At 38.8% G+C, this 57,671-nt stretch carries 57 protein-coding genes (2 of these 57 only partly in view); 22 read left to right on the plus strand and 35 right to left on the minus strand.

From position 1 onward, the window contains the following. The 12 genes from argH to AABB81_RS09765 all read right to left on the minus strand — a co-directional run. On the minus strand, positions 1-324 hold the 5' end (the start) of the coding sequence (gene argH, locus AABB81_RS09710) for an argininosuccinate lyase (protein WP_342160229.1). 972 nt of this gene lie to the left of the window's left edge; only the first 324 of its 1,296 coding nucleotides appear in the window; its start codon is at positions 322-324; its stop codon lies off the left edge, out of view. 29 nt (positions 325-353) lie between these two features. Further along, positions 354-1,412: a M20 family metallo-hydrolase gene (locus tag AABB81_RS09715; RefSeq protein WP_342160230.1), complete on the minus strand. Its 1,059-nt coding sequence runs from the start codon at positions 1,410-1,412 to the stop codon at positions 354-356. Beyond that, positions 1,409-2,188, minus strand: a complete 780-nt coding sequence (gene argB, locus AABB81_RS09720) for an acetylglutamate kinase (RefSeq protein ID WP_342160232.1) — start codon at positions 2,186-2,188, stop codon at positions 1,409-1,411. Before argB ends, AABB81_RS09715 begins: the two co-directional genes overlap by 4 nt. A gap of 15 nt (positions 2,189-2,203) precedes the next feature. Continuing rightward, positions 2,204-3,163, minus strand: a complete 960-nt coding sequence (locus tag AABB81_RS09725; RefSeq protein WP_342160771.1) for an N-acetylornithine carbamoyltransferase — start codon at positions 3,161-3,163, stop codon at positions 2,204-2,206. Continuing rightward, complete coding sequence (gene proB, locus AABB81_RS09730) at positions 3,163-3,948, minus strand: glutamate 5-kinase (protein ID WP_342160233.1); 786 nt, start codon at positions 3,946-3,948, stop codon at positions 3,163-3,165. The genes AABB81_RS09725 and proB overlap by 1 nt, the downstream gene beginning before the upstream one ends. Further along, the gene (locus AABB81_RS09735; RefSeq protein WP_342160234.1) at positions 3,926-5,122 is read right to left on the minus strand and encodes a glutamate-5-semialdehyde dehydrogenase; all 1,197 of its coding nucleotides are present in this window, start codon (positions 5,120-5,122) and stop codon (positions 3,926-3,928) included. The genes proB and AABB81_RS09735 overlap by 23 nt, the downstream gene beginning before the upstream one ends. Positions 5,123-5,127: 5 nt before the next feature. Further along, a complete protein-coding gene (locus AABB81_RS09740; protein WP_342160235.1) occupies positions 5,128-6,282 on the minus strand; it encodes an aspartate aminotransferase family protein in 1,155 nt (384 codons plus the stop codon). Positions 6,283-6,292: 10 nt separating this feature from the next. Then, on the minus strand, positions 6,293-7,090 hold the full coding sequence (proC, locus tag AABB81_RS09745) for a pyrroline-5-carboxylate reductase (RefSeq protein WP_342160236.1): 798 nt from the start codon (positions 7,088-7,090) through the stop codon (positions 6,293-6,295). 9 nt (positions 7,091-7,099) lie between these two features. Next, entirely contained in the window at positions 7,100-8,077 is a 978-nt protein-coding gene (gene argC, locus AABB81_RS09750) for an N-acetyl-gamma-glutamyl-phosphate reductase (protein WP_342160237.1), read from the minus strand. A 2-nt stretch (positions 8,078-8,079) separates the two neighbouring features. Beyond that, entirely contained in the window at positions 8,080-9,261 is a 1,182-nt protein-coding gene (locus AABB81_RS09755) for an argininosuccinate synthase (protein ID WP_342160238.1), read from the minus strand. A gap of 50 nt (positions 9,262-9,311) precedes the next feature. Continuing rightward, complete coding sequence (locus AABB81_RS09760) at positions 9,312-9,950, minus strand: GNAT family N-acetyltransferase (RefSeq protein ID WP_342160240.1); 639 nt, start codon at positions 9,948-9,950, stop codon at positions 9,312-9,314. A 386-nt stretch (positions 9,951-10,336) separates the two neighbouring features. Further along, positions 10,337-11,029: a hypothetical protein gene (locus AABB81_RS09765; protein ID WP_342160242.1), complete on the minus strand. Its 693-nt coding sequence runs from the start codon at positions 11,027-11,029 to the stop codon at positions 10,337-10,339. Between the two features lie 260 nt (positions 11,030-11,289). Here AABB81_RS09765 and AABB81_RS09770 point away from each other — a divergent pair, with 260 nt between their 5' ends. The 4 genes from AABB81_RS09770 (at position 11,290) to AABB81_RS09785 (ending at position 16,373) form a co-directional block, all read left to right on the plus strand. Beyond that, on the plus strand, positions 11,290-12,126 hold the full coding sequence (locus tag AABB81_RS09770) for an alpha/beta hydrolase (protein ID WP_342160244.1): 837 nt from the start codon (positions 11,290-11,292) through the stop codon (positions 12,124-12,126). Positions 12,127-12,138: 12 nt separating this feature from the next. Beyond that, positions 12,139-13,671, plus strand: a complete 1,533-nt coding sequence (locus tag AABB81_RS09775; protein ID WP_342160245.1) for a lytic transglycosylase domain-containing protein — start codon at positions 12,139-12,141, stop codon at positions 13,669-13,671. A gap of 96 nt (positions 13,672-13,767) precedes the next feature. Further along, entirely contained in the window at positions 13,768-15,363 is a 1,596-nt protein-coding gene (locus AABB81_RS09780; RefSeq protein ID WP_342160246.1) for a lytic transglycosylase domain-containing protein, read from the plus strand. A gap of 41 nt (positions 15,364-15,404) precedes the next feature. Then, positions 15,405-16,373 (plus strand): DUF4837 family protein, encoded by a 969-nt coding sequence (locus AABB81_RS09785; RefSeq protein WP_342160247.1) that lies wholly within the window; start codon positions 15,405-15,407, stop codon positions 16,371-16,373. 54 nt (positions 16,374-16,427) lie between these two features. Here AABB81_RS09785 and AABB81_RS09790 read toward each other — a convergent pair whose 3' ends face one another. Then, positions 16,428-17,429 carry an FAD:protein FMN transferase gene (locus AABB81_RS09790; protein ID WP_342160248.1) on the minus strand — a complete coding sequence of 334 codons (1,002 nt, stop codon included), beginning with the start codon at positions 17,427-17,429 and terminating at the stop codon, positions 16,428-16,430. A 136-nt stretch (positions 17,430-17,565) separates the two neighbouring features. Between AABB81_RS09790 and AABB81_RS09795 the strand changes: the two genes are divergently transcribed. Further along, positions 17,566-18,393 carry an OmpA/MotB family protein gene (locus tag AABB81_RS09795; protein ID WP_342160249.1) on the plus strand — a complete coding sequence of 276 codons (828 nt, stop codon included), beginning with the start codon at positions 17,566-17,568 and terminating at the stop codon, positions 18,391-18,393. Positions 18,394-18,705: 312 nt separating this feature from the next. Here AABB81_RS09795 and nqrF read toward each other — a convergent pair whose 3' ends face one another. Genes nqrF through AABB81_RS09825 form a run of 6 tightly spaced genes read right to left on the minus strand, consistent with a single transcriptional unit; the run spans position 18,706 to position 24,542 of the window. Beyond that, positions 18,706-19,998 (minus strand): NADH:ubiquinone reductase (Na(+)-transporting) subunit F, encoded by a 1,293-nt coding sequence (nqrF, locus tag AABB81_RS09800; RefSeq protein WP_342160250.1) that lies wholly within the window; start codon positions 19,996-19,998, stop codon positions 18,706-18,708. A 21-nt stretch (positions 19,999-20,019) separates the two neighbouring features. Then, complete coding sequence (gene nqrE / locus AABB81_RS09805; RefSeq protein ID WP_342160251.1) at positions 20,020-20,637, minus strand: NADH:ubiquinone reductase (Na(+)-transporting) subunit E; 618 nt, start codon at positions 20,635-20,637, stop codon at positions 20,020-20,022. A gap of 46 nt (positions 20,638-20,683) precedes the next feature. Next, positions 20,684-21,355, minus strand: coding sequence for an NADH:ubiquinone reductase (Na(+)-transporting) subunit D (locus AABB81_RS09810; protein WP_342160252.1), 672 nt, complete (start codon positions 21,353-21,355; stop codon positions 20,684-20,686). After that, positions 21,355-22,050 carry an NADH:ubiquinone reductase (Na(+)-transporting) subunit C gene (gene nqrC / locus AABB81_RS09815; protein WP_342160253.1) on the minus strand — a complete coding sequence of 232 codons (696 nt, stop codon included), beginning with the start codon at positions 22,048-22,050 and terminating at the stop codon, positions 21,355-21,357. The genes AABB81_RS09810 and nqrC overlap by 1 nt, the downstream gene beginning before the upstream one ends. 2 nt (positions 22,051-22,052) lie before the next feature. Further along, on the minus strand, positions 22,053-23,195 hold the full coding sequence (locus AABB81_RS09820; RefSeq protein WP_342160255.1) for an NADH:ubiquinone reductase (Na(+)-transporting) subunit B: 1,143 nt from the start codon (positions 23,193-23,195) through the stop codon (positions 22,053-22,055). Continuing rightward, the gene (locus AABB81_RS09825) at positions 23,196-24,542 is read right to left on the minus strand and encodes a Na(+)-translocating NADH-quinone reductase subunit A (RefSeq protein WP_342160257.1); all 1,347 of its coding nucleotides are present in this window, start codon (positions 24,540-24,542) and stop codon (positions 23,196-23,198) included. 217 nt (positions 24,543-24,759) lie between these two features. Between AABB81_RS09825 and AABB81_RS09830 the strand changes: the two genes are divergently transcribed. The 10 genes from AABB81_RS09830 to scpA all read left to right on the plus strand — a co-directional run bounded on the left by AABB81_RS09830 (position 24,760) and on the right by scpA (position 36,477). Further along, positions 24,760-26,028: a type IX secretion system plug protein gene (locus tag AABB81_RS09830; RefSeq protein WP_342160259.1), complete on the plus strand. Its 1,269-nt coding sequence runs from the start codon at positions 24,760-24,762 to the stop codon at positions 26,026-26,028. A gap of 189 nt (positions 26,029-26,217) precedes the next feature. Beyond that, positions 26,218-26,610, plus strand: a complete 393-nt coding sequence (locus AABB81_RS09835) for a DUF1572 domain-containing protein (protein ID WP_342160260.1) — start codon at positions 26,218-26,220, stop codon at positions 26,608-26,610. A gap of 277 nt (positions 26,611-26,887) precedes the next feature. Then, positions 26,888-27,289: a methylmalonyl-CoA epimerase gene (mce, locus tag AABB81_RS09840; RefSeq protein WP_342160261.1), complete on the plus strand. Its 402-nt coding sequence runs from the start codon at positions 26,888-26,890 to the stop codon at positions 27,287-27,289. Positions 27,290-27,350: 61 nt separating this feature from the next. Further along, positions 27,351-28,910, plus strand: coding sequence for an acyl-CoA carboxylase subunit beta (locus tag AABB81_RS09845; RefSeq protein WP_342160262.1), 1,560 nt, complete (start codon positions 27,351-27,353; stop codon positions 28,908-28,910). Positions 28,911-28,930: 20 nt separating this feature from the next. Further along, positions 28,931-29,269, plus strand: a complete 339-nt coding sequence (locus AABB81_RS09850) for an OadG family protein (protein WP_342160264.1) — start codon at positions 28,931-28,933, stop codon at positions 29,267-29,269. Between the two features lie 45 nt (positions 29,270-29,314). Then, positions 29,315-29,734: an acetyl-CoA carboxylase biotin carboxyl carrier protein gene (locus AABB81_RS09855; RefSeq protein WP_342160266.1), complete on the plus strand. Its 420-nt coding sequence runs from the start codon at positions 29,315-29,317 to the stop codon at positions 29,732-29,734. A 69-nt stretch (positions 29,735-29,803) separates the two neighbouring features. Beyond that, the gene (locus AABB81_RS09860; protein ID WP_342160268.1) at positions 29,804-31,129 is read left to right on the plus strand and encodes a sodium ion-translocating decarboxylase subunit beta; all 1,326 of its coding nucleotides are present in this window, start codon (positions 29,804-29,806) and stop codon (positions 31,127-31,129) included. A gap of 63 nt (positions 31,130-31,192) precedes the next feature. Continuing rightward, positions 31,193-32,464 carry an acetyl-CoA hydrolase/transferase family protein gene (locus AABB81_RS09865; protein WP_342160269.1) on the plus strand — a complete coding sequence of 424 codons (1,272 nt, stop codon included), beginning with the start codon at positions 31,193-31,195 and terminating at the stop codon, positions 32,462-32,464. 57 nt (positions 32,465-32,521) lie between these two features. Continuing rightward, positions 32,522-34,348, plus strand: a complete 1,827-nt coding sequence (locus AABB81_RS09870; RefSeq protein WP_342160270.1) for a methylmalonyl-CoA mutase family protein — start codon at positions 32,522-32,524, stop codon at positions 34,346-34,348. Further along, the gene (gene scpA, locus AABB81_RS09875; protein WP_342160271.1) at positions 34,345-36,477 is read left to right on the plus strand and encodes a methylmalonyl-CoA mutase; all 2,133 of its coding nucleotides are present in this window, start codon (positions 34,345-34,347) and stop codon (positions 36,475-36,477) included. Before AABB81_RS09870 ends, scpA begins: the two co-directional genes overlap by 4 nt. Positions 36,478-36,533: 56 nt before the next feature. Here the strand turns inward: scpA and meaB are convergent, their stop codons facing one another. Together meaB and AABB81_RS09885 are read right to left on the minus strand one after the other, a co-directional pair. Next, a complete protein-coding gene (gene meaB, locus AABB81_RS09880; RefSeq protein WP_342160272.1) occupies positions 36,534-37,538 on the minus strand; it encodes a methylmalonyl Co-A mutase-associated GTPase MeaB in 1,005 nt (334 codons plus the stop codon). Between the two features lie 22 nt (positions 37,539-37,560). Beyond that, complete coding sequence (locus AABB81_RS09885) at positions 37,561-38,271, minus strand: Bax inhibitor-1/YccA family protein (protein ID WP_342160273.1); 711 nt, start codon at positions 38,269-38,271, stop codon at positions 37,561-37,563. Between the two features lie 95 nt (positions 38,272-38,366). On the opposite strand from AABB81_RS09885, the gene AABB81_RS09890 reads away from it, so the two are divergent. After that, positions 38,367-39,452, plus strand: a complete 1,086-nt coding sequence (locus AABB81_RS09890) for a c-type cytochrome (RefSeq protein ID WP_342160274.1) — start codon at positions 38,367-38,369, stop codon at positions 39,450-39,452. 5 nt (positions 39,453-39,457) lie between these two features. Here the strand turns inward: AABB81_RS09890 and AABB81_RS09895 are convergent, their stop codons facing one another. From AABB81_RS09895 to AABB81_RS09930, 8 genes are all read right to left on the minus strand, one after another. Next, the gene (locus AABB81_RS09895) at positions 39,458-40,240 is read right to left on the minus strand and encodes an ABC transporter permease (RefSeq protein WP_342160275.1); all 783 of its coding nucleotides are present in this window, start codon (positions 40,238-40,240) and stop codon (positions 39,458-39,460) included. Next, positions 40,237-40,941, minus strand: coding sequence for an ABC transporter ATP-binding protein (locus tag AABB81_RS09900; protein ID WP_342160276.1), 705 nt, complete (start codon positions 40,939-40,941; stop codon positions 40,237-40,239). The genes AABB81_RS09895 and AABB81_RS09900 overlap by 4 nt, the downstream gene beginning before the upstream one ends. Beyond that, positions 40,934-42,169, minus strand: coding sequence for a nitrous oxide reductase family maturation protein NosD (locus AABB81_RS09905; RefSeq protein WP_342160277.1), 1,236 nt, complete (start codon positions 42,167-42,169; stop codon positions 40,934-40,936). Before AABB81_RS09905 ends, AABB81_RS09900 begins: the two co-directional genes overlap by 8 nt. Continuing rightward, positions 42,170-42,610 (minus strand): nitrous oxide reductase accessory protein NosL, encoded by a 441-nt coding sequence (locus tag AABB81_RS09910; protein WP_342160278.1) that lies wholly within the window; start codon positions 42,608-42,610, stop codon positions 42,170-42,172. A gap of 76 nt (positions 42,611-42,686) precedes the next feature. Further along, positions 42,687-43,280, minus strand: coding sequence for a hypothetical protein (locus AABB81_RS09915; RefSeq protein ID WP_342160279.1), 594 nt, complete (start codon positions 43,278-43,280; stop codon positions 42,687-42,689). Positions 43,281-43,440: 160 nt separating this feature from the next. Continuing rightward, entirely contained in the window at positions 43,441-45,423 is a 1,983-nt protein-coding gene (gene nosZ, locus AABB81_RS09920) for a Sec-dependent nitrous-oxide reductase (RefSeq protein WP_342160280.1), read from the minus strand. 22 nt (positions 45,424-45,445) lie between these two features. Continuing rightward, positions 45,446-45,913, minus strand: coding sequence for a c-type cytochrome (locus AABB81_RS09925; protein ID WP_342160281.1), 468 nt, complete (start codon positions 45,911-45,913; stop codon positions 45,446-45,448). Between the two features lie 18 nt (positions 45,914-45,931). Further along, positions 45,932-46,504: a fasciclin domain-containing protein gene (locus tag AABB81_RS09930; RefSeq protein WP_342160282.1), complete on the minus strand. Its 573-nt coding sequence runs from the start codon at positions 46,502-46,504 to the stop codon at positions 45,932-45,934. A gap of 122 nt (positions 46,505-46,626) precedes the next feature. On the opposite strand from AABB81_RS09930, the gene AABB81_RS09935 reads away from it, so the two are divergent. The 3 genes from AABB81_RS09935 to AABB81_RS09945 are packed head-to-tail and all read left to right on the plus strand — an operon-like array spanning position 46,627 to position 48,977. Then, positions 46,627-47,055 carry an RrF2 family transcriptional regulator gene (locus AABB81_RS09935; protein ID WP_342160283.1) on the plus strand — a complete coding sequence of 143 codons (429 nt, stop codon included), beginning with the start codon at positions 46,627-46,629 and terminating at the stop codon, positions 47,053-47,055. 45 nt (positions 47,056-47,100) lie between these two features. After that, positions 47,101-47,487: a Co2+/Mg2+ efflux protein ApaG gene (apaG, locus tag AABB81_RS09940; RefSeq protein ID WP_342160284.1), complete on the plus strand. Its 387-nt coding sequence runs from the start codon at positions 47,101-47,103 to the stop codon at positions 47,485-47,487. A gap of 38 nt (positions 47,488-47,525) precedes the next feature. Then, on the plus strand, positions 47,526-48,977 hold the full coding sequence (locus tag AABB81_RS09945; RefSeq protein WP_342160286.1) for a DUF3667 domain-containing protein: 1,452 nt from the start codon (positions 47,526-47,528) through the stop codon (positions 48,975-48,977). Here AABB81_RS09945 and AABB81_RS09950 read toward each other — a convergent pair. Next, positions 48,974-49,651 (minus strand): NRDE family protein, encoded by a 678-nt coding sequence (locus tag AABB81_RS09950; protein WP_342160287.1) that lies wholly within the window; start codon positions 49,649-49,651, stop codon positions 48,974-48,976. The two genes, AABB81_RS09945 and AABB81_RS09950, sit on opposite strands and share 4 nt — an antisense overlap. 139 nt (positions 49,652-49,790) lie before the next feature. On the opposite strand from AABB81_RS09950, the gene pruA reads away from it, so the two are divergent. Then, entirely contained in the window at positions 49,791-51,419 is a 1,629-nt protein-coding gene (pruA, locus tag AABB81_RS09955) for an L-glutamate gamma-semialdehyde dehydrogenase (RefSeq protein ID WP_342160289.1), read from the plus strand. Between the two features lie 51 nt (positions 51,420-51,470). On the opposite strand, the gene AABB81_RS09960 is transcribed toward pruA, so the two are convergent. The 4 genes from AABB81_RS09960 to AABB81_RS09975 form a co-directional block, all read right to left on the minus strand. After that, complete coding sequence (locus AABB81_RS09960) at positions 51,471-51,650, minus strand: hypothetical protein (RefSeq protein WP_342160291.1); 180 nt, start codon at positions 51,648-51,650, stop codon at positions 51,471-51,473. Positions 51,651-51,748: 98 nt separating this feature from the next. Beyond that, on the minus strand, positions 51,749-53,017 hold the full coding sequence (gene kynU, locus AABB81_RS09965; protein WP_342160293.1) for a kynureninase: 1,269 nt from the start codon (positions 53,015-53,017) through the stop codon (positions 51,749-51,751). A gap of 21 nt (positions 53,018-53,038) precedes the next feature. Continuing rightward, a complete protein-coding gene (locus tag AABB81_RS09970) occupies positions 53,039-53,857 on the minus strand; it encodes a cyclase family protein (RefSeq protein WP_342160295.1) in 819 nt (272 codons plus the stop codon). A 9-nt stretch (positions 53,858-53,866) separates the two neighbouring features. Continuing rightward, positions 53,867-54,967 carry a tryptophan 2,3-dioxygenase family protein gene (locus AABB81_RS09975; protein ID WP_342160296.1) on the minus strand — a complete coding sequence of 367 codons (1,101 nt, stop codon included), beginning with the start codon at positions 54,965-54,967 and terminating at the stop codon, positions 53,867-53,869. Positions 54,968-55,192: 225 nt separating this feature from the next. Between AABB81_RS09975 and AABB81_RS09980 the strand changes: the two genes are divergently transcribed. Beyond that, entirely contained in the window at positions 55,193-55,771 is a 579-nt protein-coding gene (locus AABB81_RS09980; RefSeq protein WP_342160298.1) for a DUF502 domain-containing protein, read from the plus strand. Here AABB81_RS09980 and rsmG read toward each other — a convergent pair. Beyond that, on the minus strand, positions 55,768-56,397 hold the full coding sequence (rsmG, locus tag AABB81_RS09985) for a 16S rRNA (guanine(527)-N(7))-methyltransferase RsmG (RefSeq protein WP_342160300.1): 630 nt from the start codon (positions 56,395-56,397) through the stop codon (positions 55,768-55,770). The two genes, AABB81_RS09980 and rsmG, sit on opposite strands and share 4 nt — an antisense overlap. Positions 56,398-56,598: 201 nt before the next feature. Between rsmG and AABB81_RS09990 the strand changes: the two genes are divergently transcribed. Further along, positions 56,599-57,671, plus strand: the 5' portion of a protein-coding gene (locus tag AABB81_RS09990; RefSeq protein WP_342160302.1) for a fatty acid desaturase family protein. Its footprint extends 19 nt past the window's final position; the window shows 1,073 of its 1,092 coding nt (coding positions 1-1,073); its start codon is at positions 56,599-56,601; the stop codon falls past the right edge of the window.

Genomic DNA, 57,671 nt, shown 5'->3' on the forward strand with positions numbered 1-57,671 from the left:
CCTTGAACGAGCCGTATGGATTTTTTTACCTGTGTCCCCCAACTTTTGAGTAAGCATAAATTCCACTTTTGAATGTACATCCTCGAATTCATCTTCAATAACGAAATTACCATCCTCAATCATCCTTGTGATTTGAGCCAGCTCCTTCTCCAATTTATCCATTTCAATTGATGTAAGCAATCCAATTTTATGAAGCATTCTGGCATGGGCCAGCGAACCTATAACATCGTATTTGGCTAATACAAGATCAAGTTCCCTGTCATTGCCAACAGTAAACAGATCAATTTTTTTGTCAGTACTAAATCCTTTATCCCAAAGTTTCATATCTTTTTATTTTATGCGCCTGTGTAAGACTATAGTATTTTTTTCAACATTTGAATATACAGTTCTATCCCTTCAAAAACCTCCTTTTCATAAATAAATTCATCGGCAGTATGCGATCTCAAAGAATCCCCGGGCCCTAGCTTCAGAGAAGGACAACTCAGATTAGCCTGATCAGACAAGGTAGGTGAACCATAAACTTCCCTGCCCAGGCTAATTCCTGCTAGAACTATTTCGTGATTTTTGGGTATGGACGAAGAGTTTAAATTAAGAGACCGTTCTTTTACCTCAATTTCAACATTGTTTTTTACAATAGCCAAAACCTCCTCATTTGAATACAAGTCATTCACTCTGATATCCACAACAAAATGACATGTTGAAGGAACCACATTATGCTGGTTCCCCGCGTTGATCTGGGTGACGGTCATTTTAGTGTCATGGAGTGTTTCAGACACTTTAGGGAATTTAAAAGATTCAAACCATTTAATTGCATCCATGGCCTTATAAATAGCATTGTCTCCCCTAACATGAGCCGCATGACCCGCTGTACCATGAGCATAGGCATCCAGCACCAACAGCCCTTTTTCAGCCACTGCAAGGTGCATAAGCGTAGGCTCACCAATGATGGCAAAGTCAATCTCAGGCAAAATTGGAACCATTGAACGTATGCCATGATCTCCGGAATTTTCTTCTTCGGCTGAAGCCAGCAAGATCAAGTTATATTTGAGATTTTTCTTTTTGTAGAAATAAATAAAGGTCGCCATCAACGACACCAGACATCCACCGGCATCATTTGATCCCAAACCATAAATTTTACCTTCCTCGATAACGGCCTGATTGGGATCTCGGGTATACCCCTTATTTGGTTTCACGGTATCGTGGTGTGAATTCAACAGAATACTGGGCTTCGCCTTGTCAAAATCTTCATTCACGGCCCATAAATTATGCTGATTACGTTGATACACGATCCCTTCATTCCTGAGAAATACCTCTATCAAGTCTGCTGTCCCGTCTTCCTCACCTGAAAAAGAAGGGGTATTAATCAAATCAATCAATAATTGTTTTGCCTTATTGTTTAGCTCAGAGATCATAATGTAAGTGTTGTATGTTTACCATTTCTATGATTAATCACCTCAGGTTTACCAATGATGACCCTTTCGACACCACTTCGCAGGGAACTGAAACAATTTTCCAATTTAGGCAGCATCCCTTCACTTATAATCCCTTGATTTTTCAACCCTTCATATGATTTGCTGTTGAGGTGTTCAATAACCGATTCCTCATCATCAACGCTCTTGAGAACGCCTTTTTTTTCAAAGCAATAAATAAGTTCCACTTCGAAATCCTTTGATAATCCCTTGGCCAGTTCGGCAGCAATAGTATCAGCGTTGGTGTTGAGAAGTTGACCATGATTGTCATGTGTAATGGCCGAAAATACCGGTGTGATTCCCGCATGGAGAAATAGGCTAATCGTTTTGTTTTCTACCTCATCAATGTCTCCGGCAAAACCATAATCGATATCTTTAACGATTCGCTTATGAGCCTTGATCACATTGGCATCAGCACCTGACAAACCCAAAGCATTGCATCCCCTGGCCTGTAGCTGTGCTACGATGTTTTTATTCAGTAAACCTGCATAAACCATGGTAACCACTTCCAGATTTGCCTGATCCGTCACACGACGGCCACCAATCATTTTTGGGCTAAGCCCCATGGAATCCGCAATTTCTGTCGCTTTTTTACCCCCTCCATGAACTAATATTTTTAAGGTGTCAAGTGCTGTAAAATCATCGAGAAATGCATCGAGTTGTTGCTTACTGTTAATTACATTACCTCCGATTTTTATGATACTCAGTTGCTTTTTCATTCCTTCAGTTTTTGACTACATTTTAAGGGTATCAAGTATTTTTTTTAAGACTATCTGTGCAGCATACGTTCTGTTATTGGCCTGCTCAATAACCAGGGAGTTTTCATCGTCTAAAACTTCATCGGCCACTACTACATTTCTTCTTACCGGCAGGCAATGCATGAATTTTGCTTTATTGGTCAATGCCATTTTTTCTTTACTGATGGTCCATGAAGGATCCTTGGAAACCACTTGCCCATAATCGCTAAAAGAACTCCAATTTTTAGTGTAAATAAAATCAGCTTCTTTAAATGCTTCATCCTGATCATACTCAACCTTACTGTCTCCTGCAATGTCAGGGTCCAGTTCATATCCTTTTGGGTGGGTAATCACAAAATCAGCTTCCTGCTTCTGCATCATTTGAACAAAAGAATTGGCTACAGCATGCGGCAAAGCTTTTGGATGGGGTGCCCATGAGAGGACTACTTTTGGTTTTTTGCCACCTAAATGGCCTTTGTTTTCTTCGAGGGTAATTGCATCCGCCAGGGCCTGTAAAGGATGGCCCACTGAACTTTCCATATTGACTATTGGTACCGTGGCATAATGAGCGAATCCATTTAAAACAATCTCTGCCTTGTCCTTTGCTTTATCCTTAAGAGAAGCAAAGGCCCTGATGGCAATGATATCGCAAAATTGAGAAATGACCCGGGCTGCTTCCTTGATATGTTCAGATTTCCCCTGATCCATTACGGTGCCGTCTTCAAATTCCAAAGCCCATCCCTCCTTGTCAAAATTCATAACCATTGTGGTCATTCCGAGATTCTGAGCAGCTTTTTGAGTGCTCAGCCTGGTTCTTAAACTAGGGTTGAAAAATAAAAGCCCTATGGTTTTATCAGTGCCTAACTTTTTATACTTCAAAGGATCTTCCTTAAGTTTTCTGGCTTCCGAAACCCACTGTTTTATCGAATCTATATCTTTAACCGCTAAATAATTCATCATTGATCATTTAAAATTTTTGTGAAATTCACTTGTTGATTCATCGCATTAATGATGAAATTATCCTGAATACCATTTACGATCCAGGTTTCTATTTTTTCCTTTTTTAATATTTCAGCAGCTTCTATCTTCGATTGCATCCCTCCAGTTCCCTGTGAAGACATTCCTGTTGATATTTCCCGTCGCAAGTCATCAATGTCTGTTACTTCCTTGATGGTTTTTTTAAGGTGAGTTTCCATACTCTGTTTTGTGTAAATTCCATTGGTATTTGTTGCTATGATTACCAAATCAGCTTTGAGAAGTGCAGCAGTCAAGGCGGCCAGTTTATCATTATCCCCAAACTGGATCTCATCAGTTGCCACCGTGTCATTTTCATTAATGATCGGGATATAATTATTGTCGAGCAAAACATTGATCGTATTAACTATATTCTCCTTTGACTTTTCTCCCTTAAGGTCAGCATAAGATAATAAACACTGGGAAGTGAGTAAGCCCAGTTCCCTGAAATTTTCCTGAAAAATACGCATAAGATGAGGCTGTCCGATGGCAGCCAGGGCCTGTTTCACCGTGATTTCCTTACCGCTGGATTCGAGTTTTACAAATTGCTTGGCAACTGCTATAGCGCCGGAACTCACAATGATAAACTCATAATCTTTACTTAACAAAGAGATCTGTCTTCCAATATCCTCAACCTTACCTCTGGAAATCTGATTCGTCTCCTTGGTCAGGGTGTTGGTGCCTATTTTGAGAAGTACCCTTTTTTTACCTGATCTGCCCATTGCCATATACATACCATTTATTAGTCACTAAATGTTGAAGTCCGATAGGGCCTCTTTGGTGTAATTTATCCGTACTGATCGCCAGCTCTCCTCCCAAACCAAACTGAAATCCATCAGTGAATCTTGTCGATGCATTGTGATACACAGCCGCAGCGTCTACAGCACTTAAAAAATTATTTGCTTCCAGTTTGTTTTCACTGATGATTGCAGCTGAATGACCGCCACCAAACCTGTTAATGAACGAAATGGCCTCCTCTGCCGATTCAGTTGCCCCGATCAGGATTTTATAGTCTAAAAATTCTTCATACCACTGTTTCTCGTCCGAAACAGGTTCTGCACCTTCAAAATGGCCCAATCCCTCATCTGTCAGTACCTGAACCTTGCTCCCTTTAAGATGGTCAATCAGCGTTTGGATAAATACCTTATAACCTGGAATTTTCTTATTGACAAGTACTTTATCAAGAGCGTTACAAGCTGAAATCTTATCGGTTTTGGCATTGAAAATGATTTGCAGGGCTTTCTCTTTGTCGGCCTCATCAGAGACATAAACAAAATTATTCCCCCTGCCACTTACAATCACCGGGCAGGTAGCGTGTTCTTGTACAAAAGCGATCAGCTTTTCACCTCCTCTCGGTATAATCAGGTCGATCTTTTGATCAGGATTTATTAAATAATCCCTGGTTTGCTCCCTGTTAAAATTCAAATACTGAACCCAATCCTTGCTTATTTCATGCTCAGTCAGGGCCTTGTGCCACAAGTCAACAAGTACCAAATTGGAATTCAAAGATTCCTTCCCTCCCTTCAAAAGTATCTTATTTCCAGATTTAAAAGCAATTCCTCCTGCCTCAATAGTAACATCCGGTCTGGATTCATAAATGATCATCACTGTTCCAAAAGAAGCGGTTCTATTGTAAATTTCCAATCCATTCTCATGAGTAAAATGAAACCTTTCAACCCCAACCGGATCATTTTGCCCAGCCAGCTGCCTCAAAGAATTGACCATACCGGCAATCTTTTCTTCATCAACCTTTAAACGATCATACATGGCAAGGTCATTATTGTCAAATCCTGACATGTCTTTCAGGTTTGCTTTTAATATTTCCGTTTGCCCTTGATGCACCAGGGTTGCCATGCTGAGCAGTACCTTGTTTCTCTTTTCTATTGATAAAACTGACTCCATATGAATTAAATACTGTTTTCCTTTTTTCTTATGCTGTTCAATACTCTTTTTAAGGCATCAATAAACCTGTCAATTTCAGCTGTTCCAATTGAAAGTGGCGGCAGAAGCCTTAAAAGATTGGGATCACTCGATCCTCCGGTGAATATGTGCTCTTCAAAAATAAGCGCTTTTCTCATCTCAGATACCGGAAAGTCAAAGGAGACACCTAACATGAGTCCTCTCCCTTTTACAGATTTTACCTCATGAACCTCTTTTATTCTTTTTAAGAAATGTTGCGACACCTCATTCACATTGTCAATCAATTGTTCATTTTCAATGGTGTTAAGTACAGAAAGAGCTGCGGCACAGGCAAGGTGATTCCCCCCGAAAGTTGTTCCCAGCATACCGTAAGATGCCTGTATTGAATTTGAAATAAGTATCCCTCCTACCGGGAAACCATTTCCCATACCCTTGGCCATAGATATGATATCCGGATGTATACCGTGGTGCTGGAAAGAGAAAAATTTCCCGCTTCTTCCACATCCAGATTGAATTTCGTCAAGGATCAGTAACGCTCCGTATTTTTTACACAATCTTTCCAAAGCACCAAAAAAATCTTTCGATCCTTCATTCAGGCCCCCTACTCCTTGAATACCTTCAATGATCACTGCAGCAACATCATTTTTTGACAACTCAGCTTCGAGGGCATCCTCGTCGTTCAAAGGTAAAAATACGACCTCATGCTGGCTGTTTAGAGGGGCTTTGATCTTCTGATTATCCGTTACAGCCACTGCGGCTGAAGTTCGACCATGAAAAGCCTTATCAAAAGCTATAACCTTATATTTACCTGTTTCAAAAGAAGCCATTTTAAGCGCATTTTCATTGGCTTCTGCCCCGGAATTACAAAGGAATAAATTGTAATCCTTACAATTAGATACTTCTCCAAGTTTAAAGGCCAATGCCTCCTGTAAAGGGTTTTTTATCGAATTGGAATAAAAACCAATTCGTTCCAGCTGTTCGGTTACGGCTGAAACATAATCCTTATGGCTATGACCGATCGAAATTACGCCATGGCCCCCATATAGGTCGAGATATTTTTGCCCTTTATCATCAATAATATAGCAACCTTGGGCACTAACCGGGGTTACATCATATAAAGGGTATACGTCAAATAATTCCATATTAAAATTATTAAATCTGGTTTATTTTTTCATAAGAAGTCACCAGTCCTTTGATGATAGACGAACTAAGGCCCTGATGCTCCATTTCGTTTAATCCTTCAATGGTACAACCACTGGGGGTGGTTACTTTGTCAATTTCCTGTTCCGGATGGCTCTGGGAATCGATCAACAAACTGGCAGCTCCCAAACAGGTTTGCATAGAGAGTTTTTGGGCTTCTTCGCTGTGAAAACCCAGCTGTACCGCTCCCTGGGTGGTGGCTCTTATCAACCTCATCCAAAAAGCAATACCGCTCGCACAGATCACCGTAGCAGCCTGCATGAGCCGTTCTTCGATACACATGGTTTCCCCAAGAGCATTGAATATGCTTTTAGCAAGATGAAAATTTAGTTTCCCTGCTTCGTTTGCACTGATGCAAGTCATCGACTGACCGACCGAAATAGCGGTATTGGGCATACACCTTATCACAGGCACACCATTCTTTACTACAGCTTCAATTTCTTCAATCTTTCTTCCTGTGGCCACAGAAATAATCGTATGTTTTTTAGGGTCTATCAAGTCTTGTACCTCCTCCAATACCTCCATTAACTGGGCTGGCTGCACTGCCAGAATGATTACATTTGAATACTTTACCGCACGTCTGTTATCATTGGTTGTTTTAACCAGTGATACCTTCTCAAAGTGACTCAGAGAACTTATATTTCTTTTGGTCAGGTATAGTGATTTACAATTTATTTCTTTTTTCTGACTTAAGATTCCTACGGCTATTGAATAACCCAAGTTCCCCACTCCTATGATGGCAATTTTCATATATTTCGTTTAAAAAAAGTTAGCTTTTAATGCAAGTCCCGCTGTTTCTTCCAAGCCAAACATCAGATTCATATTCTGAATGGCCTGTCCGGAAGCTCCTTTGAGCAGGTTATCAATGGCACTGGTAATCAATAATTTATTTTGATGTTTATGCAAATGTAGCAGGCATTTATTGGTATTGACCACCTGTTTCAAAAATATATCCTGTTCAGATAAATATGTAAAGGCAGCATCCTTGTAAAATTCCTGATACATGACCTTTGCCTCCTCAATACTTCCTTCGAAATCTGTATAAGATGTGGCAAAAATCCCTCTACTGAAATTTCCCCGGTTAGGGATAAAATTAAGTTCCTTTGTGTATCCGGGTTGAAGAAGGGCTATATTTTGTTCGATTTCTCCAAGATGCTGATGATTAAATGCCTTGTAGTGAGAAAAATTATTGTCCCTCCAGGTAAAATGCGTTGTTTTTGACAAGCCGGTTCCGGCTCCGGTAGCTCCGGTGACTGCGTTGACATGTACTTCGCCTTTTAGCATGTTGGCATTGGCCAGGGGCAGCAATGCCAGCTGAATCGCAGTGGCAAAGCAACCAGGGTTGGCGATATGGTCAGCCCTGATGATTTCTTCCCGAAAAACTTCAGGAAGCCCATAGACAAACGTTTTATCCATAAAATAGCGATCTGCAGTAAGTCGAAAATCATTGCTGAGGTCAATGATTCTGGTTTGAGCCGAAAATTCATGTTCCTGCAAAAAGGATTTAGAATTCCCATGCCCGAGACAGAGGAACAAAACATCAACTTCAGGATTGATCTTCTGAACAAATTTCATATCCGTTTCTCCGATTAAATCTCTGTGAATCTGCTGAATTTCATTATCGGCGTTTGAGGTGCTGTAAACAAAATCAAGCACTACTCCGGGATGATGAAGTATCAGTCGGATCAGCTCCCCCGCTGTGTATCCGGCCCCGCCAATGATTCCTGCCTTGATCATTTTTATGAATTTACATGGTTAAATATTTTCCCCTGATTTGATGTGATCTTGATGAATCCTTTAGCATCTTCTGCTGTCCATCCTTCATTTGTTTCGCCATAACTCGCAAAAGACGAGCTCATAAGATCGTGTTTAGATTCAATTCCATTGAGAACAAACCTGTATGGATGAAGCGTAACAAAGACATCACCGCTTACATTCTTTTGAGTATCGTTCAAAAAGACTTCAAAATTTCTCATCACTTCGTCGAGATACTGTCCTTCATGCAGCAACATGCCATACCAATTACCCAATTGCTCCTTATGGTGTTGCTGCCATTTGGTTAATGTGTGTTTTTCAAGCAAATGATGTGCTTTGATAATAATCAAAGGGGCTGCAGCTTCAAATCCGACCCTCCCCTTTATTCCAATGATCGTGTCTCCCACATGGATATCTCTTCCAATGGCATACTGAGAAGCTGTCTTCTGCAAAAACTCAATATTGTTCACATGACTGTCTGCCTGATCATTAATAGCCACCAATTCTCCTTTTTCAAAAGACAGCTTTAAGTCAACAGAATCGTGTTGCACCAATTGGCTGGGATAAGCTTCTTCGGGTAACCCGGCATGTGAAGAAAGTGTTTCCTGTCCGCCAACGCTGGTTCCCCACAATCCTTTATTGATAGAGTATTTGGCCTTTTCCCAGGGAAGATCCACTCCATTTTCCTTTAAAAATTCAATTTCAGTTTGTCTGGACAATTTAAGGTCCCTTATTGGAGTAATGATTTCTATCTCAGGCGCCAAAGTTTGAAAGATCATATCAAACCTTACCTGATCGTTTCCTGCACCGGTGCTCCCATGGGCGATATACCCAGCTCCAATTTTTTTTGCATAGTTGACGATTTCTATGGCCTGAATGATTCTTTCCGCACTCACAGATAGCGGATAGGTATTATTCTTTAATACATTTCCAAAAATCAGGTATTTAACTACTTTATCATAGAAGGTCTGGACTGCATCAATGGAAGTATAACTGCTGGCACCCAGCTGGACGGCCTTAGCCCCAATCTTAGATATTTCTTCCTTCGAAAATCCCCCGGTGTTAACACTGACTGCATGAACCTCATAACCTTTTACCTGTGACAGGTATTTTGCACAATAGGAAGTGTCTAGACCTCCGCTATATGCCAATACTAATTTTTTCATTTTATTCTTTTTTACGTCTCCCATACCTGATTCTTCAAAGTACACGAAAACTATGATTTATTGGAATTATTCTTATGCTGATTATTCTTTTTCAAAAACAAACTCTGTTTGATCCTCTTCAGCCTGCTTAAACTTTTTGAATTATAAGGATGTTTCTTTTCTTCATCCTTTTTACCGTCATAGAGCATGCCTGTGCAAAGGCACATTTTTTGCTGTGTACGCTGAAGCACATCGTAATTTCTACAGGTTTGACAGCCCTTCCAGAATTCAGGATCATCTGTAAGCTCTGAAAAGGTAACCGGCTTATAACCCAGCTCATAATTAATCTTCATCACAGCCAAACCCGTTGTAATTCCAAATATCTTAGACTTGGGATACTTTTCCTGAGAATATTTAAAGACCTTGGTCTTTATCTTTTTAGCAAGGCCCTGATTTCTGAAATCAGGATGTACGATCAAACCCGAATGGACGACAAAATTCTTATCACCAAAGGTTTCGATATAACAAAACCCGGCAAATTTTTCTCCGTCTAACGCTATTACGGCATTACCATTTTTAATTTTAGCCTCAATATACCCGGGTGTTCTTTTGGCAATCCCTGTACCTCTTTCCTCAGCAGAAAGATCAATGGTTTGACTGATAGTTTGGGCAAACTTTATATGTTTATCTGTAGCAATTACAATTTCCATTGTATTGATTTAAAGTAAGTTTTTGAAATTATTTTTTTGAAAAGCAGAGATGGACACACCTATCTCCATAAATTGTAATATACCCTTACGGGCGGCGGCGAGGTGCAAGAACAACTGTATCCATTAAAATAATAGCTTTAAGGAATTTTAAATCTTTGAAGTTATTCTGAGAATGCATTTGAAAAATATTGAATTGTGAATTAAAAAAAAATTTGCTCTTACCATTACCTTTGACGCGGGAAGCGAAACGGACGGCGGCGATTATTTCTTAATGAAGTATGTAGTTTATCTAAATTCACGATGCAATATTACAACTTTAATTCTAATGCAAAAAGAAAATATTCAACATTTTACAATGAATTTGAATCAATATTATCAATCATCTATTAATCCAGTTGTTTTTTAATGGTTTCTCTTACAATATTGACAATTTCTTTAACTTCTGAGGCCTCCATTTTCAAAATCCCGGCAATTTCATGAAAACTCAGTTTTCCAAGAATGTACAAATCGACAATATTGGAAGTATAAATAGGGAGTTTATAATATAAATTTCGAAGCATTCTTCTGTCTGTGTTCTCTTTATACTTTTCAATCTGATCAAGACCTAAAAAGGTTTTTACGCCTTCTTCCGATTCATCGTAGGGCAATTTATTTGATCCTGAATTATTTTGATGATAAGAAATATCGTCGAGGTCTTCATTCATAATAAAATCATTGTCGGCGTCAACGGTAAAATTTTCCTCCAACTGCTTCAGTTCCTCTTCAAGTATATCCCTTGTGCTGATTGAATCCTTGTGCCACTCTTCAGATTTGTACAAAGCAATGATTCTCTCGTTCAACATGGTAAACATGGCTAATCTCAATTCATCGGTATCCATAGTTTTATGGAAGCCTTTTTCGTAGGTTTCCAAAACAACTTCATCGATGATTTCATTTGACTTATACATGTTTTTAGGAAAATAACCCAGAATTTCTCCCACTCTAATTCGCTGCTTCGTATAGGGGTACAGAAGATGGACAACAGTTAACGTTTTCTTTTCTGGATTTTGACCGGAATTATTTGTTTTAGTAGTCATCATAAAAAGAGATTAAATGGTCTTCCTAAGTTACAAAATATAGTGGCAATAATGAATGTATTTAGCCAAAAAAATACTGTTTTCAATCACTGGATTTCTATATATATTGCTCAAAACAGGTTAAAAATCACCTAAAATTATATACTTGACAAAAGCTAAGTGATTGATTCAGATTGAGTTGATTTTGAAGTTTTTAACAGTTTTCAACAAATTTGCAATTCCAATGTATTGCTTAATTATTTTTGAGTAAAATCACCTGTAACATGACCCGTAACGATTTTGAATTTCAGATTGAGAAATACACCATCCAAGGCCAGTCCTATTCATCTCAAAAGATACAGGCTGTTGTTGTATTGGTTCATGGAATGGGAGAATATGCGAGACGATATGAAAGAACAGTGATTCCTGTACTTTTAAAAGAATCAATTGCCGTAGTTTCCTATGATCAGTTTGGGCATGGACATTCATCAGGTAAAAAAGGACACCATCCGGGTTTCAATTATTTGCTTGATGCTGTGGAACAATCAATCGTTAAGGCGCAAGCCCTGTATCCTTCAAAACCCGTCTTTCTTTACGGGCACAGCATGGGAGGGAATGTCGTAATCAACTATGCCTTGCGCAGAACAAATACGCTAAAAGGATTGATCGTTACGAGCCCATTTCTGCGCCTTGCATTTAAACCTCCTGCTTATAAAATGATTTTTGGCAAATTGATAGACCAAATCTTTCCATCCCTTACAATGCCCAATGAACTGGACCTGGAGTCTCTTTCAAAGGATCAGAAAGAAATTGAGGCCTATAAAAATGATCCTCTTGTACATGACAGGGTAAGCACCAGTTATTCGCTCAGGCTTATCGAAACAGGGGAATGGGCACTTAAAAATACCTCCAGGTTACATACACCCATGATACTAATGCATGGTGTTAAAGATCGTATTACTTCCTATGAGGCTTCGAATGAATTTGCCAAACATGCCGGCGATCAGGTGACATTCGTCACTGTAGAAAACGGATTTCATGAATTACACCATGATCTGGAGAAAGAGCAAGTGCTGGGCCAAATTTGCGAATGGATCAAAAAACAAATAATAAAACCTTAAAATAAGAACGCTATGAAAAACTTCCTTATTCTTTACTTATTGGTGCTTTCGTCCCAAATTAACGCTCAAAACAGTTCATTTTCGAATCGAATTCCCCTCTCCAATGATCCTGGTAAATCCTTTTTAAACCTTGACCAATTGCTCGTTGCTAACCTTATTCCCGTGGATGCAAACACAGATGCCACTTTAAACAACCAATGGCTTTTATATAACAAACCGCTATCCCGGCTTTCGGACCCTGAAGAGTTTTCAACGATTATTCTTATCGATCAGCTTGAAGAGCTCAATAAATCAACTCCTTTTAACGTAAGACATAATGCTACATTGGAACGATTTATAAGGGTGTATCTAAATGATCACAGGGAGTATTTAAATAAAATACTCGGAAAATCTGCCTATTATTTCCCCGTGTTTGAAAAATATTTAGATGCTTATGAATTACCTCTCGAGTTAAAATACCTCGCGATCGTTGAATCGGCTTTAAATCAGGTTGCTGTTTCTCCTTCAGGAGCCAAAGGCCTTTGGCAATTTATGTATGGAACAGGAAGGGAATATGATTTGTATATCGACTCATACGTCGACGAAAGATTCGATCTTATAAAATCTACCCAAGCCGCGTGCCTTTACCTAAAGAGGCTTTACAAAACATTTGGTGACTGGGATCTGGCCCTTGCTGCCTATAATTCAGGACCGGGTAATGTAAAAAAAGCGATCAAAAGGGCAGGAGGAAATACTAATTACTGGGAAATCAGACGATTCTTGCCCAGAGAAACAAGCAGTTACGTCCCTGCCTTTTACGCAACCATGTATTTGCTTTCCTACGCAAACTACCATAACCTGAGCCCTCTGAAAAATCAATTATCTTATCGGGAAATAGATACAGTTCATGTAAAAGGCCGTTTAACTTTTACATCAATTAGTGAACTAACTGGTATTGATCCTGAAGCCCTGAGATTATTTAATCCTCAGTACAAACAAGACCTCATCCCTGATATAAAAAACAAAATATTTTCTCTCGCACTGCCTGTGCAATTGATACCCGATTTTTTGTCAGCAGAAAGGGAACTGTATCAAAAAAATCTGGTAATTCAAGAAAAAAGTCCATTAACACTGGTAATTCCAGTTACGCTAAGTAATAGTTATTTGGTAACAGTAGGAGATAATTTGAACAGCATTGCTAAAAAACACGGGATAAGTTTCGAAGAACTGAAAAACTGGAATGGCCTGGATACTAATTTCCTGATTGCCGGACAAAGATTAGTGGTCACAGATCAAATCCTGACAAAACCAAACCCTATCGGGAACCTCAGCCTGAAAGAATTACCAAAAAATAAATCTTTTGGGCAAACTTCAGGATTCACTACGCATATCGTGGAGCATGGAGATACCTTATTTAAAATATCGAGAAAGTATGGGAATATTCCCATAGCTGATATTAGAAACATGAATCAACTTCACAACGTAAATTACTTAAAACCTGGAACGAGCCTTATAATTAGAACTGAGCCGGCCAGCCATGAAAATAAGCCGGTCAGCAAATCTTAAGATGATACCAAAAAATATAAGTAAGTAGAGAAAAAAAATTGAATACGTGAAATTTTGTTATAATTTTACCGTTTTATAGCGAACTTACTGACAACAATGATGATATTAATGAAATTGATGCGCCAAAATTTACCCCTTTTCCTTTGTTTTTTCCTTAGCCTTTCTTATGCCCAGGAGACCTCAAATTCAGAGGAAATCCAACCTTTAGAAGTCTTTACTGATTCTGTCTCTGAGTTACTAACCCAGATACCCGGCAAAGTTATCGACACTGTAAAGGTGGATACGACGCTGATACAAGGAAAGGCTGTTGCACTTATTGACCACATTGAAGTTAGTGAGTTTGACAAAAAATGGCTGGATTCATGGAAGCTTAATGTCATAGACAGCAGCCTGATCATCAAACCTGAAGACACCGTTGGAAAAATGGTGATTGAAAATTTATCAACCGAAGAACTTAAGGAAAGAATTGCTTATCTCGACAGTCAGACCCCTTTTAATTTCGAATATAACCCTTCTCTTGAAAAGATCATAAAACATTATTTAAAGAACCGACAGCAAACACTTGCCAATCTGATGGGAAAGGCCAAATACTATTTTCCGATGTTCGAGGAACATCTTGCAAAATACAATATTCCCATGGAGCTAAAATACCTTGCAATTGTTGAGTCGGCCTTAAGAGCCGATGCAACTTCAAGAGTAGGCGCCAAAGGGCTTTGGCAGTTTATGTATGGAACAGGAAGGGAGTATGATTTAAAAGTAAGCTCCTATGTAGATGAAAGGTCTGATCCGATTAAAGCCACTGAGGCAGCCTGTCGCTATCTAACCAAATTACACGATATTTTTAACGACTGGGACCTGGCACTTGCCGCATATAACTCCGGGCCGGGGAATGTAAATAAAGCGATCAGAAGAGCAGGAGGACAAAAGAATTACTGGAACATTCGGCACTATTTACCGAGAGAGACAGCAGGTTATTTACCCGCTTTCTACGCCACATATTATATTTTCGAATATGCTGATGAGCACCAGTTGTACGCAAAAAATGAAGTACTAAATACATTCGAGACAGATACTGTAGTTGTCAAAAGGCAAATCACCTTTGAGCAGGTCAATGAAGTTTTAGGTATCGACATGGAATTACTTACCTTCCTTAATCCACAGTACAAATTAAAAATCATTCCTGTTATAAAAGACAGGAACTATACCCTGACGCTTCCCAAGTTTATTTCGGGCAGTTTTGTTTCAAATGAAGCCCAGATCTACGCTTATGCCGAAGTAGAGGATGCAAAAAGGGAAAAGCCCCTTCCTAAATATTTTGAGGCGAATGACAGGATCCGTTATCGGGTAAAAAGTGGCGATTACCTCGGTAAGATTGCAAATAGATACGGAGTATCTGTGAGCAGCATTAAAAGATGGAATGGTTTAAAAAGTAATAATCTCAGAATAGGACAACGACTTACAATATATCCCAGAAGACCGGTTGCGGAAGCTTCATCGACCCAAAATTCAAATACTTCAGCTAAAAATGAAGCGCCAAAAGGATCATATGCGACCTATGTGGTTAAAAAAGGGGATTCACTTTGGTTGATCTCTCAAAAATATCCAAAAGTTTCTGTTGCACAATTGAAAGAATGGAACAATATTTGGAGTAGTAAAAGTCTAAAGCCAGGCACCAAGCTCAAAATATACTAAAATTGTTTTGAACATTTGGTTGTTCAATTAACATCTTAACAATGATTAAAAGAATTACTTTCACTCTTATCTGCGTAGCAATGCTATTCTCTTGCGAAAAAAGTGATACCGTTACCCTAGTATCCTCAACCGGAAGAATAAACCATGTACTCATCGTCATGAATAATGAAGACTGGAATGGAAAGGTGGGAGATGAACTAAAAAAAATCATTGGAGAACCGGTGATTGGTCTGCCTCAGGAGGAGAATCAGTTTTCGATAAACCAGGTTGACCCTATCACATTCAACAGCCTTTTTAAAAGACACAGGAACATTCTTTTTATAGGCCTGGATACTGTAAAAAATTTCTATAGCAATATTGATGTCTATGCGAGTCCTCAAACAACTTTGACCATTTTAGCCCAAGACAAGGAAGAACTCATGGAGAACATTCGGTCGCATAAAGAAGACATTATTAAGATATTCAAGAAAAATGACCTTGCCTTATACCAAAGAAAGATCACCAAAGATTTTCATGATCCTTCGACTATCGAAACACTTGATAAACTTGGGATTTCCATGAAGATTCCTTTTGCTTACAAAAAGGTTGATGACACAGGGCAATTCCTCTGGTATAGAAATTCCTTTGAAAGGGGCTTACTGAATATTATCGCTTATGAAATTCCTTTATTTGATGAACCTTATACCCCGGAATTCCTGGTATCGTTCAGAGATTCAATCGGAAAGAATTATATCCCGGGCCAGTTTGACAATACCTATATGAGAACTGAGCCTTCATTTACTCCCGTGACCGAGCAGGTGACCATTGGTAAGATTAATGCATTGGAATCCAGAGGCCTTTGGTTTGTTGAAGGTGATTATATGGGAGGCCCTTTTTTGAGTTATACAATCAAGGATGAAGTCAATGAGCGGCTTATCGTTGTTGAAGGCTTTAGTTATTCCCCCTCTTCAAAAAAGAGAGATGTGGTTTTTGAACTTGAGGCCATTTTAAAAACCATTAACCTGAAATAAAAAAATTGACTGCCATTTGTAAATCTCCTAATTCCAAAGATGTTTTTTTGTCTGTTATTTTTCGAGTAAAAGATTTTCGGTGCTAAAAGTTTTTAAACCACCTTCCGGGTCACTGTAAATCAAAAAAGCTTTTAATTCTTCATGCTGACCAAGGAACTCTTTTGATTTATCCAGCCCCATGGCCATAAAGGCAGTTGCATAAGCATCAACATCCCCGCAATCTTTACTGGCAATAACAGAAGCGCTAAGCAAATTACTTTTACTGGGATATCCTGTTTGCGTATCGATTGTATGCGCGTATTTCTCACCATTCACAGAATCTACTTTGAATTTTCTGTAATTTCCAGAAGTGGCTATGGATTCATTTTGAAGGGCGATAATAGTTTGAAAAGACCGTGATCCGTCAAAATTTGGTTCTTCTATTGCTATTCGCCAATACTCCCCTTTCTGATTGGTTCCCCTTGCCCGAATTTCTCCGCCAATCTCTACCATGTAATTCTTAACACCTTGTTTTTCGAGGTATCTTCCTATAACGTCAACTGCAAAACCTTTTGCGTTAGCATTGAAATCAAGAAAGGTCTCAGGGTGCATTTTAATGAGTTTATCGTCTATCAGCTTAATTTGATCAAATCCGACAAAAACCAAAAGGCTGTCTACTTTGCTTTGTTCCATTCGACTCAAGGGTTTTCCCGGACCAAACCCCCATGCGTTCACCAAAGTTCCAATTGTAGGATCGAATGCACCGTCTGTCTCGTTATAGACCTTTAGCGACTTTTCGAAAACTTCTTTAAAATAAGCATCTACAACAACGGTCGTATCACCTCTGTTGATTTTTGAAATATCCGAATTGGGAATATATGTAGATAATGATTTGTTCACTGCGTGTATCAAACTGTCTATATCAGCTTCCGTAACACTGTCGTTTTTATGGTCAAGGCTAATGTGAAAACTGGTGCCAAAGGCCAGCCCTTCAAGTTGTTTGTAAACATTTTGCCGATCGCTTTTACATGAGACGGTCAGTAAATAAAAAATAAGAATGCAGAAAGCTTGTTTCATACCAAAAATTATGGATTATTTAACACGCAAAGATAAGTTTTATCTTAGTTTTGCCTTTAGGTTTTTTTTAGTAAATTATGTTAATCCAAGCAAAATATTTAATATTTTTGTTTATAAATTAAATTCTATTCAAATTATGAAAAAATTATTTTTTGGAGCCCTGTTTTTATCGGTTCTATTAACATCTTGTGTTTCAAACAAAAAATATGCGGATCTGGAAACACAGCACAACAAAACAAAACAGGATCTGGTAGATGCAAAAGCTGATTTACAATCTTGTTTGGTGGATAAAGATCACTTGATGGAATTAAACAGTTCATTAAAAGAAGACAAAGCACGTTCTTTGCAACAAGTAGAAAATTTAACTGTATTAACTCAATCTTCATCTGATAATATCAAAGAAGTTATTGCTCAGTTAAGTGAAAAAGATAAATACATCAATGGAGTTCGTGATGCAATGACGAAAAAAGATTCGATCAATTTAGCGCTGGCTTTCCAATTGAAAAAAGATCTTGCAGATGGTATACAGGATGAAGACATTCAAATTGAAGTAGAAAAAACTGTAGTTTATATTTCAATTGCTGACAAAATGTTGTTTAAGAGCGGAAGCGCGATAGTATCTGATAGAGCAAAAGAAGTTCTTGGAAAAGTGGCAACGGTAGTAAACAGCAAACCTGAAATGGAAGTTCAGGTTGAAGGTTATACAGACAATGTGCCGATCAGTACCAATAACATGAAAGACAACTGGGACCTTAGTGTAGCCAGAGCTACTTCAGTAGTGAGGGTACTTCAAAACGATTTTGAGGTTGCCCCAAGCAGGTTAATTGCTGCCGGTAGAAGTGAATATGTTCCTTTAGCCTCAAATGATACGGCAGAAGGAAGATCTACAAACAGAAGAACCAGAATTGTTATTTTACCTAAATTAGAAGAGTTCTTCGATATTCTGGAACAGAAACCCGAATAGATTGAATTTACCGAATGATAAAATAAAATCCCGCCAATGGCGGGATTTTTTTATGCCATACTTTTTTTATGGTATGGAATCAGCCGTTCAATCTGCGTATGTATAGATTAGGCCGTGCAGACATTTAAAGACTGCCCACTACCCCTATAATACATAAAACATAGTTCTAACTGTTCTAATGCGATTTATCGCTCTAACGACATAGCTTTTTACCGAAGGCAGGCTAAAAGCAGGCTTGCTTGTAATTGCTTTTAGAAATATAAAATCCCGCCATAAGCGGGATTTTATATCGTTTATACAATGATCATTAAATTAACCACCGAAGTCATCAAATCTAATATTCTCATCTGCCATACCAAAATCTTCACCCATTTTCTGAACAGCCTGGTTCATCATAGGCGGGCCACAGAAATACAATTCCAGATCCTCAGGTGCTTCATGCTTAGAAAGGTACTGGTCTATCACAGCCTGATGCACAAAACCTAAGAAACCATCTCCTTCTGTGTCATCTATATCCTTCATAACTTTCCAGTTATCATCTTCTGTTGGTTCTGAAAGTACTATGTAAAATTTGAAATTAGGGAATTCTTTTTCCAGGTCTCTGAAATGATCAGTATAAAATAACTCTCTTTTTGATCTTCCGCCGTACCAGTAGGTTACTTTTCTGTCTGTTTTAAGTGTTTTAAACAGATGATAAAGGTGCGATCTCATCGGAGCCATACCTGCACCACCACCTACGTAAAGCATCTCTGAGTCAGACTCATTGATAAAGAATTCACCATAAGGACCTGAAACAATCACTTTCTCACCAGGTTTTTTACTAAAAATAAACGATGAAGCAATTCCAGGGTTAACATTTGCCCAGCTGTTCTTAGCCCTATCCCATGGTGGGGTAGCGATACGCACATTCAACATGATATTTCTTCCCTCTGCAGGGTAAGAAGCCATGGAATAAGCTCTTTCAACAGTTTCAGAATTCTTCATTTTAAGAGGCCAAAGGTCAAATTTATCCCATTCTAGTTTAAACTTTTCAGGTTCTCCAGGATGTTCTTTTGGATGTGCCGTAATATCAATATCTTGAAAACTAACCTCAGTTGAAGGAATTTCAATTTGAATATAGCCCCCGGCCTTATAATCCATATCCTCTGGTAATTCTACTACAAACTCCTTAATAAAGGAAGCCACATTATAATTGGATTTTACAGTTGCTTCAAACTTCTTGATTCCAAATATTTCTTCCGGAATTGTAATTTCCATATCTTCTTTTATCTTCACCTGGCAACCCAAGCGGGCACCGGCAGCCAGTTCCTTTCTCGTAAAGTTTGGCACTTCTGTCGGAAGCGGTTCTCCTCCACCCTTTAGCACATGACATTCACACTGTAAACAAGTACCTCCCCCTCCACAAGCTGAAGGCAAAAATATCTTTGCGTTACTCAAAGTTGTCAATAGGGTGTTACCGGTTTCTACTTCAATTTCCTTTTGTCCGTTAATCAAAAGTTTTACCTTACCTGAAGGAAGCAATTTAGCTTTTGCTACAAGTAAAACGGTTACTAAGATGAGTATTAACACTAATGAAAATACGATACTTGCTACGATTGGATTCATTATCTCTACGATCTTAACTTATTATAATTTTATTCCTGAAAAACTCATGAAAGCAATGGCCATCAGGCCTGTAATTACAAACGTAATTCCCAATCCTTTCAACGGCTTAGGAACATTTGAATAGGCTATTTTCTCTCTGATAGAAGCAATAGCAACAATGGCAAGAAACCATCCGATGCCCGAGCCTAAACCATAGACGGCTGATTCGGTCACAGTGGTAAAATTCTTTTGCTGCATAAACAAAGATCCTCCTAAAATTGCACAGTTTACCGCAATCAAAGGAAGAAATATACCTAAAGCACTATATAGTGCCGGAGCAAATCGCTCTACTATCATTTCTACCAATTGTACCATTGAGGCGATCACTGCGATGAACATAATAAAGCTTAAGAAACTCAAGTCTATAGATTCATATTCAGGTCCTAGCCACACCAAAGCGCCTTCTTTCAAAATATAAGTATCCAACAAATAATTGGCAGGTACAGTGATTATCAGTACAAAAATTACCGCAGCCCCTAATCCAACCGCTGTTTTTACGGTTTTTGAAACAGCCAGATAAGAACACATCCCCAGAAAATAGGCAAACACCATATTATCTATGAATATGCTTCTAACAAACAAACTTACTAATGCTTCCATGTTTTATTTTTTTACTCCTTTATGACAAAAGGCTTATAATTTTATTTTATTCTTCTATCAGTTTTCTGTTCCTAGACCTTTGGAACCAAATCAAAATACCTACGGTAATGAGCGCCATCGGGGCCAACATCATAAATCCGTTGTTTTCGTACCCATAATGATATAAGCCTGTCGATTCAGCTATAGTCTTTCCTTTATGTCCTAAAACTTCATAACCCATTAATTTTCCAGAACCGAAAAGCTCTCTGAAAAAAGATACAATGATCAAAATGACCGCATATCCTATCGTATTTCCAATCCCATCAAGAATCGATTTCCAAGGCCCGTTAGCCAAAGCAAATGCCTCAAATCGACCCATAATGATACAGTTCGTAATGATCAGCCCAACAAATACTGATAACTGTTTGCTAACATCATAAGAATATGCCTTTAAAACCTGATCAACCAGGATCACCAAGAAGGCCACGATCAGTAACTGAACGATAATTCTAATCCTGTTAGGAATAAGGTTCCTCAATAATGAAACGATCAGGTTACCAAAAACAAGTACAAACATCACTGCCAATGACATCACTATCGCTGCCTTTAATTGCACCGTAATTGCCAATGCCGAACATATACCCAATACCTGTACTGTTACTGGGTTATCATCGTTTAAAGGGTCAATCAATAACCTTTTGTTCTTTTGCGAAAACAAAGCTTCTTTTTCTGCCATCATTAATTATTTTTAAAGTATGGTAAATAGTTTGCTAATCTCTCTTCGACCATATCAGAAACCCCGTCTGAAGTAATTGTTCCTCCGGAAATGGCATCCACAGCATGAATATCTCCTGCCTTAGCACCTCCTTTAACCGCTGTCACTGATACAAAATTATTATTTTCGTCGAATATTTTCTTTCCAATATACTGGTCCTCATACCAGGACTGATTAATTTCAGCACCAAGACCAGCAGTTTCACCTGCATGGTCAAATGAAGCTCCAACAATAGTATTTTTATCACTATCCAAGGCCAAATAACCCCAGATTTCCTTCCAAAGCCCGGCTCCGAATAGTGGGATTACATAAAATGTCTTCCCATCTTTCTCAGCGATATACAATGGAAAAGCCTGCTCTTCCTTAGGTTTCTTGGTTTCCTTCATCAATTCGATCTTAAAGGCATCGACATCTTGGTTCACCGAACCATCTGAATTAAGCGCCAATTCCTGCTTCACATATCCTGAAAACTGCTCGCTGGCCTCTTTTCGGCTTACGTTGATACCGATAGTCGATAAAATGTTTTGCATCTTTTCCTGCCTTACATTTTCAGCCTGAAGCGGCTTGAGCGTTGTTGCTGTAAAAGCAAGCGCAGCAGCTACTACTACAACCATGACAACGGCAAAAATAAAGGTGTAACTATTACTATTTCTATCCATAACTATGCGTTAACTTTTTGTAATCTCTTTTTTCGTCTTTTTATATTTCCTTCAACAACATAATGATCAATTGTCGGTGCAAAGACGTTCATCAACAAAATGGCCATCATCATTCCTTCGGGTAATGTCGGGTTGACCACCCTGATCAGAATTGCAAATATTCCTATTAAGAAACCATATATCCATTTCCCTTTTGTGGTTTGAGCTGCCGATACCGGATCTGTTGCCATAAACACCAAACCAAATGCAAACCCGCCAGCCAATAAATGCTGCCACCATGGAAAATTCAATAATTCATTGGTTTCACTTCCAATGGCATTAAACAGAAGCCCCATAAGGGCGGCTCCCAATAAACAGGAAATCATGATTCTCCAGCTGGCAATACCAGTAAACAGCAATAAAGCCGCTCCTATCAAGATCATGAGCACCGAGGTTTCACCCACTGAGCCGGGAACATATCCCATAAACATATCAAACCAACTGTATGCTGGAGTTGTTCCTCCGGCAAGTGATCCTAGAATTGTTTCCCCGGAAACACCATCAGCAACTGAATCTGCGACCCAAACTGTATTTCCAGACATATAAGGAGCATAAGAAAATAATGCAAAAGCCCTTGCAACAAGTGCAGGGTTAAGAATATTCATTCCAGTTCCTCCAAAGGCCTCTTTACCAAGAATAACGGCAAATATAACCGACAAAGCCAGCATCCAAAGAGGCAGGTCAATCGGCATGATCATGGGAATAAGCAATCCTGTCACCAAATAACCTTCATTAACATCGTGTCCTCTGAAAACGGCATAAGCAAATTCAATACCGAGACCCACTCCGTAAGAGACTATGATCATTGGCATAAAACGAATAGCGCCAAAAATAAAATAGTCCCAGAATTCCTTTCCATCACCCATATTCTGGTAACCTACGTTCCACATCCCGAAAATCAGGGCCGGCAATAAAGCAATGACCACAGTAATCATTACACGTTTCAGGTCAATTCCATCCCTGATATGTGCTCCGTATTTTGTAGTGTGATTAGGTACAAAAAGGAAAGTATCTATTCCGTTAAAAGCCGGTGCGTATTTTTCAAATTTACCCCCTTTGTCAAAATTGGGTTTGATTTTGTCTAATTGTTTTCTTAAAAAATTCATCTAGCCTACTTCTTTAATCATTAAATCTAATCCTTCACGAATAATTTCCTGAGCTTCGATCTTGGATGTGCTTATAAAGTCGATCAATGCAAAATCTTCAGGAGCTACTTCATAGATTCCCAAATTCTCCATTTTTTCTATATCCTGAATCATGGTTGCCTTAAGCAACTGCATAGGATAAATATCCATGGGGAAAACCCTTTCCATTTCACCTGTAATCACAAAAGCCCTCTCTTCTCCATTGAGATTAGTATCGAGGTCATATTCTTTATTGGGCGATAACCAAGACAGAAATGTTCTGCTCATGCTGAATTTGTGATTTCCAATAAAAGGCATCCATCCAAAAAATTCATGATGATCACCTTCGGGAATAACACATACTAAGTCATCGTAAAACCCAAGAGAGCCTTGCAGGCTAACAGCAGTTCCGGTCAACGGATTCCCACTAATGATTCTATTTTTCCCTGATTTTAATTTTCCTGCTACAATATCACTGATTTGGGATCCCTGAATAACCGCATAATACTGAGGACCGTCAACCTGACTGCCTGCAAGGGCAATCACTTTGGTTGGATTGTATTTTCCACTGAGAAAAAGACTTCCAATGGCAGCAACATTCTGAGGATGAACTACCCACACCCTTTCTCCAGAATTGATAGGATCTATTTTTGCTATCTGAACACCCACATTACCTGCCGGATGTTTACCGGTTACCTTATGCAATTCTACTCCGTTGATATTGTCAAAAAAGCTTTCCGATGCTCCAACTGATAAGTGCACCTTTCCTTCTGTCAACTTGGATAAAGCATCAATTCCCGCCTGAAATTGCTTCTTTCTTCCTTCAAGAGTCACAACATGGGATGCAGCAAGAGGTGCAGTGCTGTAGGCTGAAATAAAAATGGCCTTAGGGCTGTCTGACGGGTTGGCAACCACATCATAAGGGCGTTGTTTGATCATGGGCCAGCAGCCACTTTCCAACAGTAATTCCTTTATCTGGGGTCCAGCTAATTTGCCTGGTGTCTTGGCGCCAAAATCAACATAAGTGTCTTTATCATCAGCGCTAATTTTAATCGATAAAAGTTTCCTTTTTGCTCCTCGAACTATTTCTGTAACCTCTCCACTTACCGGAGAAGAAAATTTTATCTTTTCATTACTTTTTGAAAAGAACACTGCATCTCCAACCTTGACCTTATCTCCAACTTTTACAGCCAGTTTTGGTACTATTCCGTGAAATTCTGATGGATTTACAGCAAAAGTTTTTGATCGATTCGCCGTGGATATTTCGTGAGTGGCTCCTCCTTTGAGCTTAATATTCAAGCCCTTTTTAATTTTAATGTCTGTAGACATACCTTTGCTTAATTAAAATTTATTTTCCTAAGACACCATTTTCATGGCCTTTAATGGGAAAAATCAATTGTTTCTTAATCGAGTGCAAATTTAATAATTAATATTTTATAGATTAGCATTTAATTAACATTTATTTGGATTCAATCAATGATCTTATTTTTGTTTACTTATCGTGCTAAAAAAGTAAGCAAAAACTAGACAACACCTTACAAAACAGATGCCTATAAACGATTCGTTCTTTAAAACTTTGCTTGTTGCCGGTCTTTTTTCACTGTGTTGCCTTAATTTAAATGCTCAGCAGAATAATATCATCCTGCCTCCCGCGAACATCAAAACTATAGAGTTTAAACCTCAAAAACCAGAGGCCTATGCCCCTATCGTAAAACTGGGTGAAAAACTCATTTTAAGCTTTGATGATATCAATTCAGAAGAAAGGATCTATTCTTATCGCCTCGATCACTGTGATTACAACTGGCAAAAATCAAATCTGTCTTCAACTGAGTTTATGACAGGCTATGCAACGGATAGAATTAGAAAATATCAAAATTCATTTAATACGCTGCAGTATTACACGCATTACGAACTTCAAATCCCCAATGAAAGCAACAGGATTAAAATAAGTGGTAACTATTTGATCAGTATTCTTGATGATTACGGAAAGGTATTATTCACGCGAAGATTCATCATATACCAGCCAAAAGTAAACGTGGCCGTAACAGCTCATCGAAGCACTAATCCTGCAGTAATTAACGAAAAACATAGTATTCAGTTCAGGATTGATCACCCGAACCTGCTTTTAAATGATCCCAATCGAGAGATCAAAGTCGATGTTTACCAAAATAATGACTGGAACTCGGTGATCAAGGGCATCAAACCCAAATTTACCAGAGGGAAACAGCTTTTGTATAATTATATAGATGGTATTTCTTTTTGGGCAGGTAACGAATACCTTTATTTTGACACCAAGGAAATCAGAAACGCAACGAATAATATTTTTAAAACCCGTTTGGACAATATCTTTAATACTTTTCTCTATGTCAATGAAGCAAGGGGAAACAGACCTTATTCATTCTACCCGGATATCAATGGGAATTTTGTGTTAAGGACACTGGATGCGGAGAACGTATCGTTAGAAGGAGATTATTCGCTGGTACATTTTGGGTTAGTTTATAAAGAGAACTTTGAACAGGAAGACATCTACATCTACGGTAGTTTCAATGATTGGCAAATCTCAGAAGAAAACAGAATGACTTATAATGAAGTCTCAGGCCGGTATGAAGCAGCCATTCTTTTTAAACAAGGTTTTTATAATTATACTTATGTTTCGGTGAATAAAAACAACATGATAGACCCTTATAAGGTTGAAGGTTCGTTTTACCAAACCGAAAATGAGTACACCGTTATCGTTTATTACAGGAAATTTGGCGCCCGGTATGACCAGGCCATAGGTTTAGGATCGACTAATTCACAGAAATTACTAAATTAGAATGCTAAAAGAACCACCTGACTTTAATTGTTTGGCATGTTAAGGATGTTTATTTAAGGACTCAAAGGATTAAAAATCACCACTGACCAGATTCAAATGCTTATTACTAAAGAAATAGCGCGACATGTGAGAGAAGTTCATTTTGGAAGCAACTGGACTGATTCCTGTCTGAAAGACTAACTGAAAGATGTGAACTGGGTGGAAGCCACTACGCAGCTGTATGAATTAAACTCCATCTCATGCCTTGCATACCATATGAATTACTATATCGTTGCCGTCTCAAAAGTATTGCAAAATCAATCTTTAGTTGCCAAAGATAAAGACAGTTTTAAACTACCCCCAATAACATCTCAGGTAGATTGGGACAATCTGCTGCAGAAAATCTGGGATGATGCTGAAAAATTTGCCGAATTGATCGAAAATTTTCCCGAAGAGAATTTGTTCAAAGATATGGCCGATAAAAAATATGGGAGTTTTTACCGAAATTTTCAAGGTATTATAGAACACTTTCATTACCATCTTGGCCAAATAGCCCTGATCAAAAAAATCATCAGAGAGAAAAGTCATTTTGCGAATTCTTGAAAGAATTGATAAAATAAGTATAAAACTTCCTCTTTGTAGACTGAAAAAAAGTTGAATTAGCGCTTGCTAAAAATTCAATGAAAATTAGAATTTATCCAGAATAATTTTAATCCCGGGGCTAATCATATTGAGAATCAGAAAATAATTTTCATTCTTTTTAAAAAATTTATAACATGTCAGGGCTGTTTAACATGTAATGATATCCGTCATGTTTTGAAGCTTTTGTTATGAATAATTTTGCATGGCATTTTAAACACAATCAACAAAACTCACGAAAATGAATATCAGTCACATCGAACACATCGGAATCGCCGTAAAAAGCATTGAAGAATCAAGAAAATATTACGAAGAAGTTTTAGGCCTTTCGTGCTATGCTGTTGAAGAAGTAAAGGACCAAAAAGTTAAAACTGCCTTTTTTAAGGTTGGTGATACAAAAATTGAATTGCTTGAAAGTACATCTCCTGATGGTCCAATTGGAAAATTCATTGAAAAAAAAGGAGAAGGAATGCATCATATCGCCTTTGCAGTGCCTAATGCAACAGAGGCCCTTAAAAACCTTTCCAAGAAAGGGGTCCAACTGGTGGATAAAGTTTCCAGAGATGGTGCAGAAGGGTTAAAGATAGGATTCCTTCATCCAAGATCTACTCATGGAGTACTCACCGAACTTTGCTCGAAGTAAGAAACTACGCTTACAGTTAAAAAGGAAATTAAACAATTAGATTCCAATTAAATTAAATCCCATGGTCAATCAGACAAAAATTAATGAACTCATTGAAAAAAGAGCTAAAGCCAAATTAGGTGGTGGAGAAAAAAGAATCGACTCTCAACACGCAAAAGGCAAGTTGACAGCCCGTGAAAGAATAGATTTACTGCTCGATGATGATAGTTTTGAAGAATTCGACATGTTCGTAACCCACAGAACCAAATCGTTTGGGCTTGACAAACAAAAATTCCTTTCTGATGGTGTTATCACAGGTCATGGTACTATCGACGGAAGAATCGTTTACGTGTTTTCACAAGACTTTACCGTTTTTGGAGGGTCACTTTCTGAAACATATGCCTTGAAAATTTGTAAAATTATGGATATGGCCATGAAGATAGGGGCTCCGGTCATTGGCTTAAATGACAGTGGTGGTGCCAGGATTCAGGAAGGGGTAAGATCTCTTGCCGGATATGCCGAGATCTTCCAGCGAAATATAATGGCTTCCGGAGTTATTCCCCAAATCTCATCTATTCTGGGACCATGTGCAGGGGGAGCAGTATACTCTCCGGCACTTACTGATTTTACCATTATGACCGATCAAACCAGTTATATGTTTGTAACCGGCCCTAAAGTGGTGGAAACCGTAACAGGAGAAGTAGTAACAACCGAAGAATTAGGAGGCGCACATATCCACTCTACCAAATCAGGTGTGTCACATTTCTTAGCAGATAATGATGAGGAAAACATTTTACTGGTCAGAAAATTAATGAGTTATTTACCTTCAAATAATCTTGAAGATCCACCAATCATCAAATGTAAAGACCCCATAGACAGGCTTGAGGATGCATTGAATGAATTTATTCCCGAAAACCCCAACCAGCCCTACGACATGGTAGATGTAATTTCTTCAATTACCGACCGGGGCGAGTTTATGGAAGTCCACCGAAATTATGCCAGAAACATAGTTGTGGGGTTTGGTCGTTTTAATGGCCGACCCGTTGGAATTGTGGCAAACCAGCCTAAATATTACGCCGGTGTACTTGACATCGAAGCTTCAAGGAAAGCAGCGCGTTTCGTTCGCTTTTGTGACGCCTTCAACATACCCATAGTCACTCTTGTCGATGTGCCAGGTTTCCTTCCGGGAACAGGCCAGGAATATGGCGGTATTATCCTACATGGTGCCAAATTACTATTTGCTTATGGGGAGGCTACGGTTCCAAAAGTGACCATCACCCTGCGCAAGTCTTATGGTGGAGCTCATGACGTCATGAGTTGCAAGCAACTTAGAGGTGACATCAACTACGCATGGCCAACGGCAGAAATTGCGGTCATGGGAGCCAAAGGTGCCGTTGAGGTTCTTGAAGGAAGAAACATCAATAAAATTGATGATGATCAGGAAAAAAGAGATTACATCTCTCAAAAAGAAGACGAATACACAAAAAAATTCGCCAATCCTTATGAGGCAGCAAAATATGGCTTTATTGATGATGTTATAGAACCAAGGAATACACGTTTCAGAATCATCAGGGCCCTGGAGTTATTAGCGAATAAGAAAGAGGTCAATCCTCCAAAGAAACATTCAAATATTCCATTATAATGATACTGAGCATTTTTCTAATGACACAAATAAAAGAGGGTTATCTGATCCTTTTTTCAGGATTGATCATAGTTTTTACTGCTTTATTGATCCTTTCACTGTTCTTTAAGTTTGGATTGCCAGTGATGCTTTATACCTATAAAATCATCACAAAAGGTCCTGATAAAAAAATCAAGGACATCTCCATTGCCTCCAATAAAAAGTTTACCGGTGAAGAAGCTGCCGTCATAGCGGCAACGATTCAAATATATCTTAGCGAGCAGCATGATTTTGAGAATCCGATATTGACTATTAAAAAGGCTGAAAAGTCATATTCTCCTTGGAGTTCCAAAATTTATGGCGTACAAAATAAGTTGTAATACCCACCTTATTATTTGACTTGAAAAACCAGAAAACCAAAAAAAATGAAATCATTTAAATTCAAAGTACACGAAAATAATTACCATGTTACTCTCTTGTCACACGAAGGAAATACTATTGAGCTAGAGGTCAATGGAACAAAATATGAAGTACAGCTCCAGGAGGAGGTTAAAACCACCAAAACACCAACTTTGGTAAGATCAGCTTCGAAAAGACCGGTTGAACCACTCAAGGTTAATCCTTCTTCCAAAAAGACAAAAATTCTGGCTCCTATCCCCGGATCCATACTCATGGTGGATGTTAAAGTGGGTGATAGCGTGAAAGTTGGTGATCGTTTGGTTCAGTTGGAAGCCATGAAGATGGAAAATAACATCACTTCTGAAAAAGCAGGTAAGATTACTGCTGTGCTTGTGAGTGTTGGACAAAAAGTTTTACAAAACGAAGTGATGATTGAACTTGAATAAATGCGATATAAAGACTCCAGGGTCTTGCAAAAGGTTAATAAATCATTTATTCACAGAAAAGAAAGAACAATGAAAAAATTATTTATCGTATTTGGATCCCTCGCCTTGCTCCTGCTCTTACAACCTATATTGAGCATTGGAAGCCTTGCAGAGCCCATAGAGATTGCATCGATTGACGGAATCTCCCAAAGCCTGGACAATGAACTGGATTCAACTGTTTCAGGAGCCTTCACCGGATTAAAGAGGTTTTACAATTTCACGGGGTTTGCCAATGCCACATCCGGTAACCTGATCATGATTTTGATCGGGATTATCTTTATTTACCTCGGTATCAAATACGATTATGAACCCTTATTGCTGATTCCTATCGGAGCCGGTGTTATTATTGGAAATATTCCTTTTGTACCTGGTAATCAAACAGGGATCTACGAAAGCGGGTCAGTATTGAATTATTTATACTTTGGTGTTGTAAAGGGAATCTACCCTCCCTTGATATTTTTAGGCATCGGAGCGATGACCGATTTTTCTTCCCTCATCGCCAACCCGAAACTAATGCTGCTGGGGGCAGCTGCGCAGATCGGGGTGTTCGCGACTTTTATGGGTGCCCTTTATCTCGGTTTCAATTTACCCGAAGCAGGTGCCATAGGAATTATTGGTGGTGCAGACGGACCAACGGCCATCTTCCTTTCCTCAAAACTAGCCAACGGCATTAATATTTTGGCCGATGGAACAACGGTTAAAAACCTGATCGGGCCTATAGCCATTGCCGCATATTCTTATATGGCTCTTGTACCGGTTATTCAACCTCCATTGATGAGATTATTGATCTCGAAAGAAGATCGAAAAATAAGGATGAAACCCCCAAGAGCGGTTTCCCAAAAGGAGAAAATGATCTTTCCTGTTGTCGCATTATTATTGACTACCTTTATATCGCCCAGTGCATTACCATTATTAGGTATGTTGTTCTTTGGCAATTTATTAAAAGAATCAGGACGAACCGAGCGGCTGGCCGATACGGCAAGAACCAAACTTATTGATATTGTCACGATTCTTCTGGGTGTCACGGTCGGAGCATCTACTCAGGCCGATATTTTTATCACGAAAGACTCTCTGCTTATTTTTGGTTTGGGAGCCATCTCCTTTGTTATTGCAACAATGGGAGGTTTGCTTTTTGCAAAATTTATGAACCGATTCTTAAAAGGAGACAACAAAATAAACCCTCTAATTGGTGCTGCCGGGGTTTCGGCTGTTCCCGACAGCGCAAGGGTTGTTCACGCTGAGGCATTAAAATCAGATCCTCATAATTACCTGTTGATGCATGCCATGGCGCCTAATGTTTCGGGTGTAATCGGATCAGCTATAGCAGCAGGTATCATATTAAGCTTTTTATCGTAAGACATAACAGAAAAACAATATTTATCACTACAAAATATATATCAAATGAAAATCCCCAATATTATGACAGCACAAGAAGCTGTTAAATTGATCAAATCAGGAAACAGGGTATTAATCCAGGGAGGTGCCGCAACCCCGCAAGCTTTGGTGAAGGCAATGGTTGAAAGAGGCCCGGAATTAAAAGGCGTCGAAATTGTCCATTTGCATACTGAAGGCGAATGTGGATATACCTCTTTAGAGTTAAAAGACAGTTTTCATACCAATGCTTTTTTTATTGGGGGAAACATTAGAAATATGATCGGTATAACTGCCGACTATATTCCTATTTTTCTAAGTGATATTCCAAGTTTATTCCGTCAGGGTTATATGGATCTTGATGTGGTCCTTGTCAACGTATCACACCCCGATAAACACGGGTTTTGTTCCTTGGGAGTATCAGTTGATATCGTGATTTCTGCCATTGAAAAAGGTAAAAAAGTAATTGCGCAGATCAACAAAAACATGCCCAGAACCTTTGGAGACGGCATCGTTCATCTCAACAATTTTGATGCCTGCGTTATGGTTGATGAAGAAATACATGAAATGAAATTTGTTGCGCCAACTGATGCTGAAAAAAGAATTGGGAAAAATATAGCCGAGATTATTGAAGATGGATCTACCTTACAAATGGGTATAGGCGGAATCCCAAATGCGGTGCTAACTTATCTTGACAATCATAAAAATCTTGGTGTCCATACGGAGATGTTTTCAGAAGGTATTGTTGATTTGGTTGAAAAAGGTGTTGTCAATGGCGCCAAGAAAAAAGTTAACCCCTACAAAATAGTTTCTGGTTTTGCCATGGGTACCCGAAGGCTTTATGATTTTATGGATGACAACGCCGAAATTGAAATGCGGGATATAGCCTACGTCAATGATACCGCTATTATCAGGCAGAATCCAAAAGTTACCGCCATCAACTCTGCCATTGAAATCGATATGACCGGCCAGGTATGTGCAGATTCGATTGGTTTGAGGATGTTCTCAGGCGTGGGAGGTCAAATGGACTTTATGCGCGGAGCAGCCTTGTCAAAAGGAGGAAAACCAATTATCGCCATCACCTCGACAACAGCAAAAGGATTTTCTAAGATTGTTCCTTCCTTGAAACCGGGAGCCGGAGTTGTAACCACCAGGGCACATGCCAGGTTCGTTGCGACTGAATACGGAGTCGCAGAGTTGTTTGGAAAAAATTTGAGACAAAGAGCATGCGCCTTGAGAGACGTTGCCCATCCTGATCATCGTGAATCATTGGACAAAGCAATTCATGAAAGGTTTTCAGGCTCTGTCGTGAGCATTTAATGATTAAATTTATGGTGCTGAATAATAAAATTAAATTGTAGAAAATAAACACAGGTTATGCATAACGATAGCAAAGATAAAATGCTGTTTCAGGATTTCGCTCCTCAGACAAAAAAGGACTGGATTAAAAAAGTCACCTCAGATCTGAAAGGAGCTGACTTTGATAAAAAATTGGTTTGGAAAAATCTCAATGGCATTGACCTTGAACCTTTTTATACAAGAGACAAAAAGAAAGCATTTCTGAAAAATACAGGAGAGAACAGCTCCGAAACAGCCAATTACAGGAGAATTGCCGTCAAAGGAGCTAAGGAAGGAAACCACCTTGCACTAAAGGCACTGGAAGAAGGTATGACAGGGCTTCTATTCGAAATAAAATCCGAGGTAAAACCTGATGAATTACTTGAAAATATTGATTTCAATAATATTTGGGTGTCCTTTGTTTTGAATGAGGAATTCTTTTCATTTACCTCGGCGTTGAAATCTTTTCTGGAAGAACACTCTATAGATCCGAAAACAGTAAGGGGTTATATTGATTTTAACTTTTTCAACCAATATCTCAGTACGGGAAAGCTGGCAGCAAACAGCATTGAGCAATTAGGTGTGCTAACGACACTTTTCTCTGACTACCCCAATCTAAAAACCCTGGTAATCTCAGGAACCATTTATCAGGACGCCGGATCAAATCAGGTTCAGGAAATTGCCTATACCCTGAATTCTTTGGTATTTTTAATTGAGCAAATGACTCAAAAAAATTGTTCTGTTCAACAGATTTTTGAAAACCTGCATTTTATTTTGGGAATAAGCTCTGAATATTTTGTGGAAATAGCAAAATTGAGGGTATTTAATAGCCTGCTTTATGAAATTGCTGCAAAATACGGAGTGCATAATGCCAAGGTTGGCTTGTCGGCTAAAACATCGGTTTGGTCAAAGTCAGTTACTGATGCCAATACCAATATGCTGAGAACCACAACAGAGGCCATGTCAGCATTATTGGGTAATGCTGATGGAATTGAATTGGACCCCTATGATAATCCGTTTAAAAAATCAAATGACTTTTCAAGTAGAATCGCAGGAAACATTACCACCATTTTAAAAGAGGAATCCTATTTTGGAAAAGTTGCCAATCCGGTGGACGGATCCTACTATATTGAAGAATTGAGCTTACAAATGGCGCAACATGCCTTGAACATTTTTAAATCCATTGAAGCTGAAGGAGGGTTTATTTCACAAGTAGAAAATGAGAATATCCAGTCTCAGATCGCAGAGATCAGAATGAAAAAGGTCAAGTTGCTCTCTCAAAGGCGACTTGCCATGGTTGGCGTAAACAAATATCCCAATCTAATGGAAACAATTTCTGAAGATATTCTTGATCATCAAAAAAGAAATGACGACCCAAAATTGTTAGTTGCTCAAAGAGCCGGTCTTGAAATGGAAAAGGTCAGGTATAATACCGAACATTTTGTAAGCGAAAAAGGCTTTAGGCCCAGCGTTGAGATTGTAAGTTTTGGACAATTGACCATGAGAAAGGCAAGAGCTGCTTTTGCCTATGATTTCATGGGTGTAAGCGGTTTTGAGATCGGGAGTGAACAGAGCTTCGATTCATTTAAGTCAGCTGTTGAAAAATCAGCTTCATCAGATTCCAATGTGGTTGTTATGTGCAGTTCAGATCCTGATTACAGTGAATCAGCATTGGATTTTGTAAAGGATTTCAGGTCTAAAAATACTTCCAAGGTGTTGATCCTGGCAGGTTATCCTGAAGAGATACAGGAATCACTTCTCGAAGCAGGGCTTGACGGATTTATTCATATGCGTTCAGATATTTTTAAAACGCTTACAGAGATTCAAGATAAAATTTCAAAAACAACTAAACCTTTGGAGATATGAGACCTGATTTTTCAGATGTAACCATCAGCACGAGTGTTGAAGAAAAACCAAGACCTTTGGAAAACCAGGATCCCTGGATCACTCCTGAAGGCATCCCGGTAAAAAAAGAATTTACAAAAGACGATATAAAAGAGGCGGAACACCTTGATTTTGTTGCCGGATTGCCTCCTTTTACAAGAGGCCCTTACAGTACCATGTACGTAACACGTCCGTGGACCGTAAGACAATACGCCGGTTTTTCTACTGCGGAAGAATCGAATGCCTTTTACCGAAGAAACCTTGCTGCCGGACAAAAAGGCTTATCGGTAGCTTTTGACCTCGCCACGCACCGGGGCTATGATTCCGATCACCCAAGGGTAACAGGTGATGTTGGAAAAGCAGGAGTGGCCATTGATTCTTTATTGGATATGGAGATTCTTTTTGACCAGATCCCTTTGGATAAAATGTCTGTTTCGATGACAATGAACGGCGCTGTACTGCCAATTATGGCTTTTTATATTGCTGCTGCCAAAAAACAAGGGGTAAGTCTTGACAAACTCAGCGGAACAATACAAAATGATATTCTTAAAGAGTTCATGGTGCGTAATACCTATATTTACCCCCCACTTCCGTCAATGAAAATTATCGGGGATATTTTTGAGTATACCACCCAGTACATGCCAAAATTCAATTCTATTTCCATTAGTGGATATCACATGCAGGAAGCAGGTGCTACAGCCGATATTGAGCTGGCCTATACCCTGGCAGATGGATTGGAATATGTAAGAACCGGATTGAAATCAGGATTGAAGATTGATGAATTTGCACCTAGATTGTCATTCTTCTGGGCAGTCGGCATGAATCACTTTATGGAGATTGCCAAGATGCGGGCGGCAAGAATGCTTTGGGCCAAAATCATCAAACAATTCGACCCAAAGAATCCAAAATCAATGGCACTGAGAACTCACAGCCAGACTTCCGGCTGGAGTTTGAGCGAACAGGATCCGTTTAACAATGTAGCAAGAACATGTGTTGAGGCTATGGCTGCCGGTTTGGGAGGAACACAATCCCTGCACACCAATGCCCTTGATGAGGCAATTGCATTACCTACAGATTTCTCAGCGAGGATTGCCAGGAATACCCAGATTTTTATTCAGGAAGAAACTCAGATCACTAAATCAGTCGATCCTTGGGCCGGTTCGTTTTATGTGGAATATCTAACACAGGAAATTGCGAAAAAAGCATGGAAACTCATCGAGGAAGTTGAGGAATTGGGCGGAATGGCCAAGGCAATTGAAACGGGAGTTCCTAAAATGAGGATCGAGGAGGCCTCTGCAAGGAAACAGGCCAGGCTTGACTCAGGGCAGGACATCCTGGTAGGAGTCAACAAATTTCAAACAAAAGAAGCTTCTGATATTGAAATCCTCGAAGTAGACAATACCGCTGTTAGGATTTCCCAGATCGAAAGACTGAAGCACCTTAAAGCCCAGAGAGACCAGGCTATTGTGGATACCAAGCTAAAGGCAATAGAAGATTGTGCGGGAGGAGGTAAAGGTAATCTCCTGGAGCTGGCAGTTGATGCCGCTGAAAATTTTGCCACCTTAGGTGAAATTTCAGATGCGATGGAAAAGCATTTTGGGAGACATAAAGCAGATACCAAATTGATCAGTGGGGTATATAGAAAAGAAGTAAGCAATGACAGTACTTTTGCCGAAGCTCAAAAACTTGCCGATCACTTTGCTGAACTGGAAGGTAGAAGGCCAAGAGTGATGATCGCTAAAATGGGACAGGACGGCCATGACAGGGGAGCCAAAGTTGTTGCTTCGAGTTTTGCCGATCTTGGCTTTGACGTTGATATGGGGCCCTTGTTCCAAACCCCTGAAGAAGTTGCCAAGCAAGCCATAGAGAATGATGTGCATTTTGTAGGTGCCTCAAGTTTGGCAGCAGGTCATAAAACTTTAATTCCGCAGCTGATCGATGAGTTGGCCAAACTCGGAAGACCAGACATCATGGTATTCGCCGGAGGTGTTATTCCTGCTCAGGATTACAACTATTTATTCGAAAGAAAAGTGGCTGCCGTATTTGGGCCTGGGACCGTGATTGCAGCATCAGCGATAAAAATTATGAAAATGTACCTGGCTCAGGAGTAAACCTATGCAAACAAAAGATCCTTATTCTTATAAGGGTCTTTTGTATAAAAAACATTTTATATGGTTGATTTAAATTCCTGAATGATTTTTTCTGCCGCCTTGACCGGTGAAATCCTGGCTTCGATCACCTCTTTCTCAAGGGTCTTCAGATGTTCTTTAATATGCGCTGAACCATAAAACAGCTGTTTTAATTCTTCATGTATATTGTTATACATCCATTGTATTTGCTGTTCTTTCCTGTTAGTTTTAAAGTATCCGTTGGCATCAACTAATTTTTTATATTCCATGACTTGTTCCCAAACCTCTGCAATGCCAATATTCTTGAGTGCAGAGGCTGTGCTCACCACAGGGGTCCAGCCAGATTCAGATTGTGGGAAGATATGCAATGCGTTTTCGTACTGCCTTTTGGCTATCTGACTTTTTCTGATATTATCTCCATCAGCCTTGTTGATCACCAACATGTCTGCCATTTCCATAATACCTTTTTTTATACCTTGCAATTCATCCCCTGCCCCTGACAACATCAAAAGCAAAAAGAAATCCGTCATTCCGTGTACCGCTGTTTCAGACTGACCGACACCTACGGTTTCAATTAGTATCACATCATAACCGGCTGCCTCACAAAGCAGCATGCTCTCACCGGTTTTATTTGCAACACCCCCTAAAGTATCTCCCGAAGCTGAAGGCCTGATGTAGGCCTCCTGTCTTGTGGTCAGCTCCTCCATTCGGGTTTTATCCCCTAGAATACTTCCCTTTGATCGCTGACTGCTGGGATCGATAGAGAGAATAGCCACCTTATGGCCTAATCCAATCAAATGCTTTCCAAAAGCTTCGATAAAAGTGCTTTTTCCCACTCCCGGAACACCTGTAATCCCAATCCTTATTGAATTTCCCGAACTTGGAAGAATAGCCTGAATGATATCTTTTGCCAAAATTTTATCAGTGGCAAGATTACTCTCAACGATAGTTATTGCTCTTGACAACAACACCCTGTCTCCTTTCAGAATTCCCGCTATATATTCACTGGCCTCCAGTCGTTTTTTCGGCTTGTAATTTCCCATAAAACCATTTAAGCAAAAGCTATTAGTTTTTTCTGTCACCAAAGACCCTTAGTAAAAAAAGAAAAAGATTCACAAAATCCAAGTATAACATTAATGCGCCAATGATCGACATTTTTTCCATTCCATCTTGACTGGTAAAACCCCTGCTTCCAATTTCCTTGAGCTTTTGGGTATCATAGGCTGTCAGGCCCACAAAAATAGCCACACCCAGATAACTAATGATCCAGTACATCATTTCATTCTGTAAGAACATATTCACTATCGAGGCTATAATGATACCGATCAATGCCATAAAAGCCATATTCCCTATACTTGTCAGATCTTTTTTGGTTGTATACCCGTAAAAACTGATGGCAGCAAAGGTACCTGCAGTGATATAAAAAGTCGTTGCAATTGAACTGGAAGTATAGGCCATAAAAATAACCGATATGGTCAGGCCGTTTAGCACTGAATACAGTAAAAATGCCCCAATAGCCGTATTTCGACTCATACTGTTTATGGCCCGGCTCAGATACACCACTAAGGCCAATTCGCCAATTATTAATCCGAAAAATAGCCATCGGGATTCTATAATCACATTGAATATTTGAGGTGAAGTAGCCGTATAATACGAAACGATTCCAGTAATGAACAAGGCAAGCGCCATCCAGTTGTATACCTTGGTGATAAAAACTGCCTGATAACTTTTGATCCCGAGCTGTTCTCCGGTTTTAGTTGAAACTTGATTTTCCATGATTACATTTAAAACATGATTACATTTAAAATTTAAAAATATCAAAGATATTAAAACTATTAGTAAAATTGCACAGTTTTTTATAATTTGCTCTGATGACCAGATCGACCAAAAGTGCCCGTTTTGCAGGACAATTTTACATTCTTCTTTTATTTTTTTTAGCCAATGTTGCACAGGCACAAACCCGAAATGCACCACTAACAAAAATTGATGCACAAAGAGCCGAACAAAATTATCAGAAATACTGCGCGCTTTGCCATGGAGCAGACAGAGAAGGAAATGCAGCAGATTATGCCCCTTCCTTAAAATCCAGGTCGCTGATGTCAACTATGCCTCTTAATTTTTTAGCAAGCTCTATTGGGTTTGGTAGACCGAACACCGCAATGGCTCCTTATTTAGCTGATACTGGTGGGCCGATGTCTATGAAAGATATTTTTACTTTGGCCATATGGCTGAAATATAAAGCTGGCCATGAAACCATTGAATTATCGATGGAACCCATTGAAGGAGACCTTAACACCGGCGCTACATTATTCGTTCAAAAATGCTCAGAATGTCATGGTTCTAAAGCAGAAGGTGTTACGGCTCCTGCTTTGGCAAATCCTGCGTTTTTAGCCTTTGCCACTGATGCCTATATCAAATATGCCATAGAAAACGGAAGGGAGGAAACTGAAATGAAAGCCTTCAAAACTCAATTATCGCAGCAACAAATCAACGATCTTACCGCTTATATAAGGAGCCTGACATCTGGTTGGAGCCCTGAACCCAAAGAATTATCGCCTTATCCTGAACCTAAGGATTATGTGACGAACCCAACAGGAAAAAACCCTACTTTTACCTTAAAACAGGAGAGGTACGTACCCATGGAGCAGGTAGCTAAAGCCATACAGGAGAATAATAAATTGGTCCTTTTGGATACCAGAACCTCTTCTGAATGGCACAATGCCCACATACCCGGGGCAATTCCTATACCATATTATATATCAGAAGATAAGGTTGCTGCTGGATTGCCTAAGGATGATACATGGATCATCGCTTACTGCTCTTGCCCTCATGCGGCATCCGACAAGGTGATCAACATGCTGAGAAAAAAAGGTTTTAAAAATACAGCGGTTATTGATGAAGGGTTTTTCAACTGGATCAATGCCGGTTATCCCATCATAGGTGGCCAACCTGAGTGAGCCGATTAAAAATCCTTCTTTTTTAATTTGGTCCTGATTCTCCACACAGGGAAAACCACCCATAACGACATCACAGCGAGTGACAGAAAAAACCCAAGGTCAGTGCCAAAAAACTTTTTAAATACTGCCCCGGTATACCCAAGTAAAGCTGAAATATCAAGTTTTAACAAGATCAATATTCTGGACAGATCAATAGGGTTGAACATGGTTGCAAAAAGAGCGAATTTATCTAACGGATACTCATTGAACACTACCAGAGAGATCAGAAAAATACCGTCATAGATTACTGCTAAAAACAACCACATCAGGATCGCATAACCAAAACCTTTGATCCTGTTTTCGTTGGATAGAGCAATATTAAAAGCTAAGGCAACAAAAATAAAATTGAGAAGCGTACCCACCACCAATAAAAGAGTAAATTCAAAAATGGCAGATGACATAAAAAGCCCGTAGAGTAAAAAAGGAATGCCTAGACCCAATATTAAACTGAGTGTGAGTGAAATGGATATCCCCAGATATTGCCCGGTAAAAATCGTGCTTCGCCTTATTGGCTGCGCCAGCAATAATTCTGTGAATTCCTTGGAATTGTAATAATACATCACGCCGAAAATAGTACCTATCAAAGGCGTAAGCACAATGATGATATTCATAAGCGTGATCACTGCCTTGTTCATATCATTATTTAGAAATAACAAGACAAAACCAAGGGCCATATAAAATGCAAAATACACATAGCTCCAGCGGCTGCGCATTAAATCGTAAAAACTGTATTTTAATATTTTGATCATAGGTCTTTTGAAATCAGGTGTGCGATGGCGTGTTCCAGATCTCTTTGCCCGGTACGCTCCTTTAATTCATGTGAACTTCCTTTAAAATAGATTTCTCCATCGAGCAGAAAGACGATTTCGTCGGCAATTTCTTCAACAAAACTCATGATGTGGGTGGTGATCAGTATCGTCTTTCCCTTATCTTTTTCTTCATGTATAATTTCCTTTAACCTGATCAGCGATATTGGGTCCAAACCGGTAGTAGGTTCGTCAAGAATGATCAACTCACTCTCAAACATAAAAGTGAGGACTATATTTACTTTTTGTTTTGTCCCGCCCGAAAGATTACCCAGTTTCTTATCGAGAAATGGTTCCAGGCCAAACCGTTCGATCAGTGCCTTGTCATTGGCCTCCTTTGGTCTTAAATTTTTTACCATACTAATCAATTCTTTAACACTGAGATTAGCAGGAAAATTAGCAATCTGAGGAAGGTAATTGATCTCATTTCGATACTTCCACTTTTTTAAAACTGATTCACCCGAAATTTTGATCTCCCCCTTATCGGGAATTACCATACCCAGAATACTTTTGATCAGGGTTGTTTTGCCAGAGCCGTTAGGCCCCAGAACAGCAAATATCCCTCCACTATCAATGACCAGGTCCAGGCCTTCAAGTACAGTCAGTTTTCCGAACTTCTTGTTTAAACTACTAATTTCAATCATAAATTACTTGCATTAAAGGACTGGCGTCTATCAGGTTGTCGGGTGTAAAAACCGGTGATACCTTTTCAGAAAAGTTAATAATATCCACAAACATACTTCTCAATAAAATGATGGTTTCCGGGGTATTATGAACAATATAGGAAAACAATTTCACAGGCCTGTAGGGTATATCGCCTATACCATTACGGTCGAGATCGTAACCAGCATATTCGCTCCAATAATTATTGTCGAATTTGTTGGTATTGATCTTACTGTTATAGCTGAGGTCAAGTGCGTTGTTTAAAAAATTGTTTTTCGAAAATACGTTCTCATAACAAGCCCCAATAATCGTTACCGCCCAACCATTTCGCGAAAAAGTATTATTGGTATAATTAATTCGTGTTGATCCATCAACACTTATCCCTATGGTGTTTTGTTCAAACACGTTCCTTTCGATATCTGCATCATAAATTTCCTTTAGCAACAACCCATAAGAAGCTGTACCCCAGTTGTGTTCAAAGCGATTATTATACATTTTTATAAATTTCGAAAACATGATCGCCACACCTGCTCCATTGTTTTTAAATATATTATTGAAATACGAATTCTCGTTCGAAAACATGAAATGCAGTCCATAGCGCAAATTTCCAAAACTTTGATTATCATTTACGGTACTTTTTTTGACAAATTCAAAATAAATACCATCTCTTAGGCGAGTTAGCACGTTTTTTGATACTTTCATTTTTGAACAATGCCATAGGTGTATTCCGTTACCTGAATTGGCCTGAGAAATAGCCTCCGAACTCACTTGATTGTCTTGAATGACTCCATTCTTTGACTTCTCTATAAGGAGTCCAAAATACACCTTTTTCAAATGATTGTTCTCTATGACAAAATCATCTGATTCCGACACAAGAATAGCGGCATAATCTTTGGTATAACTTTGCCCGACATTGATAATTTCCAGACCTCTAATAGAAAAATGATCGGCTGTCACCTTAAAAATGGTCTCTTTAAATTCCCCGTCAATTACCGGAAAATCAACTCCTTTGATATGAATGGATTTATTCACTACGATACCGTGTTCCTTATAAATTCCGGGCATGATGACAATCTCATCTCCATCTTTAGACAAGTCAATGGCTTGTTGAATCGACCTTATATCACAAGAGTCACAAACCTTTATCTGATGTGCTTGCATCAGATAAAAACAAAAGAAAACGAATAAGAACAACGTCTCTTTTTTCATTTATTCTGCATCAAATTTAATGAGTAGTTCCTTCCAGGTGTATAGATCACCACCACTGTCCTTTTGGATTATCAATGCTTTTTCTTTGGACGCAAAGCCCGAAAGATTGGCACCCATAGGGCTTTTAATCTCTTTGCAAATCAAATAAGTAGCTTCTTTAGCCAGGGTCATCGAACCAGGAACCTGATAATCGGCGACTAGAAATATTTCAATCTCCTCAATTCCTTTTTCAGCAAGGTCATTGACCATGCATTCAATGGCATCGAACTTAAACTGTTTGCCCTTTTTGGTTACATATTGAGAGGCATGTTGCTGATCAACGATAGTCATTTTACAAAATGCACAAGCATCGCTTCCATAATTAATCTGTTCTGGTTCAACCTTACATGAAACCAATACACAAAGTAATATCGTAAAAGCAGTATAAAGTACTTTTTTCATGAATATTTTAGTTAGATATAACAAATATAGTCCTTTTACAAATTACTGATTTTTAGTACAGTAAATTTCAAGGGATCTAATTTCCCGCTTTTGCTTCTTTCTTCCCTATAAAAAATGCTACTACGGTGAGCACCATACCTGAAAACATTAAATACGCCCCAGTTCGTGGATAGGAATGTGCAATAAAGTTTAGTATGTGCTTGGTTCCCAAAAGAGGAGGTTGGAATCCCATTGGGCTACCATCGGGATTTTTGAAACTCATAATAGCTTTAGGGTCAAGATTATGCCCATAGTCATATTCCCACAAATAGAAATCATATATTCCTGCAATCCCAAGAACAGACATGACTATAAACCACACAATAAACCATTTGTAATTTGCAAAAATTCCGATCAATACACCTAAAATAACCATTACGCCAATAACAATGGGGAATAGTTTAAATTCGGGAATAGATTCAGGTATATATTTCATACCTACATAGTGATTCATTAAATTTATGTTCTTGATATCGAAATCATGCACATCACTAAATTTATTGATGTGGATATTCATGCCTAATGGGGTTGGATACTGAGGTGCTTCCAAAGTAATATTCCATAATGGAAAAAAGAATAGGCCCATCATTAATAAGGGGCCGATGATCATTAACAATTTGGATTTTTTCATGGCATAATAATTAACTTATTCCTGTTAATCCAGTGGATTAAAATTTGTTACAATTTGATTCTTTGTTTAAAAGAAGTTCTTCAAATTAAAAATGAAAACGGACAGTATAAAAATCCCCTGCCCGTTTTCTACAATAATTAACTTAACCTCAATTTTAATATTATTCCATGTCTACGGGGTCACCATCTAAAGTGAACGAGATAGGCACATTTGATCCTTTAGGAGAAACCCTTACATAACCTTGCATTTCCTGATGCAGTGCCGAACAGAAATCTGTACAGTAAAATGGCCATACCCCTTCTTGCTTAGGCTCCCAAGTAAACGTTTCTGTTTGACCTGGCATGATGAGTAGTTCCGAAGTATTGGCTCCAATCATAGCAACACCATGGGGTACATCGTAATCTTGTTCGAGATTGGTTACGTGGAAATAAACCTTATCTCCTACCTGAACACCTTCAATATTATCAGGTGCAAAATGTGAACGTATCATCGTTAAATAAATATGTACTTCATTGCCCTCTCTAACCACTTTTGATTCAGCCTCACTTTTAACGGCATATGGATGCTCGTTATCTTCAAGTTTAAAGAATTTTTTGGAATTTTCCGTAATGATATCCGCACGAATACCAGCAGCATAATGAGGCTCTCCAACGGTTGGAAAATCGAGCAGTAATTCCATTTTTTCTCCAGAAATGTCGTACAATTGAGCTGACTGTGTTACCTCCGGACCTGTAGGAAGATACCTGTCTTTAGTTATTTTATTCATAGCAAGTACATACTTACCGAATGGCTTTCTTGAATTACCCCCTGGGATCATCAAGTGACCAACTGAGTAATAAGTAGGTTTTCTATCAATTACTTCCCAGGTACCTAATTTCCATTTTACTACTTCAGATGAAATAAAGAAAGTTGTATAAGCATTTCCTTTACCGTCAAACTCGGTATGCAGTGGTCCAAGGCCAGGTTGTTTGACAGCACCCGCCAAGGTTGCTTCATATGACAATATTGGGATTCCATAAGCATCACCATCAAAATCTTTATTCTCTATAGCTTTTAACATTTTGCTAAAAGAATGAACCGTCAATTCAGCAGCAAGTTTACCACTACCAACAATATACTCGCCACTTGGATCCACATCACAACCGTGAGGAGATTTTGGCGTTGGCATAAAATAAATGGCACCGGGCACTTCGGTAGGATCAACAACAAGAACCTCTTTTTTCATGGTAGAAGTTGCTGTATGTGTATTATCATCATAAACATTATGCGCATAGTTAGCCGGAACTTTTTTTCCGCCACCTTCATTTACATAAGCTTCAATTTTTTTCCAGTTGATTGCAGCAATAAAATCCTTATCGTTTTGAGAAGCATTAACCTCCAGTAATGAATTTGCCTCTTCTGTATTATAAGTAGAGAAAAAGAACCATCCATGAGAATCACCTCTTCCAGGATGAGAAAGGTCATAATCAAATCCAGGCATCATGATCTGAAATTTTATATCCATACGGCCATCTTCAGGATCAACTGAAATGAACGAAAGCGCTCCTTTAAAATTACCCTTGTATTCAGAAATTGGCATGTCTCTTTGAGGATATGGAACAGAAAATCTTGTACCTGCCACAACATATTCCGTATTTTCAGTAACAAAAGAAGAACTGTGATTACCCGCTGAATTAGGTACTTCGATAATTTCAGTGGTTTCAAAAGTGGTCAAATCAATCTTTGCAATCCTCGGTGTATTATTACCATTAATAAATACCCATCTACCGTCAAGTTCTCCTGCTGTTTGTGAAATATCAGGGTGATGTGAATCATCCCAAGGAATAAAACCGTGAGAAGTATTTAACATAGGTTTTGTTTCTTCATTAAAACCCCAGGCTTTTTCTGCATCAACAGAAAAAACAGGAATTACTTTGAATAATCTGCCTGAGGGCAAACCATAAACGGCCAACTGACCGCTAAACCCACCTGAGACAAAGGCATAGAACTCATCGTGTTCACCTGGAGCTACATAAACTTTTTCAGCAGCATTTCCAGAGAGCGCCCCTTGTTTAGACGATTTTCCTGAGTTCATATCACCACATGACACCAACCAAGATGAAAGCACCATAAGCGTGATAAAATATTTAAACATTGTTTTCATAATTATTAAGATTTAAGTCGATTTAATTTTTTGTTCTTAAGTATTCCAGTATTGCACGTGCCTCATCTTTAGTTATATTCTGATTTGCCATTGGAGCACCGTTTGCTTCGGCTAACAACCTGATCGCTATTGGGTCTTTCTGTATCATTTCCTCCGGATTCATAATCATATTCATGATCCACTCCGGGCTTCTTCTTCCTGTGACGCCTTTTAAGGCAGGTCCAACAAATTTTTTACTGATTTTGTGACAAGCAGAACACTTGGCTTTAAATACAGTTTCTCCTTCAGTTACCATGGCCTGATCGATGTCTCCCAGGCTCACAGTGCTAATGGGCCCAATTCCCTTATTTGCCATTGGGTCGGCACTTGAAGTTTCGGCTTCCACCTCTTTTAGAGGTTCAGACACTGGAGCTTCGCTTTTTGGTTTATCTCCCCCGCATGAGGCCATAAAAAAAGCAATAGCCATTACAATTATAAAATTCAATTTCATGATTTTGATTTAAAAGTATTATTCTGCAGGTACCAATACATCATCGATGACATGAATCCAACCATTACTCACTTGTACTGTTTTTAAGACTTCTGTTCCTCCTACAAAGATTTTTCCATCCTTGTTTTCTACCATAAGGTATTTGCCAGAAGCCATATAAAGGTCTCTGCCTTTTTTAGCTTCCTTCTTTAGTTGCTTGATCGGATAGTTGGCCGGAGCCACATGATTGGTCAGAATAAACGCTAAGGTCGCTTTATTCTCAGGTAGTACCAAATTCTCCACGGTCCCCTCAGGCAATTTTGCAAAAGCCGAATTCAAGGGAGCAAAAATTGTTAAAGGCCCTGCATTTACAACGGCATCTTCTACCCCTGCTGCTTCAATAGCAGCCACAAGGGTGCTAAAATCATCTATAGATTTTGCCACTTGTAATGCATTCGCATCCGATTCGGTATCCGTAACAGAAGCCTGTCCTTTGTGCTCTGTGGATTCTGTCACTTTTTCAGAACCCGTATCTGTTGCGGGCTTATCGTTTTTGCAGGAAACAAAAGAAAAAATGAATAATGCTGTAATTAGTAATATACGAGTGTTCATTATCAAAAAAATTAAGTTAGTTTTTCAATTATTGTATTTAGGTTTCAAAATTATGTAACATAAGTAACTAAAAGCATGACTTAAATCATATAAAGGACATATTTATCTTTTATCTTTGCACTATGTTAAGCCAACAAAGTAAATATGCGGTCCGTGGAGTCATTTACCTGGCTGTTCACGCTTCTGTCAATCGAAAATTAGGGTCAAAAGAAGTGGGAGAAAACATCAATGCCCCTGTACCGTTTCTAGCTAAAATATTTCAAAATTTAAATAAGGAAAAACTCATTACTTCGGCCAAAGGGCCCAAAGGTGGATTTTTCCTCAACGAAGATCAGTTATCGGGCAGCCTTTTATCGGTCATTAAGTGTATTGACGGAAATGGCAATTTTAATTCTTGTTTTATAGGCCTTCCTCAATGCAGTGATGATAATCCATGTTCTATTCATCACCTTGCCCCTCCGCTTCGCAATACATTAATCAATGAATTAAAAAGAAGGAGCATCCGGGAATTTGCAAAAGACACCAAAAAAGGAAAGTCTCATATTTTTTAAAATAATTCATATCTTTGTAGCGTCTATTGACGACATTGAAAAGCTATGGTTCAACAAGTTACAAAGGGTATAAAAATATCAATCACATCAAATTTTGAAGGTAATCGCTTTCAGAATTCCAAAGTGTATTATGCTTTTAGCTATAGCATAACCATTGAAAATCAAAGTAGTGACACCGTACAATTACTAAGTAGACGCTGGAATATTTTCGACTCCTTAAATAATCTTGAAGTTGTTGAAGGAGAGGGAGTTGTTGGGAAAAAACCCATTCTTAAACCCAAACAATCTTATACCTACTCCTCACATTGCTTTTTATTATCACCCATAGGGTCGATGAACGGGCATTATACCATGATCAATTTTTCAACCTCAGAAAAATTCAGAGTTTACATCCCTACATTCCAATTAATGATTCCTGCTACTTTTAATTAATTTGCTTACTTTTAAATCTTTGGAAGTTAAATTCATTTATGAAATCTATAACTAGATTTACGAGGAATATTCGCGGGAACAGGTGCTTGAATTGCGAAAATGATATTTCGGAAGAAGATAATTTTTGCTCTCGATGCGGTCAGGTGAATGATCTGAAAAAGGTCAGTCTGAAGCAATATCTTTCTGCCTATTTTGATGATTTCCTCTCTTTTGACGGTCGGCTTTTAAATACAATAGCCACCCTTATTTTTAAACCCGGATATGTAACCAAGAATTATGTCGAAGGAAAGAGAATGAGGTATATGAATCCATTTAAATTATACCTTCAAATTACCATATTATTTTTTCTTGTTGTGGGTTTATTTAAAACTATTGATCGATACAAACTTGAAAATGAATCTTCCGGCAATATTCTTTCAAAATTGAATTCAAAAGACGGAGTTGCAGTTCTTGACTCGATCACATCAGAAACTTTAAAAGATTTAGAGGAAAATGACATTAAAATTGATACGATTACATTATCGGCTATCAGTACAGGAATAGCAAAAGCATCCCAAAGGGTAGATTCCACAAAAAGTAAATCAAAAAAAAGAGATCAGGATAGCATGTTAATCTTGCCATTTGTTGATTCTATCATGTTGGCTCCGGGCTCTCTGGAAACTTTTAAACTTGATGATACTTATCAAAAATCCAAAGATTCAGTAATGACTGGTTTTCTAAAGGCAATTGATATCAAGATTGAAAGCTTGCTTGTTGAAAAGAAAGGTATTGCTGTCAATGATGCCGACCCCTTTAATGGTGGGTGGATTCAAATATCAAAAAAAGGGGCTTTAAAAAAAGAGGCTTTAAAACATATGGATAGCATTTTTAAATCAAATTCCATTGATTATAAAATATCTGAATCATTGATAAGAAGTACAGGTTCTGGTTGGTTTGAAAACACCTTTGATAAAGTCAAAGGCTTTATGGAATATCAAAAAGAACATCCTGATGTTAGCACATACATGGCTCTTGATGCATTAGATTATGAAAAAAACTATTGGAATGTATTTCTGTATTCCAAATCAGGTGACTGGAACGAAGCAGTTGAAGATCCTGAAAATTATGGGGCAGAATTTAAAGACAGGATACTTTCCAGGGTTTCTGTCGCTTTGTTTTTCCTGTTACCCTTATTTACTTTGGTTGTATCATTGCTCTATTTGAGAAGAAAATTCAACTATACTGAAAACCTGGTCTTTGTATTTCACGTTCAAACTGTATTTTTCCTGTTGCTGCTGCTCTTCATAATTATTGGAAGAATTGCCCATTCCAAGGCTATAATTTGGGTCTTTATTGTCATTTTTATGATCCATCTCTATATGGCAATGAGACAATTCTATCAGCAGGGAAGAATTAAGACCCTTGTCAAGTATATCATACTCAATTCCGCATTCATGGTTATGGCAGCCATTGGTGCCATTATTATTTCTTTTATTGCTTTTATGCTTTAGCTCCTTGGAAAATAGCTCATTTCAATCTGTTCATTGCTTTTAACAACCTGGGTAATGCTGACAGTACCTACTTTCTCTCGTTTCAAAACAACATCTGTTTCCGGATCTCCAATACCCGCTTCGCTGTGAAACTCTAATATTGACCTTGGACTTTTCTCATCTTGTTCCAGCCATTTCGCGAACCATTCTCTCCTCATATTTTTCATTTCACTTGTAAAAAGCGTTGATGAAGACCAGATATGGGGACTTTGATCAAGTTCTTTTAAAAACCTTTGTTCACCATCCCAAACAAATTCATAAAGCTTCCTTTTTTCTTTCCAGTCGACTACCACTAGTGTGAATGGTTCTATATTTTTCAGGTCAATCTGAAGGCAGTTGTCTTTAAAACTTTCGGCAATCAATAATTCTTTGACAATCAGTCCTCTGCTTTTCGGATAAGACGCCTTTCTTTTGTGATTTTCAAAACCTCCATTTAATAAACAGATCAATCGATTGTCCCGGCTGGTTCCAATCCAGGTACCTCCTGCTTTCCCGTCTTTGGGATACTGCAGTGACACGCCATCCTCAACAAAAGTTTTCGGATACAGTGCTTTTTCTCGTTGATAGCCTACATCTCTGTTTGAAGTTAATACAAACCCTTCATCGGCCAAGGGCAAAAAAGTTACCGTGCACATTAAAAAAGTAATTTAAAGGTTTTGACAATTACAACATACAAAGTTAATATTTAGGCTTCAGTTAAGACTTAAAATCTCACATAATTCGTACCTTTGCCATCACTAAAAATTGAATTGTTTCAATCTAAATTAAAAACATATGTCAAACGGATTTTTCAAGGTACCTAAAGCTGTGAATGAGCCGGTTAATTCCTACGCTCCCGGAACAGCCCAACACAAAGATTTAATTACCACTTACCATAAAATGTTCAACGAACAAGTCGATATCCCCTTTTACATAGGAGGTAAAGAGTACAGAACCGGCAAAACAGTCGATATTCATCCTCCACACGACCATCAGCACTGTGTGGGCCAATATCATACTGCAGATAAGGAACATATTGAATTGGCCGTTGAAAAGGCTGCTGAAGCAAGGGTAAAATGGGCCAAGACCAGTTGGGAACACCGAGCTGCCATCTTTTTAAAAGCTGCAGAACTTTTGGCCGGACCATACAGGTATAAAATGAATGCCGCCACGATGATCGCTCAGTCTAAAAACGTGATGCAGGCCGAGATTGATGCGGCTTGTGAACTGATAGATTTTTTGAGATTCAATGTTGAATTCATGACAGACATATACAGTAATCAACCTGAATCATCTCCGGGAATATGGAACAGAATGCAGTACAGACCGCTTGAAGGTTTTGTCTATGCCATTACTCCCTTCAATTTTACGGCAATTGCCGGGAATTTGCCAGCAGCTCCTGCCATGATGGGTAATGTTGTGATTTGGAAACCGGCAAGGTCTCAGGTCTATTCGGCTAATGTGATCATGGAATTATTCAAGGAAGCGGGCTTACCTGACGGAGTAATCAACATGGTTACCGGGAACTCCGGAACCATTACGGATGTGCTGTTAAACCACAAGGATTTTGCCGGAGTACACTTTACAGGATCCACGCCTGTATTTGATGATTTCTGGAAAACGATCGGTGCCAATGTAAAACACTATCGTTCTTACCCAAGAATCGTTGGAGAAACAGGAGGAAAAGATTTTATTTGGGCACATCCCTCTGCCAATGCTCAGGAAGTGGCAACCGCTATTTCAAGAGGGGCATTTGAATACCAGGGACAAAAGTGCTCTGCAGCTTCGAGGGCATATTTACCAAAAAGCTTGTGGGCAGACATCAAAAAATCAGTGATAGAAGATGTAAAATCGTTTAAAATGGGTTCCCCGGACGACAGTTCGAATTTTATCAATGCTGTAATTGATGATCGCGCCTTTAAAAAATTATCAGGTTATCTCGATCAGGCCAAAAAAGACAAGGATGCTGAAATTATTGTTGGGGGAGGTTATGATGATTCTGTTGGTTATTTTATTGAACCCACAGTGATCGTGACATCCAATCCTCAATACGAAACTATGTGTACTGAATTGTTCGGACCCATCATTACGATTTATATTTATGAAGATAAGGATTGGGAAGAAGTTCTTGACCTGGTGGATCAAACCGGTGAATATGCCTTGACCGGAGCTATTTTCAGTCAAGACAGATATGTCATCGAAACGGCTACAAGCAAGTTGGAAAACGCTGCCGGAAATTTTTATATCAATGATAAACCAACAGGTGCAGTTGTAGGTCAGCAACCCTTTGGCGGAGCCAGAGGCTCAGGAACAAATGACAAAGCCGGTTCAGTTTGGAACCTGTTGCGTTGGGTATCGAACAGAACATTAAAAGAAACCTTTGTTCCTCCAACAAATTACAGATACCCTTTTCTGGGTGAATAGTCCTTAAAAACTATATATAATGAAACCTGAAATCTCTGATTTCGGGTTTTTTTATACCCCTTGCATTTTATCAGCATCAGGTAATAATCCAACCAATTTTTGAGGATCGTGAATCAATACCGGGATATGCTGGGCACAGATAAAAAAACTCGAATCTTTGTATAGGAATTCTGTTATTGGAATTTCCTGTTGACCTCTTTTGCAAACCAGACACTCTTTTTGATCTTTCATAAGTTTATGTTATTTGTGTAAAATTAAGGTTACCCTGTTCCATAAACTATGATATTAATTAGGAATCAAAAAATAAGGAACAAATCTGTGGGGGTTCTTTAGAGCCCAAGCTCCTTTTTTAATATTTGAACAAAGTCGAACACATCTTTATAACTATTGTACAGCGGAGCGGGTGCTATTCTGATCACATCCGGTTCCCGCCAATCGGCAATAACTCCCCGGTCACTGATTGCCCTAAACAATGACCTGTCACTGTTCAATACCCGAATAGACAACTGGGCACCTCTTGCATCAGGCTGTTTGGGCGTAATTATCTGAATTCTTTCACTGCCTAAAGAATTGATCAGAAATTCAAGATATCCCGTCAGCAATCTTGACTTACCCACAAGTGCTTTCATGCCTACTTCCTCAAAAATTTCAAGAGATGCTTTTAAAGCGGCCATGGATAAAACCGTTTCATTACTCATCTGCCAGCCTTCGGCACCTTCGATCGGTACAAAGGTGTCATCCATCAAAAACCTTGTTGCTTTGTCATGTCCCCACCATCCGGCAAACCTCGGAAGGTCCTTGCGCTTAATATGTCGTTCATGTACGAAACATCCGGCTATGCCACCCGGACCTGAATTCATATATTTATATGTACACCACACGGCAAAGTCAACTCCCCAATCGTGTAACGACAAATTGAGGTTCCCTGCCCCATGCGCCAGATCAAAGCCAACGGTACAGCCCATGTGATGTCCGGCTTGTGTAATTTTTTCCATCTCAAAAGCCTGGCCCGTATAATAATTAAGTCCTCCGATCATGATCAGTGCGATTTCCTTGCCTTTGTTTTTGATCAGCTCCAGGATATCTTCTGTTCTCAAAATATCTTCACCTGCCCTGGGCTCCAATTCCAAAAGAGCTGTTTGTGGGTCATAACCGTGAAATTCAAGTTGCGACTTTACTGCATATTGATCGGAAGGAAATGCATTTTTTTCGATCAGTATTTTAAAGCGATCCTTCTCCGGCCGGTAAAAGGAAACCATCATCAAATGAAGGTTTACAGTCAGGCTGTTCATGGCCACTACTTCTTCCTTCTTAGCACCTACAATGCGCGCCATTTGTTCACCAAGGGATTCGTGATAGGTCGTAAACGGATGAGCTCCTTCAAAATGTCCCTTTACCCCGAGGTTGCGCCAATCATCTAGAACGGCTTCTATATAATCCCTGGCTGATTTAGGCTGAAGCCCCAGGGAATTCCCACAGAGATACAGAGCCTCTTCGCCATTGCTGTGTTTCGGAAAATAAAATTCATTTCTATACTTTTTCAAAGGATCGGAATTATCCATCATTAAGGCAAATTCCTCAGTATTCAAGTATTCCATAAGATTATAATTACAGGCATTTCAAGCCTTGATTAAGGGGTACAGTAAAGGGCGACTCGGCGCAGCATCAGATACGAAAGGCGCTATCTGCAAATTTAATAAATATGACCCATCAACGATCTCATCAGCAGCATAAATCATTTCGGTTATGGTTTTGTTCAATAAACTATGCGCAGTTGTCTCATGACTTCCTGGTTTGACGTTCCAAAAAAGACGGTGGGTATTCAGTTTTCCCTGATCATAGGCCCTGTCAATGGAAGGAAGATCAACAAGTATATGCTCAACACCGAGCTCTGTTATAAAATTCATGGCATCAAGAGAAAGGAAGGGAGGTTTCTGCTCCGAATAGTTTCTCGAAAGTTTTGTATGATCATTGGGAAGCGTTCTGATGATCAAGGCCTTTAAAAACAATTTCGAAACCGGCTTCAAGGCCTTTTCCAAAGCACTTCTGCTTACAAAAGCATCTCCCTTTTCTTTGGGTGGATCATAGTCCTCAGATGAATTCATGGCATTTTCGGGCAAAATACTAATCAGGGTACATGGAATCAAAGAATCTTTAAGTTGTTCCTGCACCGAAAATCGCTTATGGGTAATATGACCAATACATTCGGTATGAGTTCCATTGCAATGTGGCACCAAGGTCAGTTTCTCAAAATTACAAGCGCCTCCCTTTCGTGTGTCGCCAATGAATCCATCACCTTCATAGGTATGGGAACCGGCCCTATTGACACCGTAAACACGAGGTTGGCTGCCGTTAAATTCCAAGGGTATCGACAGGTCTTTAACAAGACTCGTGTCGAAATCAAAACGTTGCTTATCCAGGGTTATAGTTAATATCATATAAACGTCTTACGATTTGTCTTTCGAAAAGTTAAAATCCAGCTTCTCTTTTAATTCCTTTGGCAATTCAGGTAAAAATGACCTGGGAATAAGAAGTGTTGAAATGTTATGAAGGTCGTAAAAAACCCTGTGCTTATCGGCTGTGGTTTTTAAATAATCATAGCCTGAAGAGCCTCCGGTTCCTATTTTCTGTCCAAGCGTACGCAACACCATTTGGGCATGCCTGTTACGCCAGGTGGTTAGAAGTTCGTCCATATCAACAAGTTTCTGAAGAAACATAAACGGCTGTCTCAATAAGGGTTCATCCCTGTAAAGATTGATCAGCAAGGCACTAATGGTAGCCTTATAGGAAAGTTTTAATGTACCCTCCTTCATCTTTTGATCATGAATCGCTTCATCAAAAATGGAGTTGAAATACGTCTTTGTCTCTCCCATCATATTTATCCTGAGTTGCTTTTCCTGAGTTGAAATATAATCGGCGCTTTCAATAGCCTGTTCTTCCCTGTTCAACATTAAGCCCACAGATTTTTTATATTCTTCAACAAAATCAAATGCTTCAAATTGCAGGAAAGGAGTTCTCTCAAGCCATTTTTCAACCAGGTCAAACATAGAATCACCTTTTTCAAGCTCATCCAGTATCTTTTGCTCCTTATCAGAAAATACACCTGAATAAGAACACTGGGTATAAGAAATCCTTCGCTCTCTTTTTAAACCCAATGACACTTCCAGTTGTCTGAACTGAAAGCTTTGGAACCCCGAAGCAGGAAGCAGGTAATTTCTAAAATCCAGAAAATCGAGCGGGGTCATGGTTTCAATAATGTCAATCTGATCAACAAGTATTTTTTGGATTTTGGAGATCCTGTCAAGCCTGGAAATAGCGACGCCAATGTGAGACTCAATAACTGTTCCTTCACTAAAAAGTTCCATTACTGACCCTAAATCATGGAGTATCTCTTTAAACCAAAGCTCATAGACCTGGTGTACGATTATAAAAAGCATTTCATCATGTGCCGGTTTGTTGAACCCAACACTTCTCAAATGTTGTGCGTCAAGTATTTTTTTTAGTTGCAGGTATTCGTCGTAATGTATTGAAGAAAGTTCCTTGTCCATGAATCACCAGGTTATAAATTTTGAATAGTACAATAATCAAGCTAATTTAAGGAAGAAAATCAACTATATTAAAAAATCACCGGGTATAATTACCCTGTTGTAAAACAAACAGCCTCCACCAAAACGGAATAAAAAACCGAATAATTCTTTTTTTTCATTCAGTATCCCAACTAAAATCTTTGTAATTTGAAGATCTAAAAAACACCTTATTCAAATACGTGGTTTATGAAAAAATTAATTAACTATCTGCTTCAAGGGCTGCTTTATATCGCCCCACTAGGAATTACAGCCTATATCATTTATGGTGCGTTTACTTTGGTTGACGGACTGTCTCAGAAGTTACTGGCAAGGTTTTTTGACATACAGATACCTGGCCTTGGGTTACTGTCACTTTTGATTTTTTTGATCTTTGTGGGCTTTTTGGGACGAACCATCATTGCCCAACCACTTAAAAAAGTGTTTCAAAAAATAATTGACAAAGTGCCGCTGCTCAACTTTATTTACTCCGCCTTTAATGATCTTTTCACTGCTTTTGTAGGCAAGGAGAAAAAGTTTAATCAGCCGGTACTGGTTAAAGTAAATTTAAATTCAGACCTGGAAAAATTGGGATTTATCACTGAAGAAAACCTTGATATCATTAAAGCAGCGGGTAAGGTTGCCGTATATTTTCCCCATTCGTATAACTTTTCGGGAGAACTTTTTATCGTGCCCAGAACGCAGATCAGAAAACTCGATGTGAATTCCAGTGAACTCATGAAATTCATTGTTTCGGCAGGGCTCACAGGATGGACCAAAAACAACTAAAGCCTGTACTTAATCGGAAGGTGGACCACCTTTTTTGTTTCAAAGAATGTATCGTCAAAATAATCGGTCAAATCGAATAATTTGGCACTTGGGAAATGCTTCAGCTCTTCTTCGAGATCTCCTCCTTTTAAGTAGAGAATCCCATTCTTTAACTGGTGACGGCTTTTCCTTCTGACTTTTTTCCTTACCCACTTAACAAAATCATCCATGTGCGTTACTGCCCTGCTGACAATAAAGTCAAATTCACCCTTCACCTTTTCTGCTCTTCCGTGAATTGCTGTTACATTTTTTAAACCTAAAGCCAGCACAACTTCTTCAACAACCTTAATTTTTTTTCCGATGGAATCGACCAATACAAATTCAGTTTCAGGAAACATTATCGCTAAGGGAATTCCTGGAAAACCCCCACCGGTGCCAACATCCAAAACCCTGGCCGAAGGTAAAAAAGGCTGAACTTTAGCTATCCCCAAGGAGTGCAAAACATGCTTAACATATAAGGAATCGATATCCTTTCTCGAAATAACATTAATCCTGGAGTTCCAGTCTTTATACAAACCTTCCAGTTTTGCATATTGCGCCAGTTGTTCCGTGGTAAGATCAGGAAAATTTTGAGAGATCAGGTCCATTATCAAATTTTATTAAAAATACAAATTATCTTTTAGGCTAAAGAAAGACTAAAACAAAGCTGTTGAATCATTATCAATAATGACAAACATATGTTAATTTTTTGATAATAATATGGCTTTATTTTAACAAAACTCTGCCAAAAATCATTTAACTTTGCCAATTGAATTTTGTTGCTAAAACAAAAATATAAAAGAACATATATGCAAGGGGTAAAATTTGTTACAAGAGATAAGACTAACTTTATCAAAACGCTCAACAAGAGGGTAAATAACTACTTCAAAGAGAACAATCTAGAAAAAACGGGAAATTGGAAACTATATACCAAAGCGCTAATCATGTTTGCTATTTTTATAGCTCCATTGGTGATCTTGCTAACGGTTGAATTGCCTGTTTGGGCAATGGTTTTGATGACCATCACAATCGGTATCGGGATGGCCGGAGTTGGAATGAATGTAATGCACGATGCCAACCATGAGTCTTTTTCAAGTAAAAAATGGGTCAATAGCCTTATGGGCAGCAGTATTTATATCCTGGCTGGCAACGTTTACAATTGGAAAGTGCAACACAATGTGCTTCACCATACGTATACGAATATTCAGGGCTTGGATGAGGATATAGACGCCGGAAGAATCATCCGTTTTTCAAAGCATGCCAAGTGGTTGCAAATTCACAAATTTCAAAAATATTATTCGATATTTCTTTATGGCTTATTAACCATTAACTGGGCAATAACCACTGATGTCAAACAAATGCACAACTATTTAAAGCGAAAACTTTCTTATGGTAAATTTCCAAATCCTGTAAAAGAATGGTCGGTTTTGGTAGTGACAAAAATTCTGTATTATACAATCTGGCTGGCTTTACCCATGATGGTATTGGAAATTCCCTGGTGGCAGGTGTTGATTGGTTTTTTTATTATGCATTACACGGCCGGAATGATCTTAAGTGTCGTATTTCAACTGGCACATGTTATGCCAAATACTGACATGCCCCAGCCCAACGAGGAGGGAGTAATGGAGCATACCTGGGCGATTCATCAATTATATACTACGTCAAATTTTGCCATTAACAACAAGCTTGTGAATTTTTTCACCGGAGGGCTGAATCATCAGGTAGAACACCATATTTTTCCACATATCTCTCATATCCATTATAAAAAGATCTCTGAGATTGTCAAAAACACAACCAAGGAATTCAATTTGCCTTATAATGAATACCGAACGATGATCGGCGCATTTATCGACCATTTCAAACAGCTTGATACATTGGGAAA

This window comes from Lutimonas vermicola, assembly GCF_038433205.1.
Classification (GTDB): Bacteria; Bacteroidota; Bacteroidia; order Flavobacteriales; family Flavobacteriaceae; genus Lutimonas; species Lutimonas vermicola.

Coding starts and splice junctions, on each gene's coding strand:
- AABB81_RS09905 (WP_342160277.1), bottom strand. CDS start 42,169: ATGAAAAAAGAGACGTTGTTCTTATTCGTTTTCTTTTGTTTTTATCTG.
- AABB81_RS09795 (WP_342160249.1), top strand. CDS start 17,566: ATGAAAAAATTATTTTTTGGAGCCCTGTTTTTATCGGTTCTATTAACA.
- AABB81_RS09890 (WP_342160274.1), top strand. CDS start 38,367: ATGACCAGATCGACCAAAAGTGCCCGTTTTGCAGGACAATTTTACATT.
- AABB81_RS09960 (WP_342160291.1), bottom strand. CDS start 51,650: ATGAAAGATCAAAAAGAGTGTCTGGTTTGCAAAAGAGGTCAACAGGAA.
- rsmG (WP_342160300.1), bottom strand. CDS start 56,397: ATGGACCTGATCTCTCAAAATTTTCCTGATCTTACCACGGAACAACTG.
- apaG (WP_342160284.1), top strand. CDS start 47,101: ATGGTTCAACAAGTTACAAAGGGTATAAAAATATCAATCACATCAAAT.
- AABB81_RS09975 (WP_342160296.1), bottom strand. CDS start 54,967: ATGGACAAGGAACTTTCTTCAATACATTACGACGAATACCTGCAACTA.
- AABB81_RS09725 (WP_342160771.1), bottom strand. CDS start 3,163: ATGAATTATTTAGCGGTTAAAGATATAGATTCGATAAAACAGTGGGTT.
- AABB81_RS09855 (WP_342160266.1), top strand. CDS start 29,315: ATGAAATCATTTAAATTCAAAGTACACGAAAATAATTACCATGTTACT.
- nqrC (WP_342160253.1), bottom strand. CDS start 22,050: ATGGATAGAAATAGTAATAGTTACACCTTTATTTTTGCCGTTGTCATG.
- AABB81_RS09970 (WP_342160295.1), bottom strand. CDS start 53,857: ATGATATTAACTATAACCCTGGATAAGCAACGTTTTGATTTCGACACG.
- argC (WP_342160237.1), bottom strand. CDS start 8,077: ATGATCAAGGCAGGAATCATTGGCGGGGCCGGATACACAGCGGGGGAG.
- proB (WP_342160233.1), bottom strand. CDS start 3,948: ATGGCAATGGGCAGATCAGGTAAAAAAAGGGTACTTCTCAAAATAGGC.
- AABB81_RS09910 (WP_342160278.1), bottom strand. CDS start 42,610: ATGAAAAAAGTACTTTATACTGCTTTTACGATATTACTTTGTGTATTG.
- AABB81_RS09765 (WP_342160242.1), bottom strand. CDS start 11,029: ATGATGACTACTAAAACAAATAATTCCGGTCAAAATCCAGAAAAGAAA.
- AABB81_RS09785 (WP_342160247.1), top strand. CDS start 15,405: ATGATTAAAAGAATTACTTTCACTCTTATCTGCGTAGCAATGCTATTC.
- proC (WP_342160236.1), bottom strand. CDS start 7,090: ATGAAAATTGCCATCATAGGAGTGGGGAACTTGGGTTATTCAATAGCC.
- nqrF (WP_342160250.1), bottom strand. CDS start 19,998: ATGAATCCAATCGTAGCAAGTATCGTATTTTCATTAGTGTTAATACTC.
- AABB81_RS09770 (WP_342160244.1), top strand. CDS start 11,290: ATGACCCGTAACGATTTTGAATTTCAGATTGAGAAATACACCATCCAA.
- AABB81_RS09865 (WP_342160269.1), top strand. CDS start 31,193: ATGACAGCACAAGAAGCTGTTAAATTGATCAAATCAGGAAACAGGGTA.
- AABB81_RS09935 (WP_342160283.1), top strand. CDS start 46,627: ATGTTAAGCCAACAAAGTAAATATGCGGTCCGTGGAGTCATTTACCTG.
- AABB81_RS09980 (WP_342160298.1), top strand. CDS start 55,193: ATGAAAAAATTAATTAACTATCTGCTTCAAGGGCTGCTTTATATCGCC.
- pruA (WP_342160289.1), top strand. CDS start 49,791: ATGTCAAACGGATTTTTCAAGGTACCTAAAGCTGTGAATGAGCCGGTT.
- AABB81_RS09945 (WP_342160286.1), top strand. CDS start 47,526: ATGAAATCTATAACTAGATTTACGAGGAATATTCGCGGGAACAGGTGC.
- AABB81_RS09885 (WP_342160273.1), bottom strand. CDS start 38,271: ATGGAAAATCAAGTTTCAACTAAAACCGGAGAACAGCTCGGGATCAAA.
- AABB81_RS09915 (WP_342160279.1), bottom strand. CDS start 43,280: ATGAAAAAATCCAAATTGTTAATGATCATCGGCCCCTTATTAATGATG.
- AABB81_RS09790 (WP_342160248.1), bottom strand. CDS start 17,429: ATGAAACAAGCTTTCTGCATTCTTATTTTTTATTTACTGACCGTCTCA.
- AABB81_RS09735 (WP_342160234.1), bottom strand. CDS start 5,122: ATGGAGTCAGTTTTATCAATAGAAAAGAGAAACAAGGTACTGCTCAGC.
- AABB81_RS09950 (WP_342160287.1), bottom strand. CDS start 49,651: ATGTGCACGGTAACTTTTTTGCCCTTGGCCGATGAAGGGTTTGTATTA.
- AABB81_RS09715 (WP_342160230.1), bottom strand. CDS start 1,412: ATGATCTCTGAGCTAAACAATAAGGCAAAACAATTATTGATTGATTTG.
- AABB81_RS09740 (WP_342160235.1), bottom strand. CDS start 6,282: ATGGAATTATTTGACGTATACCCTTTATATGATGTAACCCCGGTTAGT.
- mce (WP_342160261.1), top strand. CDS start 26,888: ATGAATATCAGTCACATCGAACACATCGGAATCGCCGTAAAAAGCATT.
- nqrE (WP_342160251.1), bottom strand. CDS start 20,637: ATGGAAGCATTAGTAAGTTTGTTTGTTAGAAGCATATTCATAGATAAT.
- AABB81_RS09850 (WP_342160264.1), top strand. CDS start 28,931: ATGACACAAATAAAAGAGGGTTATCTGATCCTTTTTTCAGGATTGATC.
- kynU (WP_342160293.1), bottom strand. CDS start 53,017: ATGGAATACTTGAATACTGAGGAATTTGCCTTAATGATGGATAATTCC.
- AABB81_RS09925 (WP_342160281.1), bottom strand. CDS start 45,913: ATGAAATTGAATTTTATAATTGTAATGGCTATTGCTTTTTTTATGGCC.
- AABB81_RS09810 (WP_342160252.1), bottom strand. CDS start 21,355: ATGATGGCAGAAAAAGAAGCTTTGTTTTCGCAAAAGAACAAAAGGTTA.
- AABB81_RS09895 (WP_342160275.1), bottom strand. CDS start 40,240: ATGATCAAAATATTAAAATACAGTTTTTACGATTTAATGCGCAGCCGC.
- AABB81_RS09760 (WP_342160240.1), bottom strand. CDS start 9,950: ATGGAAATTGTAATTGCTACAGATAAACATATAAAGTTTGCCCAAACT.
- scpA (WP_342160271.1), top strand. CDS start 34,345: ATGAGACCTGATTTTTCAGATGTAACCATCAGCACGAGTGTTGAAGAA.
- nosZ (WP_342160280.1), bottom strand. CDS start 45,423: ATGAAAACAATGTTTAAATATTTTATCACGCTTATGGTGCTTTCATCT.
- AABB81_RS09775 (WP_342160245.1), top strand. CDS start 12,139: ATGAAAAACTTCCTTATTCTTTACTTATTGGTGCTTTCGTCCCAAATT.
- AABB81_RS09780 (WP_342160246.1), top strand. CDS start 13,768: ATGATGATATTAATGAAATTGATGCGCCAAAATTTACCCCTTTTCCTT.
- AABB81_RS09900 (WP_342160276.1), bottom strand. CDS start 40,941: ATGATTGAAATTAGTAGTTTAAACAAGAAGTTCGGAAAACTGACTGTA.
- AABB81_RS09845 (WP_342160262.1), top strand. CDS start 27,351: ATGGTCAATCAGACAAAAATTAATGAACTCATTGAAAAAAGAGCTAAA.
- meaB (WP_342160272.1), bottom strand. CDS start 37,538: ATGGGAAATTACAAGCCGAAAAAACGACTGGAGGCCAGTGAATATATA.
- AABB81_RS09930 (WP_342160282.1), bottom strand. CDS start 46,504: ATGAACACTCGTATATTACTAATTACAGCATTATTCATTTTTTCTTTT.
- AABB81_RS09825 (WP_342160257.1), bottom strand. CDS start 24,542: ATGTCTACAGACATTAAAATTAAAAAGGGCTTGAATATTAAGCTCAAA.
- AABB81_RS09870 (WP_342160270.1), top strand. CDS start 32,522: ATGCATAACGATAGCAAAGATAAAATGCTGTTTCAGGATTTCGCTCCT.
- AABB81_RS09860 (WP_342160268.1), top strand. CDS start 29,804: ATGAAAAAATTATTTATCGTATTTGGATCCCTCGCCTTGCTCCTGCTC.
- argB (WP_342160232.1), bottom strand. CDS start 2,188: ATGAAAAAGCAACTGAGTATCATAAAAATCGGAGGTAATGTAATTAAC.
- AABB81_RS09820 (WP_342160255.1), bottom strand. CDS start 23,195: ATGAATTTTTTAAGAAAACAATTAGACAAAATCAAACCCAATTTTGAC.
- AABB81_RS09755 (WP_342160238.1), bottom strand. CDS start 9,261: ATGAAAAAATTAGTATTGGCATATAGCGGAGGTCTAGACACTTCCTAT.
- AABB81_RS09830 (WP_342160259.1), top strand. CDS start 24,760: ATGCCTATAAACGATTCGTTCTTTAAAACTTTGCTTGTTGCCGGTCTT.